General features: G+C 50.4%; 54 protein-coding genes, 1 tRNA gene and 1 pseudogene (1 of these 56 running past the window's edge). 30 read left to right on the top strand and 26 right to left on the bottom strand.

Annotated elements, in window-relative coordinates; translation table 11 throughout:
• Positions 1 to 195, bottom strand: partial view of an ATP-dependent DNA helicase RecG gene (recG, locus tag QUF18_RS09760; protein ID WP_289386869.1) — the 5' portion only. 1,938 nt of this gene lie to the left of the window's left edge; only the first 195 of its 2,133 coding nucleotides appear in the window; it begins with the start codon at positions 193 to 195; its stop codon lies beyond the left edge, outside the window.
• A 120-nt stretch (positions 196 to 315) separates the two neighbouring features.
• On the opposite strand from recG, the gene QUF18_RS09755 reads away from it, so the two are divergent.
• The 4 genes from QUF18_RS09755 (at position 316) to QUF18_RS09740 (ending at position 5,713) form a co-directional block, all read left to right on the top strand.
• Complete coding sequence (locus tag QUF18_RS09755) at positions 316 to 618, top strand: FAD assembly factor SdhE (protein ID WP_289386868.1); 303 nt, start codon at positions 316 to 318, stop codon at positions 616 to 618.
• A gap of 43 nt (positions 619 to 661) precedes the next feature.
• Complete coding sequence (gene mfd / locus QUF18_RS09750) at positions 662 to 4,159, top strand: transcription-repair coupling factor (RefSeq protein WP_289386867.1); 3,498 nt, start codon at positions 662 to 664, stop codon at positions 4,157 to 4,159.
• 21 nt (positions 4,160 to 4,180) lie between these two features.
• Entirely contained in the window at positions 4,181 to 4,993 is an 813-nt protein-coding gene (locus QUF18_RS09745) for an alpha/beta fold hydrolase (RefSeq protein WP_289386866.1), read from the top strand.
• A gap of 186 nt (positions 4,994 to 5,179) precedes the next feature.
• Positions 5,180 to 5,713, top strand: a complete 534-nt coding sequence (locus QUF18_RS09740) for a hypothetical protein (RefSeq protein ID WP_289386865.1) — start codon at positions 5,180 to 5,182, stop codon at positions 5,711 to 5,713.
• Between the two features lie 41 nt (positions 5,714 to 5,754).
• Here the strand turns inward: QUF18_RS09740 and QUF18_RS09735 are convergent, their stop codons facing one another.
• From QUF18_RS09735 to QUF18_RS09725, 3 genes are all read right to left on the bottom strand, one after another.
• Positions 5,755 to 6,564 (bottom strand): class I SAM-dependent methyltransferase, encoded by an 810-nt coding sequence (locus QUF18_RS09735; protein ID WP_289386864.1) that lies wholly within the window; start codon positions 6,562 to 6,564, stop codon positions 5,755 to 5,757.
• 117 nt (positions 6,565 to 6,681) lie between these two features.
• Positions 6,682 to 7,356, bottom strand: a complete 675-nt coding sequence (locus QUF18_RS09730; RefSeq protein ID WP_289386863.1) for a DsbA family oxidoreductase — start codon at positions 7,354 to 7,356, stop codon at positions 6,682 to 6,684.
• 14 nt (positions 7,357 to 7,370) lie between these two features.
• Entirely contained in the window at positions 7,371 to 9,110 is a 1,740-nt protein-coding gene (locus QUF18_RS09725; protein ID WP_289387159.1) for an extracellular solute-binding protein, read from the bottom strand.
• A gap of 701 nt (positions 9,111 to 9,811) precedes the next feature.
• On the opposite strand from QUF18_RS09725, the gene QUF18_RS09720 reads away from it, so the two are divergent.
• From QUF18_RS09720 to QUF18_RS09710, 3 genes are all read left to right on the top strand, one after another.
• Entirely contained in the window at positions 9,812 to 10,429 is a 618-nt protein-coding gene (locus tag QUF18_RS09720) for an invasion associated locus B family protein (protein ID WP_289386862.1), read from the top strand.
• A gap of 170 nt (positions 10,430 to 10,599) precedes the next feature.
• A complete protein-coding gene (locus QUF18_RS09715; RefSeq protein ID WP_289386861.1) occupies positions 10,600 to 11,100 on the top strand; it encodes a GNAT family N-acetyltransferase in 501 nt (166 codons plus the stop codon).
• 84 nt (positions 11,101 to 11,184) lie between these two features.
• Positions 11,185 to 11,478 (top strand): GNAT family N-acetyltransferase, encoded by a 294-nt coding sequence (locus QUF18_RS09710; RefSeq protein ID WP_289386860.1) that lies wholly within the window; start codon positions 11,185 to 11,187, stop codon positions 11,476 to 11,478.
• Positions 11,479 to 11,720: 242 nt separating this feature from the next.
• On the opposite strand, the gene QUF18_RS09705 is transcribed toward QUF18_RS09710, so the two are convergent.
• Together QUF18_RS09705 and QUF18_RS09700 are read right to left on the bottom strand one after the other, a co-directional pair.
• Positions 11,721 to 12,911 (bottom strand): YbfB/YjiJ family MFS transporter, encoded by a 1,191-nt coding sequence (locus tag QUF18_RS09705; RefSeq protein ID WP_289386859.1) that lies wholly within the window; start codon positions 12,909 to 12,911, stop codon positions 11,721 to 11,723.
• 172 nt (positions 12,912 to 13,083) lie between these two features.
• Positions 13,084 to 14,298, bottom strand: a complete 1,215-nt coding sequence (locus QUF18_RS09700; RefSeq protein ID WP_289386858.1) for an NADP-dependent isocitrate dehydrogenase — start codon at positions 14,296 to 14,298, stop codon at positions 13,084 to 13,086.
• A 339-nt stretch (positions 14,299 to 14,637) separates the two neighbouring features.
• Between QUF18_RS09700 and QUF18_RS09695 the strand changes: the two genes are divergently transcribed.
• The 4 genes from QUF18_RS09695 (at position 14,638) to QUF18_RS09680 (ending at position 18,178) form a co-directional block, all read left to right on the top strand.
• Positions 14,638 to 15,510, top strand: coding sequence for an RNA methyltransferase (locus QUF18_RS09695; RefSeq protein WP_289386857.1), 873 nt, complete (start codon positions 14,638 to 14,640; stop codon positions 15,508 to 15,510).
• A gap of 45 nt (positions 15,511 to 15,555) precedes the next feature.
• On the top strand, positions 15,556 to 16,350 hold the full coding sequence (gene murI / locus QUF18_RS09690) for a glutamate racemase (RefSeq protein WP_289386856.1): 795 nt from the start codon (positions 15,556 to 15,558) through the stop codon (positions 16,348 to 16,350).
• Between the two features lie 196 nt (positions 16,351 to 16,546).
• A complete protein-coding gene (locus tag QUF18_RS09685; protein ID WP_289386855.1) occupies positions 16,547 to 17,038 on the top strand; it encodes a GNAT family N-acetyltransferase in 492 nt (163 codons plus the stop codon).
• Between the two features lie 87 nt (positions 17,039 to 17,125).
• Entirely contained in the window at positions 17,126 to 18,178 is a 1,053-nt protein-coding gene (locus QUF18_RS09680) for an alpha/beta hydrolase family protein (RefSeq protein WP_289386854.1), read from the top strand.
• A 52-nt stretch (positions 18,179 to 18,230) separates the two neighbouring features.
• Here the strand turns inward: QUF18_RS09680 and QUF18_RS09675 are convergent, their stop codons facing one another.
• The 4 genes from QUF18_RS09675 to QUF18_RS09660 all read right to left on the bottom strand — a co-directional run bounded on the left by QUF18_RS09675 (position 18,231) and on the right by QUF18_RS09660 (position 22,955).
• The gene (locus QUF18_RS09675) at positions 18,231 to 20,447 is read right to left on the bottom strand and encodes an esterase-like activity of phytase family protein (protein WP_289386853.1); all 2,217 of its coding nucleotides are present in this window, start codon (positions 20,445 to 20,447) and stop codon (positions 18,231 to 18,233) included.
• Between the two features lie 246 nt (positions 20,448 to 20,693).
• Positions 20,694 to 21,161 (bottom strand): GNAT family N-acetyltransferase, encoded by a 468-nt coding sequence (locus QUF18_RS09670; protein ID WP_289386852.1) that lies wholly within the window; start codon positions 21,159 to 21,161, stop codon positions 20,694 to 20,696.
• A 33-nt stretch (positions 21,162 to 21,194) separates the two neighbouring features.
• Positions 21,195 to 22,541, bottom strand: coding sequence for a DNA polymerase IV (locus tag QUF18_RS09665; RefSeq protein WP_289386851.1), 1,347 nt, complete (start codon positions 22,539 to 22,541; stop codon positions 21,195 to 21,197).
• 114 nt (positions 22,542 to 22,655) lie between these two features.
• Positions 22,656 to 22,955, bottom strand: coding sequence for a DUF3572 domain-containing protein (locus QUF18_RS09660; protein ID WP_289386850.1), 300 nt, complete (start codon positions 22,953 to 22,955; stop codon positions 22,656 to 22,658).
• A 337-nt stretch (positions 22,956 to 23,292) separates the two neighbouring features.
• Here QUF18_RS09660 and QUF18_RS09655 point away from each other — a divergent pair, with 337 nt between their 5' ends.
• Both QUF18_RS09655 and QUF18_RS09650 read left to right on the top strand, forming a co-directional pair.
• Entirely contained in the window at positions 23,293 to 23,664 is a 372-nt protein-coding gene (locus tag QUF18_RS09655) for a response regulator (RefSeq protein WP_113943017.1), read from the top strand.
• 27 nt (positions 23,665 to 23,691) lie between these two features.
• On the top strand, positions 23,692 to 24,087 hold the full coding sequence (locus tag QUF18_RS09650; protein WP_289386849.1) for a VOC family protein: 396 nt from the start codon (positions 23,692 to 23,694) through the stop codon (positions 24,085 to 24,087).
• Between the two features lie 113 nt (positions 24,088 to 24,200).
• Here the strand turns inward: QUF18_RS09650 and rpmG are convergent, their stop codons facing one another.
• The 6 genes from rpmG to topA form a co-directional block, all read right to left on the bottom strand.
• Positions 24,201 to 24,368, bottom strand: a complete 168-nt coding sequence (rpmG, locus tag QUF18_RS09645) for a 50S ribosomal protein L33 (protein ID WP_022712316.1) — start codon at positions 24,366 to 24,368, stop codon at positions 24,201 to 24,203.
• A 101-nt stretch (positions 24,369 to 24,469) separates the two neighbouring features.
• Entirely contained in the window at positions 24,470 to 25,663 is a 1,194-nt protein-coding gene (locus QUF18_RS09640; RefSeq protein ID WP_289386848.1) for an MFS transporter, read from the bottom strand.
• A 5-nt stretch (positions 25,664 to 25,668) separates the two neighbouring features.
• Entirely contained in the window at positions 25,669 to 26,478 is an 810-nt protein-coding gene (locus QUF18_RS09635; protein ID WP_289386847.1) for an NUDIX hydrolase, read from the bottom strand.
• Positions 26,479 to 26,483: 5 nt separating this feature from the next.
• The gene (locus QUF18_RS09630; RefSeq protein WP_289387158.1) at positions 26,484 to 26,936 is read right to left on the bottom strand and encodes a DUF983 domain-containing protein; all 453 of its coding nucleotides are present in this window, start codon (positions 26,934 to 26,936) and stop codon (positions 26,484 to 26,486) included.
• Positions 26,937 to 26,963: 27 nt separating this feature from the next.
• Positions 26,964 to 29,249, bottom strand: a complete 2,286-nt coding sequence (rnr, locus tag QUF18_RS09625; RefSeq protein WP_434547418.1) for a ribonuclease R — start codon at positions 29,247 to 29,249, stop codon at positions 26,964 to 26,966.
• A 332-nt stretch (positions 29,250 to 29,581) separates the two neighbouring features.
• Entirely contained in the window at positions 29,582 to 32,293 is a 2,712-nt protein-coding gene (topA, locus tag QUF18_RS09620; RefSeq protein WP_289386845.1) for a type I DNA topoisomerase, read from the bottom strand.
• Between the two features lie 297 nt (positions 32,294 to 32,590).
• Between topA and QUF18_RS09615 the strand changes: the two genes are divergently transcribed.
• Entirely contained in the window at positions 32,591 to 32,746 is a 156-nt protein-coding gene (locus QUF18_RS09615) for a hypothetical protein (RefSeq protein WP_289386844.1), read from the top strand.
• 36 nt (positions 32,747 to 32,782) lie between these two features.
• On the opposite strand, the gene dprA is transcribed toward QUF18_RS09615, so the two are convergent.
• From dprA to QUF18_RS09595, 4 genes are all read right to left on the bottom strand, one after another.
• Positions 32,783 to 33,967 carry a DNA-processing protein DprA gene (gene dprA / locus QUF18_RS09610; RefSeq protein WP_374806933.1) on the bottom strand — a complete coding sequence of 395 codons (1,185 nt, stop codon included), beginning with the start codon at positions 33,965 to 33,967 and terminating at the stop codon, positions 32,783 to 32,785.
• A 3-nt stretch (positions 33,968 to 33,970) separates the two neighbouring features.
• The gene (gene plsY / locus QUF18_RS09605; RefSeq protein WP_289386842.1) at positions 33,971 to 34,582 is read right to left on the bottom strand and encodes a glycerol-3-phosphate 1-O-acyltransferase PlsY; all 612 of its coding nucleotides are present in this window, start codon (positions 34,580 to 34,582) and stop codon (positions 33,971 to 33,973) included.
• Positions 34,583 to 34,657: 75 nt separating this feature from the next.
• Positions 34,658 to 35,944 (bottom strand): dihydroorotase, encoded by a 1,287-nt coding sequence (locus QUF18_RS09600; RefSeq protein WP_374806894.1) that lies wholly within the window; start codon positions 35,942 to 35,944, stop codon positions 34,658 to 34,660.
• Complete coding sequence (locus QUF18_RS09595; protein ID WP_289386841.1) at positions 35,944 to 36,918, bottom strand: aspartate carbamoyltransferase catalytic subunit; 975 nt, start codon at positions 36,916 to 36,918, stop codon at positions 35,944 to 35,946. The genes QUF18_RS09600 and QUF18_RS09595 overlap by 1 nt, the downstream gene beginning before the upstream one ends.
• 218 nt (positions 36,919 to 37,136) lie before the next feature.
• Here QUF18_RS09595 and QUF18_RS09590 point away from each other — a divergent pair, with 218 nt between their 5' ends.
• From QUF18_RS09590 to QUF18_RS20380, 5 genes are all read left to right on the top strand, one after another.
• Positions 37,137 to 38,879 carry an acyl-CoA dehydrogenase family protein gene (locus QUF18_RS09590; RefSeq protein WP_289386840.1) on the top strand — a complete coding sequence of 581 codons (1,743 nt, stop codon included), beginning with the start codon at positions 37,137 to 37,139 and terminating at the stop codon, positions 38,877 to 38,879.
• 6 nt (positions 38,880 to 38,885) lie between these two features.
• The gene (locus QUF18_RS09585) at positions 38,886 to 39,590 is read left to right on the top strand and encodes a helix-turn-helix transcriptional regulator (RefSeq protein ID WP_289386839.1); all 705 of its coding nucleotides are present in this window, start codon (positions 38,886 to 38,888) and stop codon (positions 39,588 to 39,590) included.
• 67 nt (positions 39,591 to 39,657) lie between these two features.
• Positions 39,658 to 40,029, top strand: coding sequence for a VOC family protein (locus QUF18_RS09580; RefSeq protein WP_289386838.1), 372 nt, complete (start codon positions 39,658 to 39,660; stop codon positions 40,027 to 40,029).
• Complete coding sequence (locus QUF18_RS09575) at positions 40,026 to 40,316, top strand: EVE domain-containing protein (protein ID WP_353074507.1); 291 nt, start codon at positions 40,026 to 40,028, stop codon at positions 40,314 to 40,316. Before QUF18_RS09580 ends, QUF18_RS09575 begins: the two co-directional genes overlap by 4 nt.
• Complete coding sequence (locus tag QUF18_RS20380) at positions 40,313 to 40,468, top strand: EVE domain-containing protein (RefSeq protein WP_353074506.1); 156 nt, start codon at positions 40,313 to 40,315, stop codon at positions 40,466 to 40,468. The genes QUF18_RS09575 and QUF18_RS20380 overlap by 4 nt, the downstream gene beginning before the upstream one ends.
• Here QUF18_RS20380 and ruvX read toward each other — a convergent pair.
• Positions 40,465 to 40,950, bottom strand: a complete 486-nt coding sequence (gene ruvX, locus QUF18_RS09570; RefSeq protein WP_289386837.1) for a Holliday junction resolvase RuvX — start codon at positions 40,948 to 40,950, stop codon at positions 40,465 to 40,467. The genes QUF18_RS20380 and ruvX overlap by 4 nt on opposite strands.
• 102 nt (positions 40,951 to 41,052) lie before the next feature.
• Here ruvX and QUF18_RS09565 point away from each other — a divergent pair, with 102 nt between their 5' ends.
• The 6 genes from QUF18_RS09565 (at position 41,053) to QUF18_RS09540 (ending at position 46,052) form a co-directional block, all read left to right on the top strand.
• Positions 41,053 to 41,760, top strand: a complete 708-nt coding sequence (locus QUF18_RS09565; protein WP_289386836.1) for a metal-dependent hydrolase — start codon at positions 41,053 to 41,055, stop codon at positions 41,758 to 41,760.
• A 46-nt stretch (positions 41,761 to 41,806) separates the two neighbouring features.
• Entirely contained in the window at positions 41,807 to 42,220 is a 414-nt protein-coding gene (locus QUF18_RS09560; protein WP_289386835.1) for an HXXEE domain-containing protein, read from the top strand.
• 142 nt (positions 42,221 to 42,362) lie between these two features.
• Positions 42,363 to 42,650: an Asp-tRNA(Asn)/Glu-tRNA(Gln) amidotransferase subunit GatC gene (gene gatC / locus QUF18_RS09555; RefSeq protein ID WP_289386834.1), complete on the top strand. Its 288-nt coding sequence runs from the start codon at positions 42,363 to 42,365 to the stop codon at positions 42,648 to 42,650.
• Positions 42,651 to 42,766: 116 nt separating this feature from the next.
• A complete protein-coding gene (gene gatA / locus QUF18_RS09550) occupies positions 42,767 to 44,248 on the top strand; it encodes an Asp-tRNA(Asn)/Glu-tRNA(Gln) amidotransferase subunit GatA (protein ID WP_289386833.1) in 1,482 nt (493 codons plus the stop codon).
• Positions 44,249 to 44,254: 6 nt separating this feature from the next.
• Positions 44,255 to 44,728: a GNAT family N-acetyltransferase gene (locus QUF18_RS09545; protein WP_289386832.1), complete on the top strand. Its 474-nt coding sequence runs from the start codon at positions 44,255 to 44,257 to the stop codon at positions 44,726 to 44,728.
• A 64-nt stretch (positions 44,729 to 44,792) separates the two neighbouring features.
• Positions 44,793 to 46,052 (top strand): Y-family DNA polymerase, encoded by a 1,260-nt coding sequence (locus QUF18_RS09540; RefSeq protein ID WP_289386831.1) that lies wholly within the window; start codon positions 44,793 to 44,795, stop codon positions 46,050 to 46,052.
• Between the two features lie 142 nt (positions 46,053 to 46,194).
• Here QUF18_RS09540 and parE read toward each other — a convergent pair whose 3' ends face one another.
• On the bottom strand, positions 46,195 to 48,384 hold the full coding sequence (gene parE / locus QUF18_RS09535; protein WP_289386830.1) for a DNA topoisomerase IV subunit B: 2,190 nt from the start codon (positions 48,382 to 48,384) through the stop codon (positions 46,195 to 46,197).
• A 464-nt stretch (positions 48,385 to 48,848) separates the two neighbouring features.
• On the opposite strand from parE, the gene QUF18_RS09530 reads away from it, so the two are divergent.
• Entirely contained in the window at positions 48,849 to 49,781 is a 933-nt protein-coding gene (locus QUF18_RS09530; protein WP_289386829.1) for a DMT family transporter, read from the top strand.
• A 67-nt stretch (positions 49,782 to 49,848) separates the two neighbouring features.
• On the opposite strand, the gene lipB is transcribed toward QUF18_RS09530, so the two are convergent.
• Both lipB and QUF18_RS09520 read right to left on the bottom strand, forming a co-directional pair.
• On the bottom strand, positions 49,849 to 50,592 hold the full coding sequence (gene lipB / locus QUF18_RS09525; protein ID WP_289386828.1) for a lipoyl(octanoyl) transferase LipB: 744 nt from the start codon (positions 50,590 to 50,592) through the stop codon (positions 49,849 to 49,851).
• Positions 50,593 to 50,668: 76 nt separating this feature from the next.
• Positions 50,669 to 51,205 (bottom strand): GNAT family N-acetyltransferase, encoded by a 537-nt coding sequence (locus QUF18_RS09520; protein WP_289386827.1) that lies wholly within the window; start codon positions 51,203 to 51,205, stop codon positions 50,669 to 50,671.
• 316 nt (positions 51,206 to 51,521) lie between these two features.
• On the opposite strand from QUF18_RS09520, the gene QUF18_RS09515 reads away from it, so the two are divergent.
• Positions 51,522 to 52,223 carry an aspartate/glutamate racemase family protein gene (locus QUF18_RS09515; protein ID WP_289386826.1) on the top strand — a complete coding sequence of 234 codons (702 nt, stop codon included), beginning with the start codon at positions 51,522 to 51,524 and terminating at the stop codon, positions 52,221 to 52,223.
• Positions 52,224 to 52,254: 31 nt separating this feature from the next.
• Here QUF18_RS09515 and QUF18_RS09510 read toward each other — a convergent pair.
• Positions 52,255 to 52,894 (bottom strand): annotated as a pseudogene (locus QUF18_RS09510) (IS3 family transposase); the annotation flags it as partial.
• A gap of 244 nt (positions 52,895 to 53,138) precedes the next feature.
• Here QUF18_RS09510 and QUF18_RS09505 point away from each other — a divergent pair.
• A tRNA-Arg gene (locus tag QUF18_RS09505) sits at positions 53,139 to 53,215 on the top strand.
• A 302-nt stretch (positions 53,216 to 53,517) separates the two neighbouring features.
• On the opposite strand, the gene QUF18_RS09500 is transcribed toward QUF18_RS09505, so the two are convergent.
• Positions 53,518 to 54,807, bottom strand: a complete 1,290-nt coding sequence (locus tag QUF18_RS09500) for an HdeD family acid-resistance protein (protein WP_289386825.1) — start codon at positions 54,805 to 54,807, stop codon at positions 53,518 to 53,520.
• 256 nt (positions 54,808 to 55,063) lie between these two features.
• Between QUF18_RS09500 and QUF18_RS09495 the strand changes: the two genes are divergently transcribed.
• Together QUF18_RS09495 and QUF18_RS09490 are read left to right on the top strand one after the other, a co-directional pair.
• Positions 55,064 to 56,188: a vWA domain-containing protein gene (locus tag QUF18_RS09495; protein WP_289386824.1), complete on the top strand. Its 1,125-nt coding sequence runs from the start codon at positions 55,064 to 55,066 to the stop codon at positions 56,186 to 56,188.
• 275 nt (positions 56,189 to 56,463) lie between these two features.
• Positions 56,464 to 57,653 (top strand): IS3 family transposase gene (locus tag QUF18_RS09490; RefSeq protein WP_289386482.1). Its coding sequence is split into 2 segments (ribosomal slippage): positions 56,464 to 56,716 and positions 56,716 to 57,653, totalling 1,191 coding nucleotides; the frame shifts between segments, so codons are not numbered across the junction.
• Positions 57,654 to 57,671: the final 18 nt, after the last annotated feature.

Below are 57,671 nucleotides of genomic sequence, written 5' to 3'. Positions count from 1 at the left end.
AAAAGCTACACCCGGCCGATGGCGCCTGTCGATTACACTGTTGGGTGGCAAAAACAGTAATTGCCCCACGCGAGGCTCAAGCATGGCAGCGCTTTCTGCGCCGAGCAGTTTCAACAGCAGAGCAGAGACTTTAGGTCCGATACCGGTGAGGGTGCGGACAGATGCAAACAGGGGATCAAGCAGACTTGGACGCATAAAAACTAACTTACCTGCTTCTTATTGACTTGCAAGGCTGACATCGGGTTCATCCCGCGTTATATGGCTGGTAACATTATTGAATGCACGAGCTTTATGCGTTGTGCAAAGGAGAATGATATGAGCACAGGCAGTAAATTATCGGGCACCGAGGCAGGCGCACAGCTGGATACGCGTCGCCGCAAACTGCTGTTCCGCTCATGGCACCGTGGTATGAAGGAAATGGATCTGATCTTTGGTCAATATGCGGATATGCATATTGCAACCATGGATGAAGACACCTTGAATGAATTTGAGCGCCTGCTCGAAGTGCTCGACCGCGATCTGTTCAAGTGGATTACCGGTGAAGACAAAACACCAGAAGCTTTTGACACGATTTTGTTCCGTGATCTTATTTTGTTCCGCGATAAAATCGACTATTGATATTTTTCAATCAGAAGCTCGAGTAATATAGCAGAGACATCCTATGCCCGTATTTTCCAAACTTGGTCTGAAACCGGTACTCGTCAATCATGTGCTGATTGACGGTGTAGCCGATGGTTATGAAGCCTTTGTGCTGGCCAAGATTTTGGAGGAGGCGGGGGATAAAGGCCCTGTGCTGTTCATCGCGCGTGACGGGCAGCGTGTGGCGGATATTGAGCAGGTGATCGGCTTTATTATGCCGGAACTGCCGGTGCTGCATATTCCTGCATGGGATTGTCTGCCCTATGACCGCGTTTCCCCTGGTGCAACGGTCTCTGCCAGACGCTTAAATGCGCTGAGCCAGCTGAGCGCTTTGCGCCAACAGAAACATCCGGCACTGATTATTGCCACGGCCAATGCGGTGTTGCAGAAATTACCGCCACGCTCCGTTCTGGCCGAGCAGAGTTTCTCTGCACGCCCCGGCAATCGCGTTAATATGAATGAACTGACCCAGCGTCTTGAGCGCAATGGCTTTGAGCGCGTGCCAACGGTACGTGATGTCGGTGAATTTGCGGTACGCGGTGGTATTCTCGATCTCTATGTGCCGGGGGCAGAAGAGCCGCTGCGTCTGGATTTCTTCGGTGATACGCTGGAGAGTATCCGTGCGTTTGATCCGGCGTCACAGCGCACCACTGAGACCCGCAAGGAGTTCACTCTCCAGCCGATGAGCGAGATTACGCTCTCGCCGGATATGATCAGCCGTTTCCGTAAAAACTATATCGCCGCCTTTGGTGCGCCGTCCCGCGATGATGCACTGTATGCTGCGATCTCGGAAGGCCGCCGTTTTGCCGGTATGGAGCATTGGCTGCCGCTTTTCTATGACGAGATGGAAACGCTGTTCGATCATACAGGGGCAATGCCGGTTGTATTCGATCATCTGGTTCCGGAAGCCATTGCCGAGCGGCACAAGCTGGTGCTTGACCATTATGATGCCCGTCAGAAACAGGCTGAGGGCAAAGAAGCCGCAGATGCTATTCCCTATAAGCCGGTTGCACCAAGCCAGCTCTATATGTCGCTGCGGACGGTGGAAGAGGCGGCAGCGGCTAATGGCAAGCGCTATGACCTCACGCCATTTGAGGCACCGGAAGCCAGTGGCCGGCATATACTCCATGCAGGGGCGCATAAAGGCCGCAGCTTTGCCGAGGAACGCGCTGCTAAAGACATCAATTTGTTCGAGGCGGTAACCAAATATATCGCTGAACTTCGCGCGAGCGGCAAAAAGATCATGATCGCCGCATGGACAGAAGGCTCGCTTGACCGTCTGTTACAGGTGCTGGACGAACATGGTCTGGAAAAGATCGAGACGGTTAAAGACCTGCGCACTGTCAAAGCCCTGTCGCGTGACAAGATCACGGCGACTGTGCTGGCGGTTGAAAGCGGCTTTGATGCCGGTGATCTGGTGGTGGTGGCCGAGCAGGATATACTCGGTGACCGCCTGATCCGCCGCACGAAGAAACGCAAGCGCGATGCGGATTTCATTTCTGAGGCGGGTAGTCTGACCGCCGGTGATATTGTCGTGCATGTCGATCATGGTATTGGTAAATTTGTCGGCTTGCGTACAATTACTGCCGCTGGTGCGCCGCATGATTGTCTTGAACTGCATTATGCCGGTGATGATCGCCTGTTCCTGCCGGTTGAAAATATTGAACTGCTCTCGCGCTATGGTTCGGAAGGCTCAAGTGCTGTTCTGGATAAGCTCGGTGGTGGCGCATGGCAGGCACGCAAGGCCAAGCTCAAGAAACAGTTGCTGGAGATGGCCGGCCATCTCATTCGTATTGCTGCAGAACGCGCGATGCGTGGTGCGCCGGTGCTTCTGCCGCCGGAAGGTATTTACGGCGAGTTTGCCGCCCGTTTCCCTTATGATGAGACAGAAGATCAGCAACGCGCCATTGACGCGATCTTTGACGATCTGGGTGATGGCAAACCGATGGATCGTCTGGTTTGCGGTGATGTCGGATTTGGTAAAACCGAAGTAGCATTACGTGCCGCTTTTGTTGCAGCACTCAATGGCTATCAGGTGGCGGTTGTAGTGCCGACGACGCTGCTTTCGCGCCAGCATTTCAAAACCTTCTCCACGCGCTTTAACGGCTTGCCGATTAATGTCGCTCATGCCTCGCGTCTTGTTGGTAGCAAAGAACTGGCGCTGACCAAGAAGGGCGTTGAAGAAGGCACCGTGGATATCGTTGTCGGCACCCATGCGCTGCTTGGCAATTCGATCAAATTTAAAAATCTCGGCCTGCTGATTATCGATGAGGAGCAGCATTTCGGCGTGAAGCATAAAGAACGTCTGAAAGACCTGAAGTCCGATATTCATGTGCTGACACTTACCGCAACGCCGATCCCGCGCACCTTGCAACTGGCACTCACAGGCGTGCGTGAATTGTCGCTGATTACCACACCACCGGTTGATCGTATGGCGGTGCGTACCTTCATTTCGCCTTTTGACGCGCTGGTCATCCGCGAAACCCTTATGCGCGAGCGTTATCGCGGTGGTCAGAGCTTCTATGTCTGCCCGCGTATTTCCGATCTTGCTGAGATCAAAGAATTCCTTGACCAGCATGTGCCGGAGCTGAAAGTTGCTGTGGCCTTTGGCCAGATGCCAGCCGGTGAGCTGGAAGACATTATGAATGCTTTCTATGACGGGCAATATGATGTCTTGCTCTCCACCACCATCGTGGAATCCGGTTTGGATATTCCGACCGCCAATACCATGATTGTGCATCGTGCAGATATGTTCGGTCTTGCGCAGCTCTATCAGCTGCGTGGCCGCGTTGGCCGTTCCAAGCAGCGTGCATTCGCGCTGTTTACATTGCCTGCGGGCAAAACTCTGACACAGGCAGCTGAGCGCCGTCTCAAAGTGCTGCAATCACTGGATACTTTGGGCGCTGGTTTCCAGCTTGCCAGCCACGATATGGATATTCGCGGGGCGGGTAACCTGCTGGGCGATGAGCAATCGGGTCATATCAAAGAGGTCGGTTTCGAGCTTTATCAGCAGATGCTGGAAGAGGCGGTTGCCGAGCTTAAATCCGAAGGCCCAGTGGTTGATAGTCATTGGTCGCCACAAATTGCGGTTGGCACGGCGGTCATGATACCGGAAACTTATGTGCCTGATTTGCAATTGCGTTTGGGTCTCTATCGCCGTTTGGCCGATCTGGAAACAACGCAGGAGATCGACGGCTTTGGTGCCGAGTTGATCGACCGGTTTGGTCCGCTGCCGGAAGAAGTGCAGCACCTGCTCAAGATCGTGTTTATCAAGGCGCTGTGCCGCAAGGCCAATGTTGAGAAGCTGGATGCAGGGCCAAAGGGCGTTGTTATTCAGTTCCGCGATAAGACCTTCCCGAATCCGGCAGGTCTGGTGCAGATGATTGCCGCTCAGGGCTCGCTGTCAAAGATACGGCCGGATCAGAGCATTGTGTTTATTCGTGATTATCCGACGGCAGAAAAACGCCTGACCGGCTCCGCCGTTATCATGACACAACTGGCAAAAATCGCCGGAGAATAAGCAGATATAAGGGGAATAAAAATGCAAAAACAGCGTGTTGAAACCAGACATGGCCGCCTTGAAGTTATGACAAGTGCAGGCAAGGGCGCGCCGGTTTTGCTCATTCATGGCAATTCGGCCTGTAAAGAAGTGTTTCACAAGCAGTTTGAGTCTGATCTCGCGCATGATTTCCGGCTGATTGCTTTTGATCTGCCGGGGCATGGCGCATCTGCTGATGCTACTGATCCGCAAAAATCCTATACATTGCATGGCTATGCACAAGCCGCAGCCGATGTGTTGAAAGCGCTGGAAGTGTCCTCGGTCGCTGTGTTTGGCTGGTCGCTCGGCGGGCATATTGGTCTGGAAATGATCGCGCAGCAGGCGCCTGTCAGCCGTTTAATGATCACCGGCACACCGCCATTTGCCAAAGATGCGGATGCGGTCGGTCAGGCTTTTGTGCCGAGTGATGCGCTGCAATATGGTGGCCAGCGTGATTTGGATGATGCACAAGCGGCATCCTATGCGCGCCATGTGGTGCATCCAGATAAGCCGACGCCGGAATTTATGGTCGATGCCGTGCGCAGAACCGACGGACTGACCCGCCAGACAATGTTTGAGAATATTCTGGCAGAGAATATCGCCGACCAGCAACATGTGGCTGAAAATTGCCCGGTGCCGCTGGCTATTCTCAATGGCGCTGAGGATCATTTCATCAATAATGCGCATATCGCATCATTGAATTATAAGAACCTCTGGGAAGAAACGATCTTCCTGTTGCCGCAGACCGGCCATGCCGCTTTTCTGGAAAAACCGCAGGTTTTTAATCGTATTCTGTCGCGGTTCCTGCGCGGTTGATATATCTTTCTTATTATGACTGAGGTTCAAATCAACTACGGTCGGTTGATCTGAACTTTTTTTATATTGTAATATTGTTTTTTAAGTTTGGTTAAAAAATACCTAATAAGTATTATTGTTTAAATTAAGAGCATTTTCTACTGATGAATATTAATGTTTTTAAACTTTGATATTCAGAGGAAAATTATGCGTATTGGTGTTTTGCTTGTTTCTGGATTGCTGTTATCTGGCTGCATTAAGACTGTAGAAGAACGAAATAAAGAGCGGGAAGCATCTCCTGAAATTCAGACGATAATGCCGGTTATTATCGAGCAATGCCGCCTATCTGCTGAAGGGCAAAGTCCCACTGTTTCCTATGCTGCTTTACAAAAGTACGGCTTTCAAAAGGCGAATTTAAGTAACGGATATATTATCGGACTGAAAACACCGGGAGAAAAGAGCATATTCAGCGAGTGGGATCGTATTGGTGTCGTATTTAATCCAAAGCATCTGTTCGGCGAGTATAAAGGGTGTTCGATAACAACGAATATTACCGACTATGTAATTCCCTTAAATTTGGAAGTGCTCAAAAATTTTACAAAGGCCAGTTATTCAGTTGAAGTGATAAATAAAGGTGTGTTCTCCCTGAAGAAAGGAAGCACACGTATAAGCTCCATGGCGACCATAACGCGGTCACAAGGTAGTAGCTCTCTGGAAATTTCGATCACCAAAAGAAATTAAGGAAGCACAAGCTTCCTTAGAGTTAAGCCTGCGCTACTCGTTTATGATTTGCGCAGGCGAACGATCCAAGCAATCGGTGTAATGCGTGTGTCGGCAACCACATCTTCTTGTGCGGCTAATTCCTCCGAGGCCATTGGTTCAACACTGGCCTCAAGAATGAAACCTGCCGCGGTAATCATGCCGATCCATTCACTCAATGTCCGGTGAAAACGCGGAATATTGAATGGTTTGGATTGTTCACGCTCTGCCTGCGGCAGGCTCGAAAACCACCATGTCTCGACACTGCCGTCAATATTGGCAAAATAATCCGCCACTTGTACCGCAACAGCTTTACCATTCTCGTCACGAATATTCTTACGAAACGGTGGTACAAAACACGGATGCAGAATGGTGAACTGAAAGAATCCGTGTGGTTTGAGAATACGGAACACTTCTTTCAACACATCACCCTGTTGCGGCATATCCATCATCGACATAAAGGCACTGGCGAAGTCGAATTGTGCATCATCAAAAGGCAAGTGCAGAGCATCTGCGGTCAGATAGCGGATGCCGTGTGGTTCCTTTTGCTCATACTCTGTGGCATGGCGCACAAAAGTCGGGGCAATATCAATACCGGTCATAGTGGCACCGGCACGAGCCAGCGAGCGGGTATTAGCACCTTCACCACAACCGACATCCAGCCCGTTTAAGCCTTTGATGTTGGGCAGCATTTGCAGAAAAGCCGGTGTATGCAGCGCATCACGATAAATATCGTAGCCAGCACGGGCATGCTTCGTCCAAGTCTCGGCATTGGCTTCCCAATGATCTGCTGCCGAGCGTTTCAAAACGTCATTGTCGGTTTGATTTACCATGGGAAATGCCTTTTCAGGAGCAGGAAAAAGATGTGTGTAAAAGGATGAAAAACAAAAGCGGACTGATTAACAAACCAGTCCGCTTTTAAATAGTCCAATTATGTCAGAGATATTAAATTAGCGATCTTCGCTCAAACCCGGCTCAAAACCTTCGGAAATCTGACGAATAGCATCGGCCATAGCTTCAGCCGACTGCGCACCCATCACCGCATATTTCTGATCCAGAATAAAGCATGGCACGCCGGTTACACCCATCTGACCGGCAACGGCGATTTCTTCGCGCACATTGTCCGTATCAGTATCACCTTCAAGCAGAGTTTCGATGATGGTATATTCCAAACCGGCATCTTCTGCGGCTTCTACTAGTATTTCATGGCTGCCGATATTTTCGCCCTGTTCGAAATAGAGCGAGAACAATTCACCGACAACACGATCCTGCGCTTCTGCACTGACTTCGCCCGCCCAACGGATGAGGCGATGCGCATCCAGCGTATTCGGAGCCACTTCAATTGCATCAAAGTCGAACTCAATGCCTTCTTCTTTGCCGATAGCGATCAGCTGGTCATGCACTTCATTCACGCGACTCTGGGAACCGAGCTTTTCAACCAGATAGCGTTTGCGTTCTTTGCCAGCTGCCGGAATAGTCGGATCAAGCTGAAACGGACGCCAGCGCACTTCGATATTCAGCTCAGGCAGCATTTCAAGCGCTGCTTTCAGACGTTGACGACCGAGAAAGCACCACGGGCAAACGACATCGGAAATAACATCAATTGTGATTTGTTTATTTGTCATGGAAGTACCAGTCATCATTTGTTGTTCGGGGCTGTTTCAACCCACCATGTAGGGAACTGAAAGCCATATAGCGAGGTTTTATCGGGATATTTAATATGTGACCAGCGTGCAACCTGCTGTTTGGGTAAATAATAGAGCGGCAGATAATAGCTGCCGGAAATCAGCAACCGGTCAAATGCCCGCACAGCATCAACGAATGCAGGGCGATCTTTAGCAGCAAGCATGGCCTCAATCATCGCATCAAGCGCTTCATCCTGTGCACCCGGATAGTTGAAACTGCCCAGAGCCTCACGTGAATCGGAACCCCAACGCATCCATTGCTCATTGCCGGGAGAAAGCGACGCTGTGAGGGCGCCGATAATTATATCATAATCGAAGTTTTGCAGGCGTTGTTGATATTGAGCATCATCGGCACTGCGGATTTCTGCAAGAATACCAAGACGCGCGAGATTACGCTTATAAGCGAGCGCCAGTTTTTCTTCATCAACCGAGCGGGTCATGATTTCAAAGCTCAGGCGCGTGCCTTGCGGTGTGGTCGCCACACCATTGGTGAAGGTAAACCCTGCTTCCATAAGCAAGTCATAGGCCTTTTTCGCCGGTTCGCGATCATGGCCGCTGCCATCTGTCATGGCAGGTTGCCAGGTCCCGTCCAGTGTTTCAGGCAACAGCTTGTCACGATAGGCTGCAAGCAGTTGTTTTTCGCCATCCGAGGCGGGGCGGCCAACAGAGGATAATTCCGAGCCCTGCCAGAAGCTGGCCATACGGTCATATTGACCGGCAAACAAGGAGCGGTTTGCCCATTCAAAGTCAAATAGCTCTGAAAGCGCACGGCGCACTTTTACATCCGCAAATTTCTCGCGCCGTGTATTGAAGACAAAGCCGAGCATATTGGCTGGCGTGCCTTTGACAAAGGTGTCTTTAATAATTTTGCCCTGTGTTACCGCAGGGAAATTATAGGCCTTGCTCCAGTGATTGGGTGAACCGTCAATATAGACATCGACAATCCCTTTTTTGAACGCCTCAAAATAGGAGGTTTCATTGCGGAAATATTCGATGGTGATCGTGTCGAAATTGTTGAAACCGGCGCGGCTTGGCAGGTCTTTTGCCCAATAATCCGGATTGCGCTGATAGGTAATGCGCTCACCCGGTTTTACATCTTTAATAATATAAGGGCCGCTGGCAACCGGAGGCTTCAGCGAGGCTTTGCCGAAAGTTTCCGGATCAACCGCATGTTTTGGCAGCACCGGCATAGTGCTTGCCAGCAGTAACGGAAACTCTCTGTTTGCTTTATCATTGAACGTAAAGCGGATGCCGCGCTCGCCGATTTTCTCGATTTTGTCGATCTGCTTCATGCGTGCATTAAATGGCGGACGCCCTTTTTCGGTCAGAATTTCATAGGTGAAAATCACATCATCCGGTGTTACCGGCTTGCCGTCTGACCAGCGGGCTTTCGGGTTCAGTGTAAATTCAATGAAGCTGCGCGCATCATCAATCTCAACACTTTCAGCCAGCAAACCATAGAGTGTAAAAGGTTCATCTGTTGAGCGCTGCATCAGTGGCTCAAACACTAGATTGCCGAAATCACCGTCAATGAACATAGCGCGCGCTGTGGTGCGCATACTCTGCAGAACAAACGGGTTGAGGCTGTCGAAAGTACCCACCACACCATAGGTGATGCTGCCACCTTTCGGTGCTTGCAGATTGGTATAGGCGAAGTTTTTATAGTCTGCCGGTAGCGCAATATCTCCATGCATGGAAAGCGCATAGGAAGGTACAGAACTCTGCTTCAAGACGTCCGTTTGATTTACGCTTTGAGCGTGCGCCGAAATATTGCCAAGCGAAATACCGGATGCAGCCGCCAAAACAGATGTTCCCAGCATGGCAAGCAGATGACGCCTGTTAATGGTGTGCGGGAAGGGCAGGTAAGGCTGTCTCATAGGTCAATCACTATCCGAAATCTTGTCAATATGCGTAGTTTTGTCAGGAATTGGCTTGGTTTTATTGAGGTTTACTCTGTTTCGGAAATATCCGTAAACCCTTGTAAATTTGATTCGTGTCAGATGCACCGCATAAAATGCCTGTTTGACGCGAATATGCAGCAAACCACAGAATTATCATACCCGAAATTAAGCCGTTGGTTTTGTAATTCTGGTCATAGATACCGGAATTACGTTGTTTTTATAGCGCAAATCGACGTTAAAAAACTATGGTTAACAATTCGGTACTGGATAAAACGCTACAGCCGGTGTAACACCGCAAGTAACGCAGGGTCACGCTGTTGCCGTAATTTATTCGCAGTCATACATGCGAAATTCGGTTCACCAGTTGATCCGCAACGGGAAGTGCTGTTTTGCAGTGTGAAACAGCTGTTCTCTCAAACATATAAGTGCTGTTTGTTTATGCAATACAGTGCATCCAGAATTCAGATCAGAGTGTTGAAAGGAACCTGTTGATCATGACCAACACGAAGACATTCGCTGCCGCTTCCGCAATCGCCGGCGCTGTTGCCCTGCTTGCAACTGCTTCCATTCCGGCCACAGCTCAACAGCTGCCGCCGCAGGGATGGTTCAAGGTCTGCTCGAAGCAGGAAGACAATGATATTTGCAACACGCAGAATATCGTCACTGCAGATTCCGGCCAGCTTTTGACTGCGATCAACCTGATTGAAATCAAAGGTAAGATTAACCGTAAGATTTTCCAGGTTTCTGTTCCGACCGGCCGTCTGATCCCTGCGGGTATCGGCATGCAGATCGATGCCAACAAAACCACTAAAATCGAATACGGCATCTGCTTCCCTGATCGTTGTATCGCTGAAGCTCCGCTGACAGATGAAATGGTCAATGCGCTGAAAAAAGGCGGCAAACTGACCCTTACATCCGTAAATTTCCAGAATAAGCCAAATCCGATCTCTGTTCAGCTCACCGGTTTCTCCGATGCTCTGAGCGGCAAGGGTCTGCAGCAGAATGAAATTGAACAGCGTCAGAAAGAACTTCAGGACGCAGTTCAGAAGCGCCAGAAAGAATTTGAAGCCAAGATGAAGGCAGAACAGGAAAAGGCGAAAGCCGGTAACTGATCTGATCGTCAGGAAACAGATTTTAAGGGCGCCTTTGGCGCCCTTTTTTATTTAGCGCGTTTCGATCTGATCCAATCAGATCGGCGCTCTAATCATTTGTTTTACCGCGCATCTTTTCCGAAAACCGTTTCACACTTTTCGGGATGCGCTCTAATTTATAGGAGGAAAAAATGACAAGACCTGAATTAATAACGCAACGTCTGAAACTGCGAATTTACTCAGCGCAGGATGCTGAAGAAATGTACAGCCATATTACGCCAACACTTACCCGTTTCATGGCATGGGAACCACCTGCAACCTATGAGGAATTCATGGAGAATAAGGTTCTCTGGGAAGAGCGCTTTTTGCAGGGAACGGATTATCATTTTGTAGCCAGAGATCTGCAAACCGGACGCTATATCGGTGTTGTTGGCGTTCATCGCGCGAGCACAGCCACGCCGGAATTTGGTGTATGGATGAGCGAGGATGTGCACGGGCAGGGCTTTGGTAAAGAAGCTGTCACTGCGGTTTTCAACTGGGCGAAGGAAGTCTTACAAGTGGATTATTTTATCTATCCGGCAGCTGATGAAAACTGGGCGAGCCGCAAGATCGCGGAATCTCTGGGCGGACAGCTTGTCTCTTCTGAGCAAAAGCCGAAATATATGTCGGTGACCTATCATATTCCGGTATGAAACATATGCAGCTAGTCATAATTTCTTGGAATTGCTGAACATTGCTGAGATCATATCATCGGGTTTCTTTTAAAAGGAAACCCGATGATAACAGTGATTAGAACACAGCGCATGATCCTGCGTCCGTTCACAGCAGAAGACGCAGACGACATTTGGCCGTGTATGACTGCGAATTTGGCACGCTATATGCGCTGGGAGCCGCCTGCGTCGGAAGAAAATTTTGAGAAAATTTGGCGCAGATGGCCGGTGCAATTGGCCGAGGAAAGCAATTGTGTTTTTATAGCGCGGAATAAGCAGGATCAGTCCTTTATCGGCTTGTTTGGAATGCATGGTTTTAAAACACCGACACCGCGTTTGGGACTTTGGGTGCGTGAGTAGCTGCACCGACAGGGGTTGGGGCCGGAAGGTATCGGCTCCATCATGAACTGGTGTCGTGAATATTATTCACCGGATTATTTTATTTATCCTGTTGCAGAAGAAAACAGCCCCAGTCGCAAGCTTGTGGAAGGACTGGGTGGTAAGCCCGTAACAACCGAACAAGACCCTAAATTCAAGCTGATAATTTATCACATTTCTGCGTGAGAGTTTCTATATTGTTTATGGCCGGATATGGCCGGTCATTAAGCTTGCACAAGATCGCGCTGCGCGACACCGCAAATCACCGCGAGCAATAACAGGCTTGCCGATGCCCATAAACCACTTGAGAGATTATGGGTCAGGTCATTGATAAAGCCGATCAACACAGGGCCGACGATTTGCCCGATAGAAAACATTACGGTCATCATACCGATAGCCGCCGCCCAGCCTTGTGGCGGCAGATTACGGCGCACATAGACTGTTGTAGAAGCAACCACGGCAAAAAATGCACAGCCGAAACTGGCAGCGGAAACCATCAGCACCGCAGTACCTGACGAGAAAATCGGCAGCAACGATGCAGTCAATGTGATCAACGACAGCAGTGCAAAGCCGTAGCCGTGCAGGACTTTTTTCTGAATACCGGCGCAAACCCACGGCGATGCAATGGCACCAAGGCCGATCACAAACCAGAAAGCCGATTGCAGCATTGCGCCACCACCGGAATTCTGCACCCATGCGATCATGAAGGTCATATAGGCAATATAACCGGCACCAACGAACAGATAGCCCGCTAATATTCCGCTCATTGCTTTGTAATCGACGCGGTAAGGACTGATCTTCTGATTTGGTCTGTAAACGGTCACATTCTGTCCGCGCGCACCGATCAGTAGCATTGCAAGAGGTGCGGCAAGTAAAGCGAGTACAGCCCAGGCATAAGGCCATGAACCATCTCCGAGATAGGACATCAAAAAAGGAATGACGAGGCCGGACAGAAATATACCGATACCGGGCCCTGCATAAAATATGCCGAGCATAACGGAGCTGCGCTCCGGATAGCGCTGGGCAAGGCCGGTTGTCAGCAGCCCGCCAGCGACAAAAGCCAGACCGGCACTGAGACCGGCAACAAAACGCAGCAGATTGAGAATAAGCACATCGCGGAAAACAGCGCACAGCGCCAGTGATGCCACAACAATCCAGATATTGATGACCATCATTTTATAGGCGCTGATATAGCGCAACAGGCGTGATGCCAGCAAAGCGCCGAACAGATAGCCGATACCATTGCTGGTATTCATCCAGCCTGCATCGGCATAAGACCAGTGCAGATCAGCCCGCATATTCGGTAGCACAAGCGCATAAGCAAAACGTGCAAAACCTAATCCCAGTGCCGGAACCATTGCCAAGGCCAGAACAACGGCCAGTGCATTTTCATTTTTATCGGGCTGGGGATTCATGCTTTGTTATTCCGAACTTATTTCATACGGAGTTTATAGAGGATTTATGCTGTTGCGGTGATGAGTATTCTTCATGATGCACAATGAAGTGATGTTATGGTGCAGGCGTACAACACCAATAAAAAACCCCGCCTGAATGATCAGGCGGGGGTTTTTACAAAATCATGACTGATTAAGCAGCCATTGCTTTCTGCAGGTTTTCATCGATCTTGTCGAGGAAGCCTGTTGTGGACAGCCAAGGCTGATCCGGACCGATCAGCAGAGCCAGATCCTTGGTCATGAAGCCGGATTCAACGGTGTCTACGCAAACTTTTTCCAGAGTATCAGCAAAGCGCTTCAGCTCGGCATTGTCGTCGAGTTTAGCGCGGTGCGCCAGACCACGAGTCCAAGCGAAGATCGAAGCGATCGAGTTGGTTGAGGTTTCCTCACCCTTCTGATGCTGGCGATAGTGACGGGTTACTGTACCGTGGGCAGCTTCTGCTTCAACGGTCTTGCCATCCGGTGTCATCAGAACCGAGGTCATCAGGCCGAGCGAGCCGAAGCCCTGTGCCACGATGTCGGACTGCACGTCACCGTCATAGTTCTTACAAGCCCAGACATAACCGCCGGACCATTTCAGAGCCGAAGCAACCATGTCGTCGATCAGGCGATGTTCGTACCAGATCTTGGCTTCTTTGAACTTCTCAGCGAATTCAGCCTGATAAACTTCTTCGAAGATATCTTTGAAACGGCCGTCATAGGCTTTGAGAATGGTGTTCTTGGTCGACAGATAAACCGGATAGTTGCGCTGCAGGCCGTAGTTCAGCGATGCACGGGCAAATTCACGGATGGATTCGTCGATATTGTACATAGCCATGGCTACACCGGCGGATGGTGCATCATAGACTTCGTGTTCAATGGTTTCGCCGTCTTCACCAACGAATTTGATCGACAGCTTGCCTTTGCCTGGGAATTTGAAATCAGTCGCGCGGTACTGATCACCAAATGCGTGACGGCCGACGATGATTGGCTGTGTCCAGCCTGGAACCAAACGCGGTACGTTTTTGCAGATGATTGGTTCGCGGAAGATTACGCCGCCGAGAATGTTGCGGATTGTGCCGTTTGGCGACTTCCACATTTTCTTGAGCTTGAATTCTTCAACGCGGGCTTCATCAGGGGTGATGGTGGCGCATTTTACACCAACGCCGTGTTCCTTGATCGCATTTGCTGCATCAATGGTAACCTGATCATTGGTCGCATCGCGGTGTTCTACCGACAGATCATAATATTTCAGATCGATGTCGAGATATGGATGGATGAGTTTGTCTTTGATAAACTGCCAGATGATGCGGGTCATCTCATCGCCGTCAAGCTCAACGACGGGATTAGCAACTTTGATCTTTGCCATAAAAACCTCTCCTTCATGAAGTTGCGCTTCTCATAGCACTGCTTAGGCGGCAGGCAAAGCGCTAACCGCCGCTTGAGAACAGGAATAATAAAAATCTCCGCAGAATATGGTTTTTTATGATTTCAAAATACACAAACTATATTCACGATGGTGTGACGGATACAAAAAGTGAGTATAGTTTGCTCGAGGAACCGGCTGGCAGCGATTCAGTTTTTTGAAATGAAGGCAGTTTAAATGTTATGCATGGTTTGAATTTCGCCACTCTTCCGTTTAAGAAAAGCGCGAAAAGCGCAGTCGGAATATCTCTTTCTGCACAAAAAATTTAGTTTTGAGAAGATAATGGCCGGTACAGACAAACAGCGCACGATGATTTCAGAAGGTCCAGCAATCATTCTGGTAGAGCCGCAATTGCCGGAAAATATTGGCATGGTGGCGCGCGCGATGGCCAATTTTGGTTTAGGTGAATTGCGTCTGGTCAATCCGCGTGAAGCCTTTCCGAATGACAAAGCTCGCTCTGCGGCGAGCAAGGCCGATCATATTATCGACAGCGCAATACTTTATGATGATCTGCCTTCGGCGCTGACTGATCTCAACTTTGTTTATGCCACGACCGCCCGTGAGCGAGATGGTTTCAAACAGGTGCGCGGGCCCGTTGAAGCAGGAAAAATCCTGCGCCATAAATTCCGCACCGGTGAGAAAACCGGCATTTTGTTTGGCCGTGAGCGCGTTGGCCTGAAAAATGATGAAGTGGGTCTGGCTGATGAGCTGGTGACATTTCCGGTTAATCCGGCTTTTGCTTCGCTGAATATCGCGCAGGCTGTGCTGCTGATGTCTTACGAGTGGATGAAATCCGGTCTGGAAAATGAAACCGATACGGTGTTCCGTGGACCTGAATTACAACCGGCGAATAAAGAATATCTACACGGTTTCTTTAATCATTTGGAGGAAGCTCTGGATACGCGCGGTTATTTCCGTCCGGAAGCGCGTAAAGAGATTATGGTGAATAATCTGCGGGCAGTGCTGACCCGTCCGGCATTTGCGGAAGCTGAAATCCGCTTGCTGCGCGGCGTGTTGACATCGCTGGATTATTTCTCGCCAAAGAGCCCGCGTGGATCCGGCGCGCCCGAAGGCCGCGCCAGAATACCTAATGATGCCGTGCATAAGGACGGGGCAGAGAATACTGAGCAGGATAAACCGGACGAGAAGTCCTGAGGCAGGTTTGCAATGCATCATTTCGCGCAATACACCCATACACATATGAGCAGCAGTAAGGACGCACCGATTATCGTTTTTGACAGCGGTATCGGCGGACTTACAGTGCTGCGTGAGGCGCGGGTGTTAATGCCTGACCGCCATTTTATCTATGTGGCGGATGATGCAGGGTTCCCCTATGGCTCATGGGAAGAGCCTGCTCTGCGCGAGCGTATTGTTTCCTTATTTGCTGATCTGATCCGTCGCTATCAACCGCAACTTTGTGTCATTGCGTGTAATACCGCATCGACACTGGTGCTCGACGATTTGCGCGAGGCTTTTCTCGATACACCTTTTGTTGGCACAGTTCCGGCGATTAAACCGGCTGCCGAGCGCACGCATTCTGGTCTTGTCTCGGTTCTGGCAACTCCGGGTACGGTAAAGCGTGCCTATACGCGTGATTTGATCCAGTCTTTCGCCTCGCAATGTCATGTGCGCCTTGTTGGCGCAGACCGGTTGGCCACATTGGCCGAAGCGCATATTCGCGGTGAAAAAATTGATGATGAGCTGGTGCTGGAGCAAATCACACCTTGCTTTATTGAGCAGGATGGCAAGCGCACAGATATCGTGGTGCTGGCCTGCACACATTACCCGTTTCTGGCGAATGTATTCCGTCGTTTGGCACCATGGCCGGTAGATTGGCTTGATCCGGCAGAGGCAATTGCACGACGCATGTTGTCTCTGTTGCCGGAGAATAAAGATAAAAGCCTGAATCACCATGAGGATTTGGCTGTCTTCACATCCGGCAAGCCGGATTATGCGATCCGGCGGTTGTTGCAGGGCTTTGGCTTGCGCAACTGACCGGCATTTGCGTTTTTTAAATTCAACTTATAATAAATTCATGCAAGATATTGTATTTATTGATTTATAATGAGTTGTTATTATGAGCTATTTAAAACTTTCTACAGCGCCTATAGTTTCATATTAAAAAAATTTAGCTTGTTGCAGGTCGTTATTATGATGCATCATATTGTGATAAATATTGATGGGGATCATAATGGTATTGTGGGATTTTAATATCAGACCGGCACAAGCAGGCGAAGGACAAGCGCTTTATGATGTGACGCGCTTGTCAATTCTGGCGTCAGGTCAGAGTTTCTACAGCTCAGACCAATTGGCCGGATGGATGGGCGCTCGTACAGCAGAGACCTATGAGGTGATTATTGCCAAGGGCAATGTGATTGTCGCTGTTCAAGATGATAAAATTGCCGGTTTTGTTGATGCTGAAGCCGGAGAGGTAACGCGTCTGTTTTTGCTGCCGGAAGCGATAGGCACCGGCCTTGGCAAAAATTTACTCAAACTTGGCATTGAAACTGCAAAGCGCGATTATACGGGGGATATCCGCGTTGAAGCAACGCTTAACGCGGAAAGTTTCTACGCACATCATGGGTTCAAGACGGTCGAACACGGGGTTTTCTCGCATGGGGTAGGCGGCGAGCCGATTGCCATTGTGCATATGGTTTTGGTTCAAACTTCTACTAAAAGATAACCTTGATTGTGTTTCAGGTCTCTGGCATTGGCGCTTCATAATAGTCTATTTTTATTAGGGAATTGCCATTTATCGGAGATTTTGCATATGAAACGGACTATCGCCGTATTAGCGGGCGCTTTTATTGCTTTTACATCTCTCAACAGTTTTGCACTGGCCATTGAACAGACGGGCTTTCGGCAGGTTGAATTGTCTGACGCAGACGGAAAACGTGATCTGAAGCTTGCACTCTGGTATCCGACAGCAGACACAAAACCAGCCGAAATGATTGGTGAAAATCGGGTTTTTAATGGTATTCAGGCGATTAATGATGCTTTGCCTGACGGTAAAACACATCCGCTTGTGGTGTTGTCACATGGTTATGGAGGCAGCTGGCGTAATCTCAACTGGTTGGCAGGTGAGCTGGTCGGGCAGGGCTATATTGTTGCGGCTCCCGATCATCCGGGTACCACCACATTTAATCGTGACAAAGAGCAGGCTGCAAAGCTCTGGGAGCGTCCGCATGATCTGAGCCGCGTGATTGATGCTGTGACCATTGACAGCGCCTTAGCAGGCAAGGTTGAGCCTAAGCGTATTGCTGCGATTGGCCATTCTCTCGGCGGCTGGTCAGTCGTGGCTTTGGCCGGTGCAAAGTTTGATCCTGAGCGTTTTGAGAAGGACTGTAAAACCAATCCCAACCCGCGTATTTGTGGCCTGACAGATGAGCTGATCAACCCGCAGGGCGATGTTGCAGCTGAAAAGCTTAAAACCATGAAAGCCGATCCGCGTATTGGTGCGATTGTTTCACTTGATCTGGGGCTGGCGCGTGGTTTTACAACGGAGAGTTTGAAGGCCATTCATGTGCCTGCACTGATCTTTGGTGCTGGCGTTGATATTGGTGATCTGCCTGCCAAAATGGAATCCGGCTATATCGCAACGAATATGCCAAATAAAGCCACACAATATATCGAGATCGCGGATGCGGCACATTTCAGCTTCATGCAGATTTGCAAAGTCGGTGCAGTAGAAATGATTGAGGCCGAAATGCCGGGAGATGGTATTGTCTGCAAAGACGGAGTTGGACGCAGCCGCGAGGCGATCCATCGTGAAGTCACCGATAAGATTATCGCTTTTTTGGCAAAATCCATTCCCGCCCAATAATGCAAAAAGGCCGCTTTATAGCGGCCTTTTCTTTTAGAGAGCCTTGGGAGGCTTATTGTGCTTTCAATTCGCTGACTTTACCGACAGTGAAGAATTGGGTTTCACCGCTGGAACCGTCAACACCGTCATTATCGGTCACAACATAGCCGATGCCGTTTTTGTCGATGGCGAAGCCTTCAACTTTGTCCGGCACAAAGCCATTGAGTTTCTTGAGATCAGGTATGAAATCATAGACCAGTGTCTTACTGACAACCGGCAGTTTCTCACCGATTTTAGCCGGTTTCAAGTCTGCCAGAGCCACTTTGTAAAGGCGCTTATTAACGGCTTCCTTGCCAATCAGATTATCGCGCTCAACAATATAAAGCTGGCCGTCATGGACAGTCACTTCAGAAAGACCAACCCAGCCTTTTTCCTTTTTATCCAACGGATAGGCAACAGCAACCCATTCTTCGCTCTTCAGATTGTAGCTGAGGATTTTGACATTGCCCTTTTCGTCATCTGCCCATTCGCGCTGTACAACCATCCAGAGCGTTTCATTATCGCCTTCACCAGTACGGGTAATACCTTCAAGACCGAAGCGGGTCTGGTGCTTGAGCAGGTCTTCAGGCAAAGCGATTTCCTTTTTGATCTCGCCTTTTTCATTTACATTGAGAATTGCATGCGGAACGAGCTTCTTCTGATCGCCTTCGTTGGCCAGCCAGAAACCGCCTTTACCATCCGTGGTAATGCCTTCAAGATCAAGCTTTTGCGCGGCATCTTTACCGCGTTTTACCAGCAGAGCTGAAGTGATTTTCGCAGGCTTCTGGTTGGCATCAATCGTGTAGATGGTTGGTGCAGCATAATAGGCGGAGTCAGAGATGGCATAGAGAATGCCGTCTTTGCTTTCATCAGCAACCAGACCGGACAGAGCGCCCCAGCCGATTGGTGTGCCTTCTTCGGTCAGTTCCGAAATCAGTTGCGGGTAGGCGGCAGGCTTATCCTGCAATTCATAGATCATCACATGAGAGCGGGCACCGCCGTCTTCACCCAGATCGGTTTCATTGGCAGTCACCAGCAGGTTGCGCGACGGGATTGCCAGAACACCTTCAGGACCAATGCCGGATGGCAGCAGTTGAACGAATTCAGGGTCTTTGCCGGTATCTTTATAAACGCTGACCATCGAGCCGCGTTCACTGGCGATAAACAGGTAATCTGTATCACCGAAGCGACCGACTTCAGCACCTTCCAGCTCTACGCCTTTCTTGTTGCGCTTTTCCGGATAATGGCCATGGGCTGCAATCTTATGCTCCAGCGTATTGCCTGAATCATAGAGCACTTTGCCGCTTGTATCGAAAATGGTGAAACCGCGGGAGCCGCCTTTATAGTCACCTTCATTGGCGGTCAGCAGACGATCATCACCAATCCATTTAATGGTATCTGGCTCGCGGGCAACATTCTTCATTTCGCCGTTGAACTTGATCTGGCCGTCTTTCTTGGTATCGATCTTGTCGAGATCAACTGTGCCGGCAGAGAAGTGCGATGTGATTTTGCCGGAAGCAGCATCAACGATCGCGATATGGTTGTTTTCCTGCAGGGTAACAGCAATTTCATTTTTGTTGTTGAAGGAAACGAATTCCGGCTCTGGATCTTCCGGCGCGATTTCTGCAATGCCGGTCATATCCACGACCTTCATTGTCTTACAGTCAGGCTTGCCGTCTTTGAGGTCGAGAATAACCAGATTACCGGCAGGCAGCTGCGGCATCTCACCGTCATTGAGGTCTTCATCGCGTTCATTTTCAATAGCGACGGCGAGGAATTTTTTATCCGGTGATACGGCAACGGAATCCGGCTGGCCGCCGAGATCACAACTCATTTCAACCTTGCGCGAAGCAATATCAATGACATCGAGACGACCGGATGGTTTCACATAGCTTTCTGATGTGTTGACACCGGCGAAAACACGCTTGCCTGCAACAGTCACCGAAGTCGGTTCGCCTTCAACCTTGAGAACGCCACCGGCTTTCGGATTTTTAGGATCGGTAATGTCAACAAAACCGATGCCGCCATATGGACTGTCGGAATAGATCAGCATGTTGCCGTCTTCCGAAACCGTAATGATTTCCGAAGAGGTTGCTGTCTTGGCATCTGCGTCTTTCGGCAGGTTGTCTGTTACCGCAAAGCTGGCAATACGGTTGAAAACCGGCTCAGCGGAAGCGGAAAAGGCAACAGAGCTTGCCAGTGTGGCAGTAAGAGCGGTGATGAGAGAAAGTCTCATGGAACGGCGCGACATAGATATCCCCGAATGTTACGATAAATTCTGAGGGAGATTTCGCTGCTCTCTGTTGCAGGCAAATGTCACTTCCATGAAGAAATGATGACATGGCTTTTATTAGAGCGCCGTGTGCCAGACTTGGCACACAAAGGTCGCTCTAACACTTAAAACTAGAGCATAATTTCATCTTAAACTGATTCAAATTTAGAGAATTATGCTCTAGCATTTTATTCGCTAACAAAACGGTGGGTAAATGGAATGTAACTACGATGAGAAAACGCTGAAACGCTTGCAGATTGTATTGTCGCCGGTGCGGTAGCTTTGAAAACCAATCGAGTCATAATAGGCAAGCCCGTTGGCATTATCCGCGCTGATAGTTGCATCAATATTTTGCAAGTCTGCATTTTCAGCTGCGAGTCTTGTTGCGGCGAACAGCGCCTTGCCGACGCCGCGACGGGCTGCGTTCGGGCTGACATGGGTGCCGATAATACCCCAGCCGGCTGTAACACCATATACATTGTCTTCAACAGCGCGGATCAGCGACTGGAATCCCAAAACCTCGCCATTTTCATCTTCCGCTACACTGCATAAAATGCCATGCGGATTATTGATATAGTTATCGCGTACAAAATCCTGATCATGCGGGCGCTGCCGCTGGGTGACTGCAATAATATCCGTCAAAATGCGGCTCATGGCTTCAGCGTCACTCAATCGGGCAGTTCTGACGATCATTGCTTTATCTTCCGTATCAATAGCTGCATGCAGTTACTTGTCTGAAGGTGTTTGCGGGCGGGCGAGGTTGCCTTTACCGAATGTATAGCCGGTTTCTACGGTCTTTGAGCCAAATTTGGAGCGGAGCTTATCAATCGCTGTTTCTGCCGCTGCGCGTTTACCTGCTTTGATATCCACCAGATCAGGCGGATCGGCTTTCACCGGATCAGTGAGGTCGGTTACACCAATGCCGAGCAGGCGATATTTCGTGCCGTCGATTTCTTTTTGCAGCATATAAAGGCCGGTACGGAAAATCTTGTCTGCAAGCTGCGTAGGATCGCTCAGGCGATGATTGCGGGTACGGCTCTGGAAATCCTTGGTTTTGAGCTTCAGCACCACTGTATGGCCTGCAATGTCGCCATGCTTTAATCGCCCTGCGACTTTCTCCGAGAGGGCGCGCAGCACCGGCACCAGTTCCTCAGCCTTGGCGATATCAATATCAAAGGTGGTTTCATTGGAGATGCTCTTCATCTCGCTTTCCGGCTGCACCGTGCGTGTATCCATACCACGGGAAAGGCGATACATCCGCTGCCCCATCACGCCATAGGATTTCATCAGCGTGGATTCCTCCATCTGCTGTAATTGCCCGATGGTCTGAATGCCGTCTGCATTGAGTTTGGCATTCAGCGCCTTGCCAACACCCCAGATCATGCCGACCGGTTTAGGTTTCAGAAAATCCTGCGCCTCCTTTTCTCCGATCACCGAGAAGCCGCGTGGTTTTTCCAGATCAGAGGCAAGCTTGGCCAGGAACTTACAATAAGACAGGCCGACAGAAACAGTAATGCCGATTTCCTGCTCAATGCGACGGGCAAACTCGGCCAGCACAAGGGCAGGCGGGGCGCGGTGCAGTTTGTCCGTACCGCGCATATCCAAAAATGCTTCGTCAATTGAGAGCGGCTCGACCAAAGGCGTGAGATCAAACATCATTTTGCGAATCTGGTGACCGACAATGCGGTATTTCTCCATATTCGGAGGCACGAAAATAGCCTCAGGGCATAGCTCAATAGCTTTGAAAGTCGGCATAGCCGAACGCACGCCGTGAATACGCGCAATATAGCAGCAGGTGGAAACCACGCCACGCTTACCGCCGCCAACAATCACCGGCTTATCACGCAAATCAGGATTATCGCGTTTTTCAATGGAAGCATAAAAAGCATCGCAATCAATATGCGCGAAGCTGAGATCATAAAGCTCTTCATGCCGCACCAAACGCGGACTGCCGCAAGAGCTGCACCGTGGGCGAGGTTCCGTGCGGCGTTTTTTCTGCACGGTCAGGCAATCGCGGCAGAAACCTGCCTGCGGATCAGCCTCAGCAAAATAACCGGAAACACCGTTGACCATCGTAAAACCTGTATTGTGAACCGAACATATGCGGAACATTTGCACGATACAGGTTGATGGCCACTTGTACCAGCGATTTTTATGCACAAATCACAAGCTGGTTTTTCAAGCCGTTTACATTGATTGATCGTAGGCGCTGTCGCCATTCGGCAAAAAGCGCAATGCCTGATTCATGCTTTCCGGTTTGTGGCCGGTTGCCTCACAAAATTGCATCAATGTCGGCTCATGGGCGAGAAAGAACTGCAAAACACCGGTCAGGAAGGCCGGTTCACCGGCAGCTTCGCGGATCGAAGAAATTTCAATGCCGGTGAGGGACAGAAAGCGATTCATCAAATCCGGCTGCTGAGCCAGAAAGACCAGAGCTTCAACGGCCAGATTTTCAGCATCACTTTGATTCAGGATAGTTTTTGACATTTTGTTTTTCCTGCTGATTTTTACGTTTTGGCAACTGTAATTGCATCTTTATCTGTATGAAAGCTGTTTAAGAGCAATTTGGTCACGGATCAATGTTATGCTTTTGATATCCGGTGTTGACAGGCTTGATCCGGCGATTTGCATTAGAGCGTATCCCGAAAAGTGTGAAACGGTTTTCGGATAAGATACGCGCCAGACAATTAGATAGAGCATTTCCTTTGCTACAAGATTGAACCGGAAATGCTCTATAGATTGACGTGGCTCAAAAACTACGGAATGCTGCTGATAGAGGTGGCGACATATTCAGATGGCCCTCTGAATAATAAGGTAATTTTTCATGACCAAAAAAGTAATGATCGTTGAAGATAATGAGCTGAATATGAAGCTTTTCCGCGATCTGATTGAAGCCAGCGGTTATGAAACAATTCGCACGCGCAATGGTCTGGAAGCAATGGATCTGGCGCGTATTCATCATCCTGATCTGATCCTGATGGATATTCAGCTGCCGGAAGTTTCCGGTCTTGAAGTGACCAAATGGCTGAAAGAAGATGATGAACTGAAAGCCATTCCGGTGATTGCAGTCACAGCCTTCGCTATGAAGGGCGACGAAGAGCGTATTCGTCAGGGTGGCTGTGAGGCTTATATTTCCAAGCCGATCTCCGTGCCGCGCTTTATTGAGACGATCAAATCCTATCTCGGCGATCTGTAGTTACAGCACATCGCCTTATTGAGGTGAATGATGACTATTCCGAAGTTCCGCATTGTAAGACCGACAGATAATCTGGATGCTCTGCTTGCTTTCTATAGAGATGGCTTAGGGCTGACTGTTTTTGATCGTTTTCAGGATCATGACGGTTTCGATGCAATCATTATGGGGCAGGAAAATGCGCCCTATCACTTTGCATTTACACGTACCAATAAGCATCAGGCAGGTAAGGCGCCAACACAAGATAATCTGCTGGTTTTTTACCTGCCGGATCATGACGCGTGGGAAAGTGCTGTGGATCGTATGAAGGCTGCCGGTTTTGCACCTGTGACTTCCTTCAATCCTTACTGGGACAAGAAGGGGCTGACTTTCGAAGATCCGGACGGTTACCGTATTGTTTTACAACAGTCGGATTGGGTGCCTTAAAGAATTTCACTCTGATCACGGCTCTTATTCAAAACGCATCAGAGAATGTCTGCATTCAGGCAATAAAAAACCCGGGCTAAAAAGCCCGGGTTTTTTAATAACCGAAACCAGAATTATTTGATTTTGGTTTCTTTGAATTCGACGTGTGCCTTAGCAACTGGGTCGTACTTACGCTTTGTCATTTTTTCCGTCATTGTACGGCTGTTCTTCTTGGTTACGTAGAAGAAGCCTGTGTCAGCGGTCGACAACAGCTTAATTTTAATTGTTGTAGCCTTAGCCATAACGTTATCCTGCTCTTTTAAAAAATAAAACCGCCTGCGATTCCGGCGATCTCATCCGGGTGCGGGAATTTGGCGCGACACTACGGATACACGCCAAAAAGTCAAGCCCGCTGTTTACGAACTGTCAGTCTGATGAGCAAAATTATGATAAATGCTGCAAAAAACAGTGACAAAGTGATTGGGAAGCCCTTCGCGCCCATCAAATCCATGCCGACACCGGCTGCCTGAGGACCTGCCAGCATGCCGATACCATAGCAGAAAATGAACGCTGCGTTGGCCGAAGCAAGCTCACGTCCCTGCAATTGTGAACCAAGATGTGCAAGCCCCACGGTATAAAGGCCAGCAACCACACCACCCCAGATCAGCAACAGGAACGCCATCAGATACCAATTGCCGACGACAGACGGCAGCGCAATCATACCGATGAAGCCGATGACAGCACAAATCAGCAAGAGTATGCGACGATCACGAATACGGTCAGAGATAAGGCCGAGCGGTATCTGCATCAGCACATTGCCAAGGCCGACCATAGTGAGCAGTAGCGCCGCATCACCCTCATTGAGACCGACACGCGTGCCAAAGACAGGGAACAACGCAAAGCCGCCGGTTTCCACCGCGCCATAGACAAAGACTGCCATGGTCGCCGCAGGAACGATGAAAATATAAGGCAGAAACGGGACGTGTTCGCCTTCTTCAAATTCAGGGCTGTCTTTTCTGGCAATCATGACCGGAATGACTGCAAGCGCAATAATCACCATGCCGATACCAAAAGGTGTAAAGCCGCCACTGCCGATAATTGAGAACAGCCACGGCCCTACGGCAAAGCCGAGCGACAGACAGGTGGCGTAAATACCAAGCACCAACCCGCGCTTAGCAGGCGGGGCAGAGGTGTTAACCCAATATTCCGACAGCACAAACAGCACGGTGAGGGCGAAATGCAGCGACACGCGCAGAGCGAACCATGCAATGATATCCGGAAACAGATAGAAACCGAGGAACGACAGGCCACTGATTAGCAGCATCAGCATCATAGAGCGGGCAACGCCAAGATATGAACCAATGCGCGCAGAAAGTGCGGCACCAAACAGCGAGGCCAGACCGGCGACAGCTGTATTGGCACCGATGATACTTGCCGAATAACCACGGCTTTCCAGAAGCACACTCAGCAGTGGAATGCCAAGGCCGATTGCGGCACCCACGGCACTGATTGTTGCAATTGCTGCACCGAGTGAGCGCCACTGTGTTGGCTGAATCACTTCTGATGCGACTTCAGATGGAAGATGGTCTTGCTGCATGTAATTTAAATCACCTCACGGACATGACGGCCATGCCGTTTACGATAGAGCGGAACCGGATATATAGACGACAAACTCATGTCTTCGAGCAGGAGTTTTTCAATATCCCGTAAAATAATGCGCGTAATCGCTGCAATATTGAGATTAAAAGCCTCCGCAAAGCTCACAAATTTCAAATCAGATAATTCCGGCTCACTATAGACCGGTGATTCTGTAAGGCTGATGTCAGCGGGAATGAGGCCGGAGCTTTTCACTGCCGGACTAAGCTCATCAAGAAAACTGGCAAAGAATCGCGCATCATAGCGGCGGCTATGACCGGGCGGCGTAATTGCGCGTGCCACATAGCGAAGCTGCGATAAATCGGGCAAGTGCTGCATCTGAGCAAAACCATCCCACGGGTGCGTCTGAGCCTCACTGTGAGGGGTGCCGAGCAGCAGGCCGGTTTCCTCATAGGTCTCGCGGATCGCAGTCATAGCTAAAGCACGGGCGCGCTGTGTACTGGCACGAGTGCCAAGACCTGCCAGCAGTTTTTCTTCATCTTGCGGCCTGAGATGGTTGGCGGCAGTGATTTTGCCGTCCTGTGCATCGGTGCCGCCGCCTGGAAACACAAAGACATCCGGCATAAACTGCATGGCGCGAGCGCGTCGTCCCATCAGGATGCGCGGTTCTTTGCTGTTACGGTCGATGAGGATGAGGGAAGCTGCGTCTTTAGGACGGATCACGCTGCCAGATGCGGCTTTTCTACGTCGGGTAGCAGCCGCATCTTCAGCGTTATACATTGCGATTAAATCGTCTTCCGGAATACGATCAGACATTTGCGTCAGATATATTCCTGCTGGCTCTCTTTATCAAAGCCATGCATGTAGAGTGCCCATTGCAGGCCGATGGTCGCGCCTTTGATTGGTTGCAGCAGAGCCAGCGACATCAGAATAGTAACCGGCCCCCAAATCGCCAGATGCCCCCAGAGCGACAGACCGCCCATGGTTTCAACCATCATGAACAGCGCAATCACCACATGGCCGACAATCAGCACAGTCAGATAGGCTGGAAGATCGTCCGCGCGTTGCGGTGTAAAGTCTTCATCACAGACGGAGCAATTGGCAACAGGACGTAAGAATGTACGGAACAGCTTGCCATCGTTGCAATTGGGGCAGCGACAGAGGAAACCACGTTGCATGGCTTGCCCCAACGGGCGCGGCACACGGGTAGATTTTTTAGTGTCTCCACCGAAAATTTGGGGTTCCGTCTGTGATATTGTCTGATCGCTGCTCATCATTGTCTCCCCGACATCAGTTCTGGGTTATCTTTTGCTTTTGCGCGAAATATGGGATGGTTTGCCTTTAGCGGGACCGCCACTACGGGATTTTCCCGTGTTACGGCTAAATTTGGTAGCTTTATGGTGCGATTGCAAGGATGCAGGCAGCAAACGCGGTTCAGTCAGCATTTCAAAACGTAGCGCACCGGCAACCGGTTGTGCTTCAACCAGTCTTACCTCCACACTGTCACCGAGACGATAGCCTTTGCCTGAGCGTTCGCCGGCGACCGAGTGACCGGCCTCATCATAGTGATAATATTCCCGACCCAAAGTGGAAATGGGAATAAAGCCATCGGCGCCATATGTCGCAAGGGTCACAAACAGACCGGCTCTGGTCACACCTTGTACGCGTGCCTGAAACTCGCTGCCAACCTGTTCGGCCAGATGATGGGCAATCAGACGATCCGTCGTTTCACGTTCTGCCAGCATAGCACGGCGTTCTGTCTGGGAAATCGACTGGGCAATGGCTGGCAATTCACCAACTTCATCATTGCTCAGACCATCTGGCCCAAGATTGAGTGCGCGGATCAGCGCGCGATGAACGATCAGATCGGCATAGCGGCGAATAGGCGAGGTGAAATGCGCGTAGTGGCGCAAATTCAGCCCGAAATGACCGATATTTTCGGTGTTATATTCCGCCTGACTCTGGGAGCGCAATACCACCTGATTGACCAGTTCTTCGTGATCTGTGCCTTTGACACGGGACAGAATACCGTTGAACTGACCCGGGCGCAGTTCCGCACCACGGGCAAGGCTGATCTCAAGTGTTTTGAGGAAATCGCGTAAGGATTCCTGCTTCGCTAATGACGGGACATCATGAATACGATAGATCAGCGGCTGGTTTTTGGCTTCCAGCACTTCAGCGGCGGCGACGTTAGCCTGAATCATAAACTCTTCAATGAGTTTATGCGCATCAAGGCGTTCAGGCACGACCACTTTCAGAACTTGTCCCTGATCGTCGAGGATCAGCTTCTTCTCCGGCAGATCAAGTTCCAGCGGCTCGCGCTTGTCACGCGCTTTTTTAAGCGCAGCATAGGCCTTCCACAGTGGCTTCAGGCTGATATCAATGACGCGTTCGGTCTTCTCGTCCAGAGCGCCGTCAATCGCTGCCTGCGCCTGTTGGTAGGCGAGGCGGGCAATCGAGCGCATCATGATACGGTGGAAGCTGTGCGACCGTTTACGTCCGTCTGCCCCGATAATAATACGTACCGCCATTGCAGGGCGGTCAACACCTTCACGCAGCGAGCAAAGATCGTTGGAAATGCGCTCCGGTAACATCGGTACCACGCGATCAGGGAAATAGACCGAATTGCCGCGTTTCAACGCTTCATGATCGAGCGCTGAGCCGTGCGGTACATAATAGCTGACATCCGCAATGGCGACGACAATGACAAAGCCGCCTTCATTGTTCGGGTCTGTGTCCGGTTCTGCAAACACCGCATCATCGTAGTCCTTGGCATCAACCGGATCAATGGTGACCAATGGCAATGAGCGCCAGTCTTCGCGATGGCTCATCGTGGCAGGTTTGGCGTTTTCTGCCTGCTCAATGGCCTTTTCAGGGAAGATATGCGGAATTTCATATTCGTGAATAGCAATCATCGACAGCGCTTTTTCACTGCTGATGGAACCGATTACCTGTTCAATCTTGCCTTGCGGCAGGCCAAAACGACTTTTCTGATGCGGGATCACTTCTACCAGATCGCCGGATTTGGCACCATTGAGATGCTCGGCATCAATGCTGACTTCAGTCTGTTTGCGATTCACCGGTTCAAGACGATATTCGCCGCTCTGCAACTGGCGCAAAATGCCAAGCACAGCATTATCGCGCTTTTCCAGTTTTTTGATCACGCGACCGGTATAAGGCACGCCGCCCTTGTCAGAATTGGCAAAAATCTTCGCCAAAATCTGATCGCCGACCCCAACCGTCGGACCTTTATCTTTGTGTGTACGGCGCAGGAGTACCAGTGGTGCAGCCGTTTCGCCACTCCATTCGATCGGGCGGGCAATCAGACCGCCATCATTATCGCGGCCGGTAATCGTCAGCGAAGCAATCGGTGGCAAAGTGTTCGGGCGGGAGAGCTTTTTGGCACGCTTTTCAACTTGTCCGTCATTAGCCAGCTCGCGAAGGATATCTTTGAGATAGATGCGTGCATCGCCTTTAAGGTTAAACGCCTTGGCAATATCACGCTTGGCAGCGCGGTCAGGATTTTCGGTGATAAAAGTGAGAATATCTTCCTTGGTAGGAAGATAGGCCTCTGAAAGCGGCTTCACTTTGGTTTTACCGGAAAAGGTCTTGTTGTTTTTTGCACCCTTCTGGTTTTTCTGTGTGCCTGAGCCGCTGTTACGGTCAGAAGAAGGGTCTATTCTGCGAGCCAATCCGGTCATCCTTAATATTTACTTTTCATAAAGTCCTGAAAACTCTTTAAAGCATTTCAGCACAAAATGGAAACATTTGCTTGCGCCGGAGTAAAATGGGAAAACATCGGTCAAAAGCAAAGTTCAACCAAATAAAAAGGGCACCATAACGGATATGGTGCCCTTTGTTCTTTAGAGCGCTGTGTGCCAGACTTCGCACATAAAGGTCGCTCTAAGTTATGTGGTGCTTATTCAGCCGCATCCGCTTTTTTAGGTTTGGCGGCTGCTTTGGTTGCAGGCTTTTTCGCTGCCGGTTTTTTGGCTGCTGCCTTTTTCACCGGTTTTGTTTCAGCATCTGCATCATTCGCATCCGCTTTGGTTGTCTTTTTAGCCGCTGCTGTCTTCTTCGGAGCCGCTGCTTTTTTAGGTGCGGCTTTCTTCGTGGTCTTCTTGGCAGAACCACCCTTGGCTTTAATCAGCTCAAGCGCTTCTTCCATTGTTACTGTTGCCGGATCTTTGCCTTTTGGCAGCGTGGCATTGACCTTGCCCCAATTGACATAAGGGCCATAGCGACCGTCCCGAACAGTAATCGAGCCGCCGTCCGGATGATCGCCAAGCGTTGCCAAAGCTGCCGGAGTAGCGCGGGTACGACCACCTTTCGCAGCTTTTTCTGCCAGCACAGTCACTGCACGGTTGATGCCGATTTCAAACACATCCTCAATGCTGTCCACATTGGCGAATGCGCCGTCATGGGCAATATAAGGGCCATAACGACCGAGACTTGCGGTGATCATCTTACCGCTTTCAGGATGCGGCCCCACATCGCGCGGCAAGTTAATCAGCTTTAGCGCTTTTTCCAGATCAAGCTCGCTTAAGCTCCAGCCTTTCGGCAGGCTTGAACGCTTGGCTTCTTTGCCTTCGCCGCGCTGAATATACGGGCCAAAACGACCGGTACGCGCAGTAATATCTTCACCTGTTGCCGGATCCTGACCAAGCACCTTCGGCTCATCAGAAGCACCGGCTGCATCGCCTTCACCCTCAGTGCCAAGCTGGCGGGTGAATTTACATTCAGGATAGTTGGAGCAACCGACAAACGCGCCATATTTACCGAGTTTCAGTGACAGATTGCCTTCGCCACAGGTCGGGCAGATACGCGGATCCATACCATCGCCACGGTCAGGGAAGGCAAGGGCAGAAAGTTGCTCATTAAGCGCATCCAGCACATTGGTAACGCGCAGTTCTTTGGTACTGTCGACATTACCGGAGAAATCTTTCCAGAAATCACGCAGCACGTCTTTCCATGCCAGCTTGCCGTCGGAAATCAGATCGAGCTTTTCTTCCAGACTTGCGGTGAAATCATATTCCACATAACGCTCGAAGAAGCTTTCAAGAAACGCTGTTACTAAGCGACCTTTAGCCTGCGGAATCAGCTTGCGCTTATCCATAGTGACATATTCACGGTCATTCAGGGTTTTGAGCGTTGCCGCATAGGTGGAAGGACGGCCAATGCCAAGCTCTTCCATGCGTTTGATGAGCGAAGCTTCGGAATAGCGCGGTGGTGGTTCAGTCGAATGCTGGGTTGCATCGATTTTCTCACGCTTCAGTGTCTCACCGGCATTGATCTGCGGCAGACGTGCGCCGTCCTCGTCCTCATCTTCTTCTTCGCGGTGATCCGTATAGGCCGCAAGAAAGCCGTTGAAGCGAACAACAGAGCCATTGGCACGCAATGTCGCCGAACGGGCGCCGTTCTTGGCTTCGATATCGACAGCTGTGCGCTCAATATCCGCAGGCTGCATCTGGCTGGCAATTGCGCGTTTCCAGATCAGCTCATACAGGCGTGCCTGATCTTCATCGAGATATTTGCGCACTTCTTTCGGATGACGGTTGAAGTCAGTCGGACGCACCGCTTCGTGCGCTTCCTGCGCATTCTTGGCTTTGGTGGAGTAGTAGCGCGGCTTTTCCGGCACGTAATTATCACCGAAAGTCTGGCCAATGGCTTTGCGGGCAGCAGTAATCGCTTCCGGTGCCATCTGCACACCATCGGTACGCATATAGGTGATCAGACCGGTGGTTTCTCCGCCAAGCTCAATACCTTCATAAAGGCGCTGCGCGACCTGCATGGTACGCGATGCCGAGAAACCGAGCTGACCACTGGCGGCCTGCTGCAAGGTGGAGGTGGTGAATGGCGGGCCCGGATTGCGTTTGGTTGGCTTGGCATCAACGCTCATGACGTTGAAGCTTGCGCCTTCCAACATGGTGCGGATGCCGGTTGCCTGCTCTTCGTTCTTGATGTCCAGCTTGCCGAGTTTCTTGCCGTCAACAACAGTCAGACGTGCAGTGAAATTATCGCTGCGTGGTGTCTGGAGCAGGGCCGCAATATTCCAATATTCTTCACGGATAAAGCGTTCAATTTCGGTTTCGCGGTCACAGACAAGGCGCAGGGCTACGGACTGCACCCGACCAGCTGAGCGCGAACCCGGCAATTTGCGCCACAGAACCGGCGACAGTGTAAAGCCTACCAGATAATCGAGCGCACGGCGTGCCAGATAAGCGTCGACCAGTGGCACGTCGATCTCACGCGGATTGGCCATCGCTTCCAGAACAGCGTTTTTGGTAATGGCGTTGAACACTACACGTTTGACCGGCTTGGAGCCGAGCACTTTTTTCTGACGCAGCACATCCAGCACATGCCATGAAATGGCTTCACCTTCGCGATCCGGATCCGTTGCCAGAATCAGACTGTCACTTTCCTTGAGCGCCTTGGCGATCTCGGAAAGGCGTTTGGAAGAGGCCGCATCAACCTCCCAGCTCATGGCAAAATCTTCGTCAGGGCGTACAGAACCGTCTTTTGCCGGCAAATCGCGGACATGACCAAAAGACGCCAGAACCTTATAGTCTGAGCCTAAATACTTATTAATTGTTTTGGCCTTGGCGGGCGATTCAACGACAACGACATTCATATTGCGGGTCCAGATTAACGTACACAGCCGGATATGCCCGGATTGCGCCAGTGTTGAAAATCAAGTGCTGAAAATCATCATGCTGGCAGGATTGTTCTCATTCAAATGAACAGCGAAAGCAGATTGGTCAAGAGCAAACACTGTTTTTTACGCAAAACAACGACAGGTTGACAATAGTTATTATGTAATCTTAGGTTGAATTTATAGCTAGCGGCAGCACTCTGTTTTTATTCAATTTGCCTAAAAATAAATTTTCATCCGGCTTATTATTGTATTCGTATAGGCGAGAGTATGGTTATGAAGGAAAGTAAAGAACAGGCTTATCAAGAGCTGATTTATGTTCATGATTTATTGTTACAGCTGCGTCAGATCGCCCAGAACAACCACTATCCGATGCTTGCCTATTTTATTGAGATGGCATGGGTGGAAGTTTCAGATGTTCTGCGTTCATAATTCGGGCAACCGACCCGAAACTGAAAAATAGCCTCTTTATGTCGGCAAAAGAGCTATCAGCCCGTCATTGCTGCGTTGTAACTGACCGGCAAGGTCAAGCTCCAGCAAAGCCAGATGCACGGCAGACGGTGTTAATGCCGTATGGCGGATAATTGCATCCACTGAGGCGGGCGTGCTGCTGAGGGCATTGCGGATACGCTCAATATCAGCGCTGCCGTTTGGCTGGTTATTCGATGTTTCAAAAGAAAGCGGTGCAGCTTGCGCGAGAATTTGTGCAGAATCTTCTGTGAAAACAAAACCGGCCTGTTGCGGTGCCGTACCGTCCTTTCGCAGCATCGGTGCCAATGCGTCAAAGATATCCTGCGCTTGCGTGAGCATGATCGCACCATTTTTCAGCAGCGTATTGGTGCCACTGGCGCGCGGATCAAGCGGTGAGCCGGGGACTGCAAAAACCAGTCTACCCATTTCACCCGCCAGTCTTGCGCTGATGAGTGAGCCGGAGCGCTGTGCCGCTTCGATCACGGCAAGACCGAGAGACAAACCGGCAATGATACGATTACGGCGCGGAAAATCCTGCGCCCGTGGCACCCAGTCGAACGGCATTTCTGAAATGATGATCCCGCCATTATCAATGACTTGATCGAGTAGCGGCATATTCTCCGGCGGATAAGGGCGGTTCAAGCCACCGGCAAGCACAGCAATTGTGCCGGTCTCTAAGCTGGCTTTGTGGGCAGCCGTATCAATGCCCCTTGCGAAGCCTGAAACAATGGAAAAAGCGGATTGGCCGAGATCGCGCACCAGCTGGCTCGTGAAGGCACAGGCTGTAGCGGAGGCATTGCGTGCGCCAACAATGGCGACCGGCGGCTTGCAGAAAAGCTGCGTATCACCAAGCACAGTCACGATTGGCGGTGGATTGAGCATTTGCCGTAAATATTGAGGATAGTCCGGTTCACCCATGCCGATCAATCTGGCACCGGCGCGATCAATCGCTTCCAGTTCCTGTTCAGCGTCTTGCTGGCTATGGATACGGAGCGGGCGTTTAGCTGTAGAGCGCACCAGTTGGGGCAGGCGCTCCAATGCGGCAGCAGCGCTGCCGCAATAGGCGATCAGATCGCGAAAACTGGCAGGCCCGACATTGTCACTGCGGATAAGCCGCAGCCAGTTGAGTCTCTGCTGGTCTGAGAGACGAATTCCTTTTGATTGCGAACCCGTCTCCCTGATCATTTATTTTGATCCTATCTTGGTTTCAGTTCCGCTGAGTAACCGCTTGATATTCTCACGGTGTTTGATGAAAACAATCACAGTGAGAATGGCAAATAGCAGTGCGGTTTTTGTCAGGCCGAGATAGAGAATGGATACCGGCACTACGATGCTGGCAATCAGCGCTGAGAGCGATGAGTAGCGGGTGAGAAGCGCAACAATGATCCATACTGCTGCAAAAACCAATGCACCCGGCCAGACCAGACCCAGCAAAATGCCGAGATAGGTGGCAACGCCTTTACCGCCTTTAAAACCAAGCCAGACCGGAAATAGATGGCCGAGAAAAGCCCCGAGACCGGCAGCAAGCGCATAATCACGACCGAAATAGGCGGCAACCAGCACGGCAATTGTGCCTTTGAGCATATCGCAAAGCAGGGTTGCGGCAGCAATTTTTTTGTTGCCGGTACGCAGTACATTGGTCGCGCCGATATTGCCGGAGCCGATGGAGCGCACATCGCCCAGACCAGCCATGCGGGTCAGCAGCAGGCCAAAGGGAATTGAACCAAGCAGATAGCCAAAAATCAGCGCCGCAAAAATGCCAGCAACGCCGCCGGTGATAATCAGTGGTTCAAGCATAGTATCCCCTCGAAATTGCGCGTCCCTTCACAGAGACAAGTGAAATTAGGCATAAAATCCGCATCAAAACAATATTTATAATGCATAGACCGTTTTGCCGTTGACGACTGTGCGGATCACGCGACCCTGAAATTTAGCATCTTCAAAAGAGCTGTTTTTCGAGAGAGAGCGCAATTCATCAGCCTTCACGACCCATGGTTCATAGAGATCAACCACAGCAAAATCAGCCTTTGCACCAACTTTGAGTGTACCGGCATCAAGGCCATAGAGCTTGGCCGGAGCAGTGGAAAGCACTTCAATCAGGCGCATCAGGGTCAGAGATTCATTGTGATAGAGACGAAGCGCTGCGCCAAGCAGTGTTTCCAGTCCGATCGCACCGGCTTCAGCATCGGCAAAAGGCAGGCGTTTGGTGTCCACATCCTGCGGATTGTGGGCAGAGACAACCACATCAACTGTGCCGTTGCGCACAGCTTCAATCATCGCCTGACGGTCGTCTTCATCGCGCAGCGGCGGGGAAAGACGGAAAAAGGTACGATATTCGCCAATATCATTTTCATTGAGTGATAAATGATTGATGGAAACGGCAGCGCTGACTTTTGTGTTGGTTTCTTTGGCGCGGCGCAAAGCCTGCACCGACATATCACAAGAAATTTGCGCGGCGTGATAGTGACCGCCGGTCATGCTTGCCAGACGTAGGTCGCGCTCAAGCGGGATGACTTCTGCTTCACGCGGGCTGCCCGACAGGCCGAGCCAGCTGGCAAAAAGCCCGCTATTCATCGCGCCGCCGCCGAGATACGGATCCATGGTTTCATGGGCAATAACGGCGCCGAAATCTTTGGCATAGGTCAGCGCACGGCGCAGCAACAATGTATTAGCCAGAGATTTGCGGCCTTCAGTAAAGGCAACCACACCGGCTTCACGGAGCAGACCCATTTCGGTCATTTCCTCACCCAGTAAGCCGCGGGTGATGGCCGCAGCCGGATGGACATTGACGATCGCCGTGTCGCGGGCAGTCCGTTTCACGAATTCGACCAGTGCCACATTATCAATCACCGGATCGGTATCCGGCATCATAATCATAGACGTTACACCACCGGCAGCAGCAGCCTGACTGGCCGAGGCAATGGTTTCACGGTGTTCTGTACCTGGTTCACCGATAAACACACGGCTGTCAACCAGACCCGGGATCAGTACATTACCATTAAGGTCAATGATTTCCGCACCTTCCGGTGTGCCCTGATTGTTGGCATCTGCACCGCTGGCAATAATAACGCCGTCCTGAACGATCAGCGTGCCGTTTTCATCGAGTTTACGCGAAGGATCAATGATGCGGGCATTGGTGTAAACTGTAGTGCTCATCATCAGGCTCCAACACCATCAAAGTTTTCAGGATTTCGTCGGGGATCAAGCAGCGCTTCCATCACAGCCATGCGGACAGCGACGCCCATTTCTACCTGTTGCTGGATCACGCTTTGCGGGCCGTCAGCAATATCCGAGGCAATTTCCACGCCGCGGTTCATCGGACCCGGATGCATCACCAAGGCGTCAGGCTTTGCATATTTGAGCTTTTCTTTATCCAGCCCGTAAAAGTGGAAATATTCACGCACTGAGGGCACGAAAGAGCCGCTCATACGCTCGCGCTGCAAGCGCAGCATCATCACCACATCGGCGTCTTTCAGACCTTCTTTCATGGAGTTGAAGACTTCAACGCCCATGTTTTCAATGCCGGATGGCAGCAGAGTGGAAGGTGCAATCACCCGCACCCGTGCGCCCAGCGCATTGAGCAGCAGAATATTGGAGCGCGCCACACGCGAATGCAGCACGTCACCGCAGATTGCCACGATCAGGCGGCCGACTTTGCCTTTAGCGCGCCGAATAGTCAGTGCATCAAGCAGCGCCTGTGTCGGGTGTTCATGCGCGCCGTCACCGGCATTGACCACGGAGCAGCCGACTTTTTGCGCGAGCAATGCGGCGGCACCGGCAGATGCGTGACGGATCACCAGAATATCCGGTTGCATCGCATTGAGGGTCATTGCTGTATCAATCAGCGTTTCACCCTTTTTGACCGAAGAATTGCCGACAGACATATTCATCACATCGGCACCGAGGCGTTTGCCAGCCAGTTCAAAGGATGATTGTGTGCGGGTGGAGTTTTCAAAAAACAGATTAATCTGCGTGCGGCCGCTTAAGATCGTTTTCTTTTTTTGCGGCTGGCGTGATACGGCGACTTCACTGTCTGCCAGATCGAGCAGGATATTTATATCAAGAGGAGAAAGATCTTTAATCCCGAGCAAATGGCGGTGGGGAAAAAGGGGCGAGGGAGATTGTTCTGTCATCACAGCTATTCCCTAAATCTGTTTTCAGTAAAAACTTGTTTGCGGCCTTATATATGCTTTTATGGCTTTGTCGAATAAGGGTAACAAAAAAAGACAGATTATTGAGGGGATATTTATAATTTTGCCGCAAACAATGGGACAAGGCGAATATTAGAGATTCGCGTATGAATTTTAAATATAAAACCGGCGGCTGAAATCTCCGGCTAAATGGATGGAATATGTCGGTTAACACTCCTGTAGACGTTTCTGAAGTGACCAATCAGGTGCCGCAGCGTACCAATTATGCGCCGGATTCGTCTCCATATTCCGTGACTAAAAATCTGAACGGGCAGGCCGCACCACAATATAATGCCTATTTGAGCGATCCGCTGCTGTTGCAATGTGCAGCGCGCTTTCCTGAAACGCTGCAAAAAGAACTCGAACAGACCGGCCGTTTTGTGCTCTCGAGTGATGCGCAGGAAATGGCGCGTCTTGCCAATTCCGAAGTGCCGCGCCTGCAAACCCATGATCGTCTGGGCAATCGCATTGATCAGGTGGAATATCATCCGGCCTATCACGCTTTGATGCGCCGCTCGGTTGCACATGGTCTGCATTCTTCAATCTGGGAAAATAGCCCGCAACAGTCACCGGAATCGGGTCGCCGTCATCAGGCGCGCGCCACACGCTTTTATTTGACAGCGCAACTGGAATGCGGCCATCTCTGCCCGCTGACCATGACCAGCGCTTCGCTTGCCGTGCTCATGACCTCTCCGGCACTTTATGACGAGTGGTCACCGCGTATCCTTACCCGCAAATATGACGCATCCAATAAGCCTCCAGTTAAAAAAGCCGGTTTGACGATTGGCATGGGCATGACGGAAAAACAAGGCGGCACCGATGTTCGTGCCAATACCACCCGCGCCGATCATGCCGGTAATGGTGTTTACCGTCTCAATGGCCATAAATGGTTTATGTCTGCACCGATGTCCGATGCTTTCATGGTGCTGGCACAGGCCAATGGGCAGGTAGCTGGTGACAATCAATCCGGCCTGTCGTGCTTTCTGGTGCCGCGCCTGCTGTCTGATGGCAGCGGCAATGGTTTCCGCTTCCAGCGCCTGAAAGATAAACTCGGCAACCGTTCCAATGCCTCTTCCGAGGTGCAGTTTGAAAATGCACTCGGTCAGATGGTTGGTGAGCCGGGACAGGGTGTGAAAACCATTATTGATATGGTGACGTTGACCCGTCTGGATTGCGCAGTCGCATCAGCCGGTCTGATGCGAGCCGGTATGAGTGAGGCGGTTCATCATGCGCGTCACAGACAGACAGGCGGTGTACCGCTGATTAATCAGCCGCTGATGCAGCGTGTGCTGGCTGATATGTCGCTGGATGTTGCGGCTGCAACAGCTTTGTCACTGCGTCTTGCCCGTGCTTTTGATATGGCGGCCAATGATCGTATGGAAGCTGCCTTTGCTCGGGTTATGACGCCTGTGGTTAAGTATTGGGTGGCAAAGATCGCGCCGTCGCTGCTTTATGAGGCAATGGAATGTATCGGCGGCAATGGCTATGTCGAAGAAGGCCCGCTGGCACGACTTTACCGTGAGGCTCCGGTCAATGCGATCTGGGAGGGTTCCGGCAATGTGATGGCGCTGGATATCGTGCGTGTGTTGCACCGTGCGCCGCGCCTGTTTGACGATGTGCTGGAATGGATCGGCACACAGCTTGGTCGCCGTGGTCAGGGCACAGTTGCCGTGTTGCGTGCTGCGATGCAGGTGACAATGACTGACGAGGGTGCCGCGCGGATGCTCACAGAGCAAATGGCGCTGGCGGCCAGTGCGGCTTGCCTGAAAGAGCTTGGCGCAGATCATATTGCGGATGCCTTTATCGAGACCCGCCTTGGCGGGCAATGGCGCACAACCTATGGCATGATTGATGCCCGACATGATGCATTGGGTATTATCAATGCGCTTTATCCGCAGGAGTAAACCACGGTGTCGCGTTCGGAGCGTCTGCTGGAGCTTTTGCAAATTCTGCGCCGTCACCGGCATCCGGTCAGCGGGCAGGATTTGGCGGCAGAGTTAGGCATTAGCCTGCGTACACTCTATCGCGATATTGCCAGTTTACAGGCACAAGGCGCTGTGATCGAAGGCGAGGCCGGTATCGGCTATGTGTTGCGTGCCGGTTTTACCCTGCCGCCACTGATGTTCTCTCAGGAGGAGATCGAAGCTCTGGTGCTGGGCTCGCGTTGGGTGACAACACGCCATGATACACAAATGGCGCAGGCAGCGCGCAATGCACTGGCCAAGATTGCAGCCGTCTTACCAACAGCTTTACGCGATGACCTTGAGGCTTCTACGCTGCTTGTGGGGCCATCTTTGAATGCAGAGAAGCCTGTTCCGGTTGATCCTGATATCTTGGCGCAAATCCGGCTGGCAATCCGCCATCAATCCAGACTGGAACTGCATTATGCCGATGCTGACAGACAAACATCGCAACGCATTATCTGGCCTTTCGGGCTTGGTTTTTTCGATCAGGTGCAGGTTGTGCTTGGCTGGTGCGAGTTGCGGCAGGATTTCCGGCATTTTCGCACTGATCGTATTCAATCGCTGACAATTTTAGAGGGGCGCTATCCTCGCTCACGGCAAAACCTGCTGAAAGACTGGCGTAAATCGCAGAATATTACGCGCGATTTTTAAACACTGCTGACAGAAACTGACACATTGCCAGTTCATATTCTTTTGCATCAAGTAAAGGAGTTATAAGATGAACCATCCCGATAATCTGATGCTGTATGTAGCAAAACCAGAAGCAAGTGCCGCATTTTACACTGACCTGTTTGGTATTCAGCCGGTCGAGCAATCTCCGACCTTTGTGCTATTTGTTCTGCATTCCGGTTTGAAACTGGCACTCTGGTCAAAGCACACGGTTCAGCCTGCACCGGCGAATATTGGTGGCGGCTGTGAATTTTCCATGCGGGTAGAAACACGGGATGCGGTGAATGCCCTTTATGCGAAATGGCGCGATCTGAAGGCCGATATTCTGATGGCACCTGCGCAATTAGATTTCGGCTGGTCTTTTGTGATCGCTGATCTGGACGGTCATCGTCTGCGTGTCTATGCGCTGGATCCAGAATGACCGAGCGCGGGCGGAAATACTGGCTTGCAATTGCCAGCGCGGATCATGTGCAGCGCGGACGGGCAGAAGGCTATATGCAGGTTTGTCATGGCAAATCTGCACCTCTGCGTAGGGTAAAGCTGGGAGACGGTGTGGTCTATTACTCGCCTGCGCAAACCATGGGCGATAAAGACAAATTACGGTCTTTTACGGCGCAGGGTGTGATTTGTGGTGATGGTGTTTATCAGGTTGATATGGGGCAGGGTTTCTCCCCTATCGCCGCGATGTGCAATGGAGTGATACAATGATCATTCCTATTCGCCCTCTGTTAGACCAGTTAGAACTCACTCGAGGCAAATCAAATTGGGCTTATCCGTTTCGCTTCGGGTTGCTGGAAATTACTACGCATGATTACCATCTGATTGCACAAGCAATGGCTGGCAGCCAACAAGTGGATTAATCCTGCTCTTCGTCGCGGCGCAGCATGTGTAGTCGATCCAGCGCACCTTGTAAGATGAATGAGGCGGCGGCGGAATCAATCCGCTCCGCCCGTTTGGCGCGCGAAACATCCATGCCGATCAAAGCGCGTTCTGCCGCAACAGTTGAAAGACGCTCATCCCAATAGATAAACGGAATATCGGTGAGCTTTTCCATATTGCGCACAAAGGCTTTTGTAGCTTGCACGCGCGGGCCTTCAGAACCGTCCATATTGACCGGCAGGCCGATAACGGCCGCTGCAACTTTTTCTTTTTGCAACAGTTCCAGCAGTTCCTCTGCATCCAGCGTAAATTTGCGGCGTTTTAAAACAGGACGCGGATGCGCAAATGACATGCCAAGGTCGGAAACGGCAATCCCGATTGTTTTGGTGCCCAGATCAAGACCGGCGACAAGTTGCCCGTAGCTCAAGCTTGTTACAAGCTCTTCAATTGTTGATACAGCCATATCTCGTTTTTCCGATCCGGTAATGTCGTGTAGTATATTGCAAAGACAGCGCAGTGCGTCATAACTGTGCCTATACCAATATGCATCGGCAAAGGGAATATCATGAACATAACCTGGCTCGGCCATTCTGCTTTTCGCGTTGAAACCTCGCAGGCGACAATTCTGATTGACCCTTTTATCAGCCAGAGCCCGACCGGTTCCATGTTGGATTTTGCTGAAGTGACTAAAGGCGTGACACATATTGCGCTGACCCATGGTCACGGCGACCATGTTGGCGATACGATCCGTATTGCCAAAGAAACAGGTGCGACAGTGATCGCCAATGCTGATCTCTGTGACTGGCTGGCGCATCGCGGCGTGGAAAAAGTAGATCCGGGCAATACCGGCGGTACAGTCTTTCACAACGGTTTTTCAGTGACCTTTGTGAATGCGCTACATTCTTCGGCCACCCTGACAGAAGACGGTGTTTCCCATTCTCTTGGTAACCCGAATGGGCTGGTGTTCCATTTCGAGGATAAGCCGGTACTATATCATATGGGCGATACGGATATTTTCTCGGATATGGCGCTGATTAATGAACTGCATCAGCCGGATATTGCTTTGGTGCCGGTCGGTGATCGTTTTACAATGGGTGGGGCGGTGGCTGCACTGGCTTGCCAGCGTTACTTCCCGACGCTCAAAATCGCAATCCCGTGCCATTTCGGTACCTTCGGTTTGCTTGATGCGACCGCAGATAATTTTGTAAAAGGTATGGAAAAATGCGGTACAAAAGTTGCAGTGCTGGATGTTGGCGGCAGTTTTAAAGTTTAAAAACGACCTTATATAAAATAGATGTTTCCGACTAAGAGGCAGGTGTTTGAAGCAAACCAAATCATCATTACAAATCTTATGGGGCGTAGCTTTCATTGCATTTGCGCTTCATAATTTTGAAGAGTTATGGTGTGGGTTGCCGTATTGGAGTGCCCGACAATCTTCATCAACGTGGATGGCAGCGATTATGCCACCACAGCGCTTTGTGGTCAGTATTGCAATCTTAACTGTTTTGATAATGTTAATTGCGGTCGTCTCGATATGGTTGTCAGAAAAAAGCAGTATAATTATTCTGCGCATATTTGCATGGACTATGATGCTGAATGCTACAAGCCACGTGATTATCTCAGGACTGACACAAAGTCTCATGCCAGGGGTAGTGACAGCTGTTTGCATTCTGTTTCCTGTAATGGCATTGATTATTTTACAAATCAGACACCGCCAGAGCGGAAATCTATAGTTTTGGGTCTTGCAATAGACCTAAAATTTCAGACCAATATTGCACTTGAGCTGGTGCAGGGTTATAGCCGGAACAAGAGAAATTTCTTGCGGACTGCATTTATGCAGAAAAATCCGCATTTTCGCATTTATCGGAGAACGACATGTCCGTCGATTTAACTACAGTCAAGCGCGTTGCGCATCTTGCCCGTATTGCGGTCAGTGAAGAACAGGCCGAGAAAATGACTGGTGAACTCAATGTCATTCTGGGCTTTGTGCAATCGCTGGATGCAGTGAATGTTGACGGTGTGGAGCCGATGACTTCGGTTATCCCAACCGCTATGCGCCTGCGTGAAGATAAAGTGTCCGACGGCAATATTGCTTCGGAAATCGTTTCCAATGCGCCGATCAGTGAAGAAAACTTCTTCATGGTTCCAAAGGTTATCGAATAGTCTGCGCCACCCGTCCGATAGCTGTTTCCCGTTAATCAAGAGCTGTGTTGCTCCCGTTTGAAACGGTGATTTCCAATAGGAAACGGCAGATGAAAAGCCTGAACAGGATTTAAACAATGACTGATTTAACCGCACTCACCATTGCCGAGGCGCGTGACAAGCTGAAGGCCAAAGCCTTTACCGCGACTGAACTGGCCGATGCTTACCTCAATGCAATTGATGCTGCCAATGGTGCGCTCAATGCTTATGTCAGCATCACCCATGACAAAGCCCGCACAATGGCTAAAGCATCTGACGAGCGTCTGGCAAAAGGCGAGGCCGGTGCGCTGGAAGGTATTCCGCTCGGCGTGAAAGATTTGTTCGCCACCAAAGGCGATCATACACAGGCTTGCTCGCATATTCTCGATGGTTTCAAGCCTGAATATGAATCAACTGTCACTGCCAATCTCTGGGCAGACGGCGCGGTTATGCTCGGCAAGCTGAACATGGACGAGTTCGCGATGGGCTCTTCCAACGAAACCTCCTATTATGGTCCTGTTGTCAGCCCTTGGCGCGCTGAAGGCTCAGAGGATAAAATTGTACCGGGTGGCTCTTCCGGTGGTTCGGCTGCTGCCGTGGCTGCACGTTTGTGCGCAGGTGCAACAGCAACTGATACTGGCGGCTCGATCCGTCAGCCAGCGGCTTTCACCGGTACTGTCGGTATCAAGCCGACCTATGGTCGTGTTTCCCGCTGGGGTACAGTTGCTTTCGCATCTTCGCTCGATCAGGCAGGTCCGATTGCCCGCGATGTTCGTGATAGCGCAATTCTGCTGAAGTCGATGGCTTCTGTTGATCTGAAAGATACAACGTCTGTTGATCTGCCGGTTCCTGATTATGAAGCAGCGCTTGGCAAATCCGTTAAAGGCATGAAAATCGGTATTCCGCGTGAATATCGCATTGATGGTATGCCTGCCGAAATTGAAAAGCTCTGGGCGCAGGGCGTTCAGTGGCTGAAAGATGCCGGTGCGGAAGTTGTTGATATTTCTCTGCCGCATACAGATCAGGCGCTGGCTGTTTATTACATCGTTGCTCCTGCTGAAGCATCGTCGAACCTCGCGCGTTATGACGGCGTTCGCTATGGTCTGCGTGTGCCGGGCAAAGACATTGTTGAAATGTATGAAAACACCCGTGCAGAAGGTTTTGGTGCGGAAGTTAAACGCCGTATCATGATCGGCACCTATGTGCTTTCAGCCGGTTATTATGACGCCTATTATGTTAAGGCGCAGAAAATCCGCACATTGATCAAGAAAGACTTTGAAGATGTGTTTGCTGCAGGTGTGGATGCTATCCTGACGCCAGCAACACCATCGGCTGCTTTCAAGCTGGGCGATAAAGAGCTGGCTGCTGATCCGGTGAAAATGTATCTGAATGACATCTTTACCGTTACTGTGAATATGGCTGGTCTGCCAGGTATTTCTGTACCTGCCGGTCTGTCTGAAAATGGTTTGCCGCTCGGCCTGCAGCTGATTGGCCGCCCGTTTGAAGAAGAAGCACTGTTCCAGGCTGCCCATGTGATTGAGCAGGCCGCAGGCAGCTTCACAGCAAAACGCTGGTGGTAAAAACGCATGCAGCTCCGGCAGGCAACAAACGCTGATCTGGCGATTATTGCCCGCATCGGAGCTGATGCATGGTCTTCCCATATATTCAGCTTTGAAACCGAAGAGCCAGATCAGCGCAGACGCGCTGAACTGGCTTTTTTGCATTCAGTTCAGGATTACACAGATTGTATTCTTGTAGTCGAACAGGATGGTGTGATCTGCGGGTGGGGCGCACGCGATACCAATCAGAACTATATTTCGGATATCTGGATCGATCCCGCGCACCACGGGCAGGGTATAGGCACATTACTGGTCGACGGATTACTGGCTCAGATCGTTCTGCTTGGCTACAAAAGCGCGGAAATCAGCACTCATGCGCGCAATCTTCCTGCGATCAGGCTTTATGAGAAATGTGGTTTCCGGATTATTCGCCGTTATGAAGAGTGGTCTGACAGTCTGGCACGGGTTGTGGAAAAGGTAAAAATGCAGGCCGATTTGTAATATCAGCTTGCTAAATTTAATAAATGTTCCTATTTTGTTCTGTAATTAGTACGGAGCAAAAGCCATGCGTAAACCAGACCTGCCGGAACGGCTTTATCTCGATTTTGACAGTTTTTTCGCCAGTGCCGAGCAGCAGATGAATCCTGCTTTGCAGGGCCGGCCGGTTGGTGTTGTCCCTCATATCAGTGAATTTACCGGCCTTATCGCTGCCAGCAAAGAAGCTAAAAAACTAGGCTTGAAAACCGGCACATCCATACGCGAAGCGCGTGAGCGCTGCCCCGATATCGTAATTATTGAGGCGCGGCCGGATGAATATGTCAAACTGCATCATAAGATACTGGATATTATTGATACGGTTTTACCGATCGGTGACGTGCGCTCGATTGATGAGCTGGTTTGCCGGTTGCTGCCTTCAGAATCCCGTCAGGCCGAGGCTCTGGGACTGGCGATTAAAGCAGCATTGCGTGAAAAGCTCGGCTCTGCACTGACCTGCTCCATCGGCGTTGCACCCAATGAGTTGCTGGCGAAAATCGCTGCGGAAATCGACAAGCCGGACGGTTTGGTCATTGTGCGGCCTGAAGATATTCCACGCCGTTTCCTGAAACTGCAATTGCGTGATCTGCCCGGCATTGCCGCCGGTGTGGAGGCGCGTTTGCTGCGCTCTGGTATTACGACGGTTGAAGAGCTCTGGAGGATCAGCCCGAAACAAGGACGGGCAATTTGGGGAAGCGTTGAAGGTGAGCGTTTTATTGCCGGATTGCATGGCTATGCGGTTGAGAAGCAGGAAACGCAGCGCCGGATGTTCGGACATGGCCGCGTGCTGCCGCGGGATTGGCGCCAGCCGGATAAAATTCTGCAATGCGCGCGCCTGCTTTGTATGAGCGCCTCGCGGCGGTTGCGTAAAGAACGTTACCGTGCCGGTGCTCTGGTCTATGGCTGGCGGATAAAAGGACAGGAATCGATCTCTGTTGAGGGCGTCTTTCCGCCATCACGCGATGATCATTGTTTTCTCACCTGTCTGGGACAGTTGCATCGGCGGTTGCTGATGCATCCGGCATTTCGCGGCACTGATTTCAGACGGATCAAGAATGTGCATATTTATCTGCATCATCTGTCCGGCGAGGTTGTTGATAGTCACGACCTGTTTGATGAACCGCAACAAAAACAACGCCAGCAACGCTGGGAACAGGTATCAGACACGCTTGACCGCGTGCGCAAACAATTCGGTTCGGATGCTTTAAGTCTCGGCTCGTCCATCGCCCCCGGCTCTTATATCGGCGGCAAAATCGCTTTTGGCCGTATCCCTGATCTGGATGATTATTGAGCGCTGTTGAAATTTGCAAATGGTTCGGATGCCCATCATTCCGAGCATCCGGTTACCGAGACAGGGGCTAACTGGCTGATGTATTCTATACCCATGCATCAATTATAAAAAAAGCCGGTGATGTCACCGGCTTTTTTATGCATTAAATATCCAATTCCTGAACAAATTCAGCATTTTCCTGAATGAAACGGAAGCGGGCTTCCGGCTTGGTGCCCATCAGATCGTCTACGATATTTTTGGTAGAACCCTGCTCATCTTCAAAGAGCTCCACGCGCAGCAAAGTGCGTTTTTTCGGATCCATAGTGGTTTCTTTAAGCTGCTCTGCACGCATTTCACCAAGACCTTTAAAGCGTCCAAGCTCAACTTTGCCTTTGCCGGTAAAGACAGTGCGCATCAGCTCTTCTTTATGTGCATCGTCACGGGCATAGGCAACTTTACCACCTTGGCTGAGACGATACAGCGGTGGCACCGCAAGAAACAGGTGACCACCGGTAATAAGTTGCGGCATTTCCTGATAGAAGAAGGTGATCAGCAGCGAAGCAATATGCGCGCCGTCTACGTCAGCATCCGTCATCACGATAATGCGGTCATAACGCAGATCATCTTCACGATAGTTTTTACGCGTACCACAGCCGAGCGCCTGCACCAGATCACCGATCTGCTGGTTGGCCGTCAGCTTATCGCGTCCGGCACTCGCTACGTTAAGAATTTTACCACGTAGAGGCAAAATCGCCTGATTGGTACGGTTACGCGCTTGTTTGGCAGAACCGCCAGCTGAATCACCCTCAACGATGAATAATTCTGCACCGGCTGCGGAATTTTGCGAACAGTCAGCCAGCTTGCCTGGCAGGCGCAACTTACGGGTTGCGGTCTTGCGGGTGGTTTCTTTTTCCTGACGACGACGCAGACGTTCTTCAGCGCGATCGACCACCCAGTCAAGCAGCTTCGACGCTTCCTGCGGGGAGGCTGCAAGCCAATGGTCAAACGGATCGCGGATGGCGTTTTCAACAATACGCTGCGCTTCAACTGTCGCCAGCTTATCCTTGGTCTGGCCAACAAATTCCGGTTCACGGATGAACACCGACATCATACCGGCAGCGGAAATCATCACGTCATCCGTGGTGATGACTGAGGCGCGTTTATTATTGGTCAGTTCTGCATAAGCTTTCAGCCCACGTGTCAAAGCAAGACGCAGACCTGCTTCATGCGTACCGCCTTCACCAGTCGGAATGGTGTTACAATAGGAATGGACAAAACTATCGCCGCCATACCATGCAATCGCCCATTCAACGGCACCATGCCCGCCTTGTTTCTCAGTCTTACCGGAGAAAATCTCTCTGGTGACCATAAATTCTTTACCGAGCGAGGCCGAGAGAAAGTCTTTCAGACCACCCGGAAAGTGGAAAACAGCTTTGTCAGGAATGCCCTTCTTTGGATCAAGCAAGGACGGATCACAAGACCAGCGGATTTCAACACCGCCGAACAAATAGGCTTTTGACCGCGCCATACGATAAAGGCGCTCAGGGTCGAACTTGACATTCTTGCCGAAAATATCGGGATCGGGATGGAAACGCACGCGCGTTCCGCGGCGGTTATGTACTTCACCGAGTTCTTCCAGATCACCCAGCGGCAGACCGCGGGAAAAACGCAGACGATAGAGGCGGCGTGCACGGGCAACTTCAACTTCCAGCAGGTCGGACAGAGCATTGACCACCGAGACACCAACACCATGCAGACCGCCGGAGGTCTCATAGGCTTTGCCATCGAATTTACCACCGGCATGAAGCTTGGTCATAATCACTTCAAGCGTTGATTTGCCCGGTACCTGCGGATGAAGCTCGACCGGTATGCCGCGTCCATTATCGCTGACAGTCAGGAAACCTTCTGCATCAAGATGCACATCAATGAAATTGGCGTGTCCGGCAACGGCCTCATCCATCGCGTTGTCGATGACTTCGGCAAACAGATGGTGCAGTGCTTTTTCGTCAGTACCACCGATATACATACCCGGACGCAGGCGAACCGGTTCCAGCCCTTCAAGAACACGAATGGCGGAAGCGTTGTAGTCGCTGCCATCAGAGTTTGCCGGAGCAGAACGAAGTTCTGCGACAGGTGTTGAAGCAGCGGAACGAAGTTCTGCGGCAGGCGCTGAAGCCGTTGAACGAGGTTCAATAGCAGGTGCTACCGGAGCAGGCGTAGTGGTTTCCGGCATGCTCACAGGCACAGGAGAGGCGACGGTTTCAGCAATATCCGTTGGCACTTCAGGCTGAGACACCTGCCGCCCGCGTGCATTGTTGAGAATATTCGCAAAAAGATCGTCGCTATTATCCATGTGGAATGGCCGGCCTGTTCGTTCAAATAGATACGGAGCATTTTGCAACTGAATAAATATATTCAGCGTCGCATAAATGCGGGAAAACAACATTTCAGAGCGGTTACTTCAGTTCAGAGTTTTAAAACCGCACTGGAATTATGGAAAATCGAATCACCGTGATTTTGGCATGTTTCAATGAGTAAAGCGATAAAGGTTCGCTATACGTTCCTATTAAAATGCCGGTAATCCAGACTTGTCCGCAGATTTTATTTTGTTTGGACAATTCCACAGACATTGTCAAATCCCGCTTCAGTCTTTGGCTCATTGCTGTGGCCTTAAAGTGACGGCGCGGGACAATAAAACATGCGGCCGGAGAGAGTGGTTGCGTTAACGGGTAAGCCATGATGAGAACTTTGCACTTAAAGCAATGAAGCTGCTCGCAGCAGCTGATGTAAAAGCGGTTTGACCGCAGAGGAATGACAATGCAGAACCGGTTACAGCCGCATGTACGCGGAATGATTACCATGATCTGTGCCATGCTTATTGTGCCGCTGATGGATGCCACCGGCAAATGGCTGGCGATGGAAGAGAATATTCCTCCCGGTACAATCAGTTTTATGCGGTTCTTTGTGCAGGGCATTCTCAGTCTTGCAGCGATTATAATTTTCAGCCGCGGCTTGGGGCTGAAAACGCAGCATCTTTGGGGTAATCTGTTTCGCGGTTGTTTGCTGGCGCTTGGTAGCTTGTGCTTCTTTACAGCGGTCAAATATATGCCGCTGGCCGATGCACTGGCTGTGTTCTTCGTTGAACCGCTCATTCTGACGGTTCTCTCAATGATTTTCCTCAATGAGAAGGTGGGCTGGCGCCGCTTGAGTGCTGTGCTCGTCGGTCTGCTCGGCACAGTAATCGTTATTCAGCCAAGCTGGAGTGTCTTCGGCTGGCTCTCGGTTTTGCCGGCGATTTCTGCCTTCTTATTCGCTGTATATTTGGTATTGAACCGCAAGTTTGGTCTCAATGAACGCCCTGTGGTGATGCAGTTTTATGCTGGTATCGGCGGCAGTATTATGGGTATCGCGGTTATGATTTTCGGTCATGCGGCTGCTATTCCTGATCTGCAGTTTTCATTGCCGCACACGATGTTTCCGTGGTTCATGCTGATTATGATCGGCGTGTTTGCGGCCAGCGGTCATTTGCTGGTGGTGCGGGCATTCCAGCTGGCACCCGCATCTATTCTGGCGCCATTCCAATATGTTGAAATTATTATGGCGGTAACAGTCGGCCTGCTGTTTTTTGGCGACTTCCCGAGCTTGTCGAAATGGTTTGGTATTGCGATTATTATAGGTTCCGGAATTTACGTCTTTATCCGTGAGCGCAAACGTAGCGCTGAAGCGGAGAAGGCAGTACTCTCCGCATAAAGAATAAATAAAGGCGGCTTCAGAGCCGCCTTTATCTTATAAAACATTGTTTTATTATGTTTTTCTATTATTTCACATTACCAAAAATATCATGGAAACTTTGCTTCAATGCCACATCCAGATCGTCCATTGTAACTGGCAGGCCAAGATCAACCAGACTGGTCACGCCATATTCGGCAATGCCGCACGGAACAATGCCGCTAAAGTTTTCAAGCTGTGGTTCCACATTGAGGGCAATGCCGTGAAAGCTGACCCATCGACGCATCCGAATGCCGATTGCCGCGATCTTATCTTCAGCCATTGAACCATTTGCAAGACGCGGTTTTTCCGGTCGTGCGACCCAGACACCAACACGATCTTCGCGCCGCTCACCTTTGACATTGAAACTATCGAGGGTGGAAATAATCCATTGTTCCAGCGCGGCGACAAAAGCGCGAATATCTTCACGGCGACGCTTGAGATCAAGCATCACATAAGCCACGCGCTGCCCGGGGCCATGATAGGTAAATTCACCGCCGCGTCCGGTTTTGTAAACCGGAAAACGATCCGGCGTCAGCAGGTCTTCATCGCGCGCACTGGTGCCAGCGGTATAAAGCGGCGGGTGTTCCACCAGCCACACCAGCTCATTGGCCGCACCATCGCGAATGGCGGCAACACGCGCTTCCATAAAGGCTTCCGCATCCGGATAGGATGTCAGTCCGTCAGCAGTCAGCCAGTCAACCGGCGGGGAGCCATCAGCGCTAAGAAACTGAGCGGATAAATCATTGCGATTAGTCGTTGGGCGACTCTGTGCAGGGGCGTTTTCTGTCATGATGGCAATCAGGTAGAGATTGCTGTCAATAAAATCCAGATGGCAAATTGACCGCTCTGCTATGTAAGCCCGATTATCAACTGGCTAAGGCGCGAAGGCTCTCTGCCGTTTTGATATCACTGCGCAACATGCCAAAGATTGCCGTGTCCCAGCGTTCATTGCCGACCTGCAGGCAGGAGCGGCGGATACCCTCAAGCTGGAAGCCTAGTTTGCGATAAGCTTGAATCGCTACGCGATTGAACGTGAAAACATTCAGCTCTAGACGGGAGAATTCCTGCTGATCGAAAAGACGCTCGATGATTTGTTGCAGAAACGGCTGGGTGAGGCGCTGGCCGCGATAGCTCGGATTAACTGCAACGCGTCCCAGACGGGCGACACCGTGTTGCCAGTCAAGAACGAGCTGTGCATGAGCAACCAGTTCCTGATTGTAAAAGGCGCTGAACATCAGACGCTGCGGTTTGTTACCTTCAGTCTCGCTGTGCATCTGCTGAATTTGTGGCTCACAAAGGGGATATTTCAAAAGGGGGCCGCCCCATTGAATGAGTTCAGCCTCGCTGGCAAACCAGTTGCACAAATGCGCGGCATCATCTTGGTGAAATGGACGGATATCCATATCTGCTCCCCGTAGAGACTGAAATTAAAGGTAAGCTAGTCTATAGCAGAAGATGAGGGAACTGGAAAAGTTGCCAGAAATTAACCATGTTTAAAAATGCGTGATTATAGAAAATTTTGTACATATTTAAAAATTTATAGGGAGCTACACCCGCGCTGAGTGATTGAAATTCCTTCGTTATTTGTGTGCGTATTTTCCTGTCGAACCGGAATCAATATCAATACAACTTATTTTGAGATTAGATCATCACCGTGTATGCCTGATATTTCAATCCGGCTGTGTGTTTGATAAGAACTGACCAAACAGGAGATACAGGGTGGTACAGAAGCTTATTGGCCTCATCGGAGGCATGAGTTGGGAAAGTTCAGCTGAATATTATCGCATCATCAACGAGCTTGTTCGGAACAGGCTTGGTGGTTTGCATTCAGCAAAATGTCTGATGTGGTCTTTTGACTTTGCAGAGATTGAGGCGCTTCAACACGCTGGGCGCTGGGATGATGCAACCATTGAGATGATTAAGGCTGCGCAAAGTCTGGAGCGTGGTGGCGCTGATTTTCTGCTCATTTGCACCAATACGATGCATCGTATGGCTGATGAAGTGCAGGCAGCAATCAACATTCCGCTTATTCATATCGCTGATCCGACAGCAGAGCGCATAAAAGCCGCAAGCTTCAAAAAAATTGGTCTTCTGGGGACTGCTTTCACGATGGAGCAGGATTTCTACAAGGGAAGGCTGATTAATAAACACGGTCTTGAGGTTCTGGTGCCAAATGACGACGACCGCAAAACAGTGCATCGGATAATCTATGATGAACTGGTGCAGGGCGAGGTCAAAGAAACGTCACGACAAATGTATCGCGATGTAATCGCACGTATTGTGGAGCAGGGCGCTGAGGCGATTATTCTTGGCTGTACGGAAATTATGTTGCTGGTACGCGCTGAAGATAGTTCGGTGCCGATCTATGATACCACGGCTATCCATGCAGAAGCTGCGGTAGAACTGGCCATCACAGCTTAATGAGACAGGGGCTGATTGGAGTTGCCCTGAATTAGTGGAGAGCCTCCGCGTTTAGGTTGCGGTTTTCGCATTCGAATTGGATTAGTGATTTATAGCCGAGAGCCGAATGTCTACACACCGGATTATAGAGGCCGTCAATATATTCGCCAATAGCCTTTACGGCTCTGGAAAATAGAGCGCCATGTCAGCACCGATTTAATAGTTTTAAATATGGTGATGAGTTCACGATAATCGTAAGTAGCATACTAGCTTCCTCTGTCAGAATGTTGAGTGAGGCTAGGCTTAGGCTGGCGAGTTGCAATGGCTTTTGCATGTACTGATCGCCAGATCTTGTTTCATCCGGTCACGTGCTTCCCAGCCGATAATACGGCGTGAATAAAGGTCAATAACAATGGCCAGATAAAGCCAGCCTTCTGTCGCCCATATATAACTGATATCAACGCCCCATTTCTGATCAGGTGTTTCGCAAGAAAAATTCGGATCCAGAAGGTCGGATGCTATAGGTTCACGGTGATTGCTGTCAGTCGTGCGCTTGAACCGCGTCTTTTTTGCTTTTAGGCCATTCTCTTGGCACTTAGTCGGGCTATTCTATGCCGTCCGGCCATGATCCCTTCTTCACATAATTCAACATGCATACGTGGACTACCATAGGTTTCGTGCGACAAGGCAAAGTGATTGTAACTCCACGCTCTCTGATCAGTTTAACTACCTCAAGCTTATATTCACGACTGAATATTCTTCACTGCATTCATATTCTCCGGTTTCAAGAGAAGCATCTTAACTCGATGGCCATGAAACCGGCAGCAGACCACACAGCAGATTATTCACATAAACTGCAATCAATTCTACCATACCCCATTGATACGTAAGAGTGGTTGCGTTAGAACGGCTTTGCTTTATATCAAAAGCGACTGCGCACCCGTAGCTCAGCTGGATAGAGTGCTGCCCTCCGAAGGCAGAGGTCACAGGTTCGAATCCTGTCGGGTGCGCCATAAAATAAAATTTTAAGTAGATTTATAATAATAATACTTCTGCAAATGTATGCGAAAGCAGGGTTTGCATGTTAAAGTGTCTGCATTTCATCGCAATTATTAGCACTGCAGCTTATTCATATTAAGAGTGAATTATACACGTCTTTTTTCTGAAATATTATTGGAAATGTCTGCATTGCCATAAATGAGCGAATTCATTGGCGATATGGCTGTAGCGATATTTGTAAAACTGATCCGCAATATCAAAGACTAATCACAAAATTTTCCGGTATGATAATCACGAGTGACCATACATAAGATGTTCATTCCGAACGTGTCTTTAGAAATTCCTTGGGCACCCAGAAACCAGGCTTAGGATCAACAATCGCGCTTAATGCGCGGGCATAATCCAGCACTAATCCCGGTGTCCATGCCATAGATTCAGCGCGCTTTCGGATCAGGCTGGCAGCCCAAAGTTCAGGATAGATAATTGCCCGAATTGCTGAGAATACCGGCCAGCGCTTGTGGCGATAGACACCTTCTAATGCGGCATCAAGAGCATCGGCCACAACGCTGGAGCAGTTACGATTGGTCAGATTGTAGGTGTTATCCGCTTTATACGTGCTCCAGAAAGCACGCAGCTTATCTTCATCAATGTTTTTAATAATGACCTGCACGGTGGATTCACACCAGCCATCTGCTTCAGATCTGTAATCTGGCAAATATCGGCCTTCGATATTATTATCCGCAGTCGCACGCAAAGTACGGCTGAATTCATTTGGTGAGCGATCAATTTCAACTGCCGGATAGTGACTGATATACAAATCAGGTTGCAATTCTAATGCGGCATGACCTGTTGAGATGACTCCATCCGCATCAACAGCAGCAATATAGCGGCTGATGGCACGCTGTCGTAGCGGTGTCATCGCTGTGCCGGTTGGCGTCCACACGTGTACAATCAGCTCTCCGCGTTTTGTTGTTGCTTGGGGCTGGTGGTGATGCGTGGTTATAGCTGAGAGCAGGCTGCTTCGTCCGAACAGGCGGGACAGGGGAGCACCAGCCTCCAGACTGTGAATGCGCCATGCAACATGAATAATGCCAAGACTGGACAGGATCAGCACAGCACCAACATTGGCACCGACAGTACCTTCATACCATGTCGGCCAAGGCTGCAGGGTGGCAATGGCCAGTATAAGTTCGAAAATGCCGCCGGCAATGCCAAGTTTCCAGCGCGGAAAGCGCACAACCCAGGCGCTGGCAATACGCATCGTGCCGTCAATGAGAAAACAAAGACCGAAAACAAGAGCGAGCAGAAAGTTTGTAGCGGCGCTAGATGTGAAAATCAGGACGGAAACTGCTAATAATGCAATTCCTTGCACAATACGCATCTGTTTGGCCGTACCATCACTCCCTGCTGCGGCAAGCAGACTGATTGCTGCTTCGGGTAGCAGAAAATATGCAAATGTATGCGGATGTAGGTATGTGTCGCCATCCAATGCGTCAATAAAGACCCCTAAACCGAGCAGGAACCAGCAAACGCCGATAATAAACAGGGTTTTCCAATGTCTCAGGATGATTTCCCGACCCAGAAAAAGAAACAGGATTCGTATCATGCAGGGGTCTCAATTGATTTGATTTTATCTGGTTTTATTATGAGAAGGAATTGATATATTATTTTAAAATAATTGCTACGATATTTATAATTGTCCAAACAGATCATTATATCGAAAAAATAGTCTGCCCGCGGTGTGGTGTCTTATCTATATAGGTCATTTATTTGCTGTAAAACATAATCTTGTCTTAGCAGTCTCCCAATTATGCCGCATTCCGCCGCGAAGCATAGGTAATCATTTTACTATGGGGATACAAATGCTTCGTTCTTTACGCTTTTTCGAAAAAACGCTTGTTACTTCACTTGTCGTGGCAGCCTGTGCCTCACCAGTTCTTGCTGCAAATAATGAGAAAACTCAGCGTATAGAAGTGGCCTTTGTGCTTGATACCACAGGTTCAATGGCCGGATTGATTGACGGTGCAAAAAAGAAAATCTGGTCGATTGCCAATACAATTATCGATGTGAATCCTGATGCTGATATCCGCATGGCCTTGGTGGCTTATCGTGATCGCGGGGATGAATATGTCATTAAATCCTATGATATGAGCGCTGACGTGCAGGGGCTCTATGGCAAGTTGATCAAGCTGGAAGCAGATGGCGGTGGCGACACGCCGGAATCAGTCAATGAAGCGCTGGATGAATCCGTGCGTAAACTTAAATGGACAAAGAACGATAATACTAAGCGGATCGTCTTCCTTGTCGGTGATGCGCCGCCACATATGGATTATCCGAATACATGGCAATATCCGCAAATTCTGAAACGTGCTAAGGAGGATAAAATCACCGTCAATACGATTCAGGCTGGTGATGATCCGGATACAACGAAAGTCTGGCGCGAAATCGCACAGCTTGCTCATGGGCGCTACATGGCGATCCCGCAGGATGGCGGGACTATAACTGTGATTGAAACGCCTTTTGATAATGAAATTATCACCGTACAGCAGGATATTGATAAGACAGTCGTTGCCTATGGCAATCATGCCGTGCAGGCGGAATTGATGAGTAAAATGGATGCAAAAGCTGCCGCTCCTGCATCAGTAAAAGTTGATAATTCACGCTATTATTCGAAAAAAAGTGGCGCGAAAGAGGTTGTAACCGGTGGTGGCGATCTTGTTGCTGATGTAAAAAACGGCAAGCAGAAACTGGATGCCGTGAAGGACGAGGAATTGCCGGACAATATGCGCGGTAAATCCGGACAGGAAAAGCAGGACATTCTGGATAAGAATGCGCAAGAACGAACAAAGCTTGAAGAAAAAATGGCTGAGCTTGTCACTCAGCGCGACGCATTCATCTCTAAAAAGCAAGCTGAAAATAGTGATGACAAAGACACAGATTCATTCGATGCTGTCGTGAAGGAAACACTTGTTGAACAGCTGAAGTGATCTGTCGCAATCAAACGCACTATTATTTCAACGTCAGGCATCAGGTGCTATCCACACTCGCATTGATCCGAGGGAAGATATTGCCGTGCCTGCGTTGATTGCATCATTTTCAGCTAGCCAAAACACAATAGGCAAACTACGAAAATTTGGTGCAATACCCTCAGCAATACCTAACTCAAAAACAGAACCATCAGTTGAAAACCAGTTAGATATGACCTGCCACTGAGAATTTCCTCCAGAATGGATTAGAGTCCGGCCCGATAAAGGACGGACGAATGAAGAAGCAGCGATTTACGGAAGAGCAGATTATTGCGGTGCTGAAGGAGCAGGAGGCAGGCATGAAGGTGGCCGACCTGTGCCGCAAGTATGGGATTTCGGACGCAACATTTTATAACTGGAAAGCCAAATACGGCGGTATGGAGGTGTCCGAGGCGAAGCGCCTGAAGGCACTCGAAGAAGAGAACGCCAAGCTTAAGAAGCTGTTGGCCGAGCAGATGCTCGATGCCGCCGCACTCCGCGAGCTTCTCGCAAAAAAATGGTAGGGCCTGCCGCCAAGCGTGACGCCGTTGCACATCTGAAGGACATAATGGGTCTTTCGGAGCGGCGGGCCTGCCAGATTGTTTCGGCTGATCGCAAGATGATCCGCTATCGGTCCTGCCGACCGCCGGAGGTCGAATTGCGAGCAAAGTTGCGCGATCTCGCCAACGAGCGACGGCGCTTCGGCTACCGACGGCTGTTCGTCCTGCTCAGGCGGGACGGAGAGCCATCCGGCGTCAACCGCATCTATCGGCTGTATCGCGAGGAAGGGCTTTCGGTTCGCAAGCGGAAGGCTCGACGAAGGGCCGTCGGCACGCGTGCGCCGATCCTGGTCGAGGCGAAAGCAAATGCCCGTTGGTCTCTCGATTTCGTGCACGACCAGTTTGCATGCGGGAGACGGTTCCGGATCCTCAATATCGTTGATGATGTGACACGGGAATGCCTGGCAGCAATCCCGGACACCTCAATCTCCGGCCGCCGTGTCGCCCGAGAACTGACGACGCTGATCGAACGACGCGGCAAGCCCGGAATGATTGTCTCCGATAACGGCACGGAACTCACCTCGAATGCCATCCTGGCCTGGTCGAAGGATCACAAGGTTGAGTGGCACTATATCGCGCCAGGAAAGCCTATGCAGAACGGCTATGTTGAATCCTTCAACGGTCGGATGCGCGACGAATTGCTCAACGAAAGCCTGTTCTTTGGCCTCGATCACGCCCGCAGCGCCATCGCCCAATGGGCCGACGATTACAACAATTTCCGGCCACACTCGTCGCTGGGATACCAAACCCCGGCAGACTATGCTGGATCCATCGCCGCAACCGGCTCCAACGCTGCGCAAGATGAAAGCTTGGCGTTTCCGCCGGTTGCTACCAACACGCCAATTGGCGTAGTCAAAACCGCCGAGGCTCTAATCGCCGTTGGATGAAAGTTCAGTGGCAGGTCA

This window comes from Pseudochrobactrum kiredjianiae (assembly GCF_030362795.1).
GTDB lineage: Bacteria > Pseudomonadota > Alphaproteobacteria > Rhizobiales > Rhizobiaceae > Pseudochrobactrum > Pseudochrobactrum kiredjianiae.
This window is presented reverse-complemented; position numbering and strand designations above follow the sequence as displayed.

Excerpts from the sequence above, each read along its gene's own strand:
- QUF18_RS09755 (WP_289386868.1), top strand. The coding sequence starts at position 316 with ATGAGCACAGGCAGTAAATTATCGGGCACCGAGGCAGGCGCACAGCTG.
- mfd (WP_289386867.1), top strand. The coding sequence starts at position 662 with ATGCCCGTATTTTCCAAACTTGGTCTGAAACCGGTACTCGTCAATCAT.
- QUF18_RS09745 (WP_289386866.1), top strand. The coding sequence starts at position 4,181 with ATGCAAAAACAGCGTGTTGAAACCAGACATGGCCGCCTTGAAGTTATG.
- QUF18_RS09740 (WP_289386865.1), top strand. The coding sequence starts at position 5,180 with ATGCGTATTGGTGTTTTGCTTGTTTCTGGATTGCTGTTATCTGGCTGC.
- QUF18_RS09735 (WP_289386864.1), bottom strand. The coding sequence starts at position 6,564 with ATGGTAAATCAAACCGACAATGACGTTTTGAAACGCTCGGCAGCAGAT.
- QUF18_RS09730 (WP_289386863.1), bottom strand. The coding sequence starts at position 7,356 with ATGACAAATAAACAAATCACAATTGATGTTATTTCCGATGTCGTTTGC.
- QUF18_RS09725 (WP_289387159.1), bottom strand. The coding sequence starts at position 9,110 with ATGCATGGAGATATTGCGCTACCGGCAGACTATAAAAACTTCGCCTAT.
- QUF18_RS09720 (WP_289386862.1), top strand. The coding sequence starts at position 9,812 with ATGACCAACACGAAGACATTCGCTGCCGCTTCCGCAATCGCCGGCGCT.
- QUF18_RS09715 (WP_289386861.1), top strand. The coding sequence starts at position 10,600 with ATGACAAGACCTGAATTAATAACGCAACGTCTGAAACTGCGAATTTAC.
- QUF18_RS09710 (WP_289386860.1), top strand. The coding sequence starts at position 11,185 with ATGATAACAGTGATTAGAACACAGCGCATGATCCTGCGTCCGTTCACA.
- QUF18_RS09705 (WP_289386859.1), bottom strand. The coding sequence starts at position 12,911 with ATGAATCCCCAGCCCGATAAAAATGAAAATGCACTGGCCGTTGTTCTG.
- QUF18_RS09700 (WP_289386858.1), bottom strand. The coding sequence starts at position 14,298 with ATGGCAAAGATCAAAGTTGCTAATCCCGTCGTTGAGCTTGACGGCGAT.
- QUF18_RS09695 (WP_289386857.1), top strand. The coding sequence starts at position 14,638 with ATGGCCGGTACAGACAAACAGCGCACGATGATTTCAGAAGGTCCAGCA.
- murI (WP_289386856.1), top strand. The coding sequence starts at position 15,556 with ATGAGCAGCAGTAAGGACGCACCGATTATCGTTTTTGACAGCGGTATC.
- QUF18_RS09685 (WP_289386855.1), top strand. The coding sequence starts at position 16,547 with ATGGTATTGTGGGATTTTAATATCAGACCGGCACAAGCAGGCGAAGGA.
- QUF18_RS09680 (WP_289386854.1), top strand. The coding sequence starts at position 17,126 with ATGAAACGGACTATCGCCGTATTAGCGGGCGCTTTTATTGCTTTTACA.
- QUF18_RS09675 (WP_289386853.1), bottom strand. The coding sequence starts at position 20,447 with ATGTCGCGCCGTTCCATGAGACTTTCTCTCATCACCGCTCTTACTGCC.
- QUF18_RS09670 (WP_289386852.1), bottom strand. The coding sequence starts at position 21,161 with ATGATCGTCAGAACTGCCCGATTGAGTGACGCTGAAGCCATGAGCCGC.
- QUF18_RS09665 (WP_289386851.1), bottom strand. The coding sequence starts at position 22,541 with ATGGTCAACGGTGTTTCCGGTTATTTTGCTGAGGCTGATCCGCAGGCA.
- QUF18_RS09660 (WP_289386850.1), bottom strand. The coding sequence starts at position 22,955 with ATGTCAAAAACTATCCTGAATCAAAGTGATGCTGAAAATCTGGCCGTT.
- QUF18_RS09655 (WP_113943017.1), top strand. The coding sequence starts at position 23,293 with ATGACCAAAAAAGTAATGATCGTTGAAGATAATGAGCTGAATATGAAG.
- QUF18_RS09650 (WP_289386849.1), top strand. The coding sequence starts at position 23,692 with ATGATGACTATTCCGAAGTTCCGCATTGTAAGACCGACAGATAATCTG.
- rpmG (WP_022712316.1), bottom strand. The coding sequence starts at position 24,368 with ATGGCTAAGGCTACAACAATTAAAATTAAGCTGTTGTCGACCGCTGAC.
- QUF18_RS09640 (WP_289386848.1), bottom strand. The coding sequence starts at position 25,663 with ATGCAGCAAGACCATCTTCCATCTGAAGTCGCATCAGAAGTGATTCAG.
- QUF18_RS09635 (WP_289386847.1), bottom strand. The coding sequence starts at position 26,478 with ATGTCTGATCGTATTCCGGAAGACGATTTAATCGCAATGTATAACGCT.
- QUF18_RS09630 (WP_289387158.1), bottom strand. The coding sequence starts at position 26,936 with ATGAGCAGCGATCAGACAATATCACAGACGGAACCCCAAATTTTCGGT.
- topA (WP_289386845.1), bottom strand. The coding sequence starts at position 32,293 with ATGAATGTCGTTGTCGTTGAATCGCCCGCCAAGGCCAAAACAATTAAT.
- QUF18_RS09615 (WP_289386844.1), top strand. The coding sequence starts at position 32,591 with ATGAAGGAAAGTAAAGAACAGGCTTATCAAGAGCTGATTTATGTTCAT.
- plsY (WP_289386842.1), bottom strand. The coding sequence starts at position 34,582 with ATGCTTGAACCACTGATTATCACCGGCGGCGTTGCTGGCATTTTTGCG.
- QUF18_RS09600 (WP_374806894.1), bottom strand. The coding sequence starts at position 35,944 with ATGATGAGCACTACAGTTTACACCAATGCCCGCATCATTGATCCTTCG.
- QUF18_RS09595 (WP_289386841.1), bottom strand. The coding sequence starts at position 36,918 with ATGACAGAACAATCTCCCTCGCCCCTTTTTCCCCACCGCCATTTGCTC.
- QUF18_RS09590 (WP_289386840.1), top strand. The coding sequence starts at position 37,137 with ATGTCGGTTAACACTCCTGTAGACGTTTCTGAAGTGACCAATCAGGTG.
- QUF18_RS09580 (WP_289386838.1), top strand. The coding sequence starts at position 39,658 with ATGAACCATCCCGATAATCTGATGCTGTATGTAGCAAAACCAGAAGCA.
- QUF18_RS09575 (WP_353074507.1), top strand. The coding sequence starts at position 40,026 with ATGACCGAGCGCGGGCGGAAATACTGGCTTGCAATTGCCAGCGCGGAT.
- QUF18_RS20380 (WP_353074506.1), top strand. The coding sequence starts at position 40,313 with ATGATCATTCCTATTCGCCCTCTGTTAGACCAGTTAGAACTCACTCGA.
- ruvX (WP_289386837.1), bottom strand. The coding sequence starts at position 40,950 with ATGGCTGTATCAACAATTGAAGAGCTTGTAACAAGCTTGAGCTACGGG.
- QUF18_RS09565 (WP_289386836.1), top strand. The coding sequence starts at position 41,053 with ATGAACATAACCTGGCTCGGCCATTCTGCTTTTCGCGTTGAAACCTCG.
- gatC (WP_289386834.1), top strand. The coding sequence starts at position 42,363 with ATGTCCGTCGATTTAACTACAGTCAAGCGCGTTGCGCATCTTGCCCGT.
- gatA (WP_289386833.1), top strand. The coding sequence starts at position 42,767 with ATGACTGATTTAACCGCACTCACCATTGCCGAGGCGCGTGACAAGCTG.
- QUF18_RS09545 (WP_289386832.1), top strand. The coding sequence starts at position 44,255 with ATGCAGCTCCGGCAGGCAACAAACGCTGATCTGGCGATTATTGCCCGC.
- QUF18_RS09540 (WP_289386831.1), top strand. The coding sequence starts at position 44,793 with ATGCGTAAACCAGACCTGCCGGAACGGCTTTATCTCGATTTTGACAGT.
- parE (WP_289386830.1), bottom strand. The coding sequence starts at position 48,384 with ATGGATAATAGCGACGATCTTTTTGCGAATATTCTCAACAATGCACGC.
- QUF18_RS09530 (WP_289386829.1), top strand. The coding sequence starts at position 48,849 with ATGCAGAACCGGTTACAGCCGCATGTACGCGGAATGATTACCATGATC.
- lipB (WP_289386828.1), bottom strand. The coding sequence starts at position 50,592 with ATGACAGAAAACGCCCCTGCACAGAGTCGCCCAACGACTAATCGCAAT.
- QUF18_RS09520 (WP_289386827.1), bottom strand. The coding sequence starts at position 51,205 with ATGGATATCCGTCCATTTCACCAAGATGATGCCGCGCATTTGTGCAAC.
- QUF18_RS09500 (WP_289386825.1), bottom strand. The coding sequence starts at position 54,807 with ATGATACGAATCCTGTTTCTTTTTCTGGGTCGGGAAATCATCCTGAGA.
- QUF18_RS09495 (WP_289386824.1), top strand. The coding sequence starts at position 55,064 with ATGCTTCGTTCTTTACGCTTTTTCGAAAAAACGCTTGTTACTTCACTT.